We start from the raw sequence: 57,671 nt of genomic DNA on the forward strand, positions 1-57,671 counted from the left end.
AGTCCAAGACGGAGATCGAAACGCGCGTCAAGGAAATGCTGAAGCTGATCAGCCTCGACCATCTGGCCGACCGTTATCCCTACCAGATGTCCGGCGGCCAGCAGCAGCGCGTGGCGCTTGCCCGCGCGCTTGCGCCAAAGCCGCAGGTCCTGCTGCTCGACGAGCCGCTGTCGGCGCTCGATGCCAAGATCCGCGTGTCATTGCGCGAGGAGATCCGTGAAATCCAGCGCCAGCTCGGCATCACCACCGTCTTCGTGACGCACGACCAGGAAGAGGCCCTGTCGATCTCCGACCGAGTCGTCGTCATGAATGCCGGCCGCGCCGACCAGATCGGCACGCCGTCGGAAATCTACAATCGTCCGACCACCCGTTTCGTCGCCTCCTTCGTCGGCACGCTCAACATCATCGAGGCGACCGTCGTCGATCCGGCGGCCAACACCGTCAAGGTCGGCGAAAACACCATCAGGCTGAGGGAATCGATCGGCGCGCTGAAGGGCGGCGACAAGCTGTCGATCGCGCTGCGCCCGGAAGCCGGTTCGCTCCTGGAAAATGCCAAGGGCGACACGTCGCTCACCGGCCAGGTCCTCTCCTCGCATTTCCTGGGCTCGGTCATCCGCACCAAGCTCGATGTCGGCGGAAACCAGATTTCCTTCGACATGTTCAATTCGCCGGACGCGGTCCTGCCGCAGTCGGGCGAAACCCTGACGCTGCGCTTCAACGCCCACGACTTCCTGATCATCCGCGACTGATCGCGGAGGACTGACGGTCCGCAGACGAAAACGGCATCCTCGCGGATGCCGTTTTGCATTTGAGCCGTATCTGGCGGCAGCCTCCTCAGGCCGCGTCGTCGACCGCATCCTGGCCGGACACCGGCACGTAGTTGAGGACCGGCCCGAGCCAGCGCTCCACTTCCTCGACCGACATTCCCTTGCGCTTGGCATAGTCCTCGACCTGGTCGCGCTCGATCTTGGCGACGCCGAAATAATAGGATGCCGGATGGCCGATATAGAGGCCGGAGACCGACGAACCGGGCCACATCGCGTAGCTTTCCGTCAGGACGACGCCGGTCGCCTCTTCCGCGTCGAGCAGCCGGAACAGCGTCGCCTTTTCCGTATGATCGGGCTGGGCCGGATAACCTGGCGCCGGGCGGATGCCGTGATACGCCTCGGTGATCAGCTCTTCCGCCGAGAACGTCTCGTCGGCCGCATAACCCCAGAACTCCTTGCGGACCTGTTCGTGCATGCATTCGGCGAAGGCTTCCGCGAAGCGGTCGGCAAGCGCCTTGACGAGGATCGAGGAATAATCGTCGTTCGCCCGTTCGAACCGCTCGGCGATCGCCACTTCCTCGATGCCGGCCGTGACGACGAAACCGCCGACATAGTCTTCCAGGCCGGTCGCGACGGGTGCGACGAAGTCCGACAACGCCACGTTCGGGCGGCCATCCCGCTTTGAAAGCTGCTGTCGCAGCGTGAAGAAGGTCGCGAGTTCTTCCGCGCGGCTTTCATCCGTGTAGACGCGAATATCGTCTCCCACCGTATTGGCCGGCCAGAAGCCGATCACCGCCCGCGGCCGGAACCATTTTTCCGTAATGATCTTGTCGAGCATCGCCTGGGCGTCCGCATAAAGCTGGCGTGCCGCCTCGCCCTGCTTCTCGTCTTCGAGGATCGCCGGGAAACGGCCCTTCAGTTCCCATGTCTGGAAGAACGGGGTCCAGTCGATGTATTTCGCCAGTTCCGCGAGATCGTAGGTCTCGAACACCTTCGTGCCGGTGAACTGCGGCTTCTTGGGCTGATAGGACGACCAATCAATCTTTTCGGCATTGGCCCGCGCACGCGCGATCGGGAGACGTGTCTTTTCCGCCTCCGAGCGAGCATGTGCGGCGGCAACCTTGGCATATTCCGCCTGTACCGTGCTGATATAGTTCGATTTTCCGTCCTCGGACAGAAGCGCGGACACGACGCCGACCGCGCGGCTGGCATCCGTCACGTAGATCGCCTGGCCGCGATTGTAGCGCGGGTGGATCTTGACCGCGGTATGCACGCGGCTGGTCGTCGCGCCGCCGATAAGAAGCGGAATGTCGAAACCCTGGCGCTCCATTTCCGAAGCCACATGCGCCATCTCGTCGAGCGACGGAGTGATCAGGCCGGAAAGCCCGATGATATCGACCTTTTCGGCAATCGCCGTTTCCAGGATCTTGGTCGCCGGCACCATCACGCCGAGGTCGATGATCTCGTAATTGTTGCAGGCGAGCACGACCCCGACGATGTTCTTGCCGATATCGTGGACGTCGCCCTTGACGGTCGCCATCAGCACCTTGCCGGCCGATTTTTTCTGGTCGCCGCCATTGAGGCGCTTTTCCTCTTCCATGTAGGGCAGAAGGACGGCGACGGCCTGCTTCATGACGCGGGCGGATTTCACCACCTGCGGCAGGAACATCTTGCCCGAGCCGAACAGGTCGCCGACCACGTTCATGCCGGCCATCAGCGGGCCCTCGATCACATGCAGAGGCCGCTCCGCATTCTGACGCGCCTCCTCGGTATCGCCCTCGATGAACTCGTTGATGCCGTTGACGAGCGCATGCGAAAGGCGCTTCTCCACCGGCCATTCGCGCCAGGCGAGATCTCTCTCCTTGGCTTCCTTGGCCCCGGTCCCGCGATAGCGTTCGGCGATATCGAGCATCCGTTCGGTGGCGTCGTCGCGGCGGTTGAGGACGACGTCCTCGCAGGCCTCGCGCAGGTCCGGATCGATGTTCTCGTAGATCGCCAGCTGGCCGGCATTGACGATGCCCATGTCCATGCCCGCCTGGATGGCGTGATAGAGGAACACCGCATGCATCGCCTCGCGCACCGGCTCGTTGCCGCGGAACGAGAAGGAGAGGTTCGAGACGCCGCCTGAAATATGCACGAGCGGCATGCGCTCGCGGATGGTCTTCGTCGCCTGGATGAAGGCGAGACCGTAGCTGTTATGCTCTTCGATACCCGTGGCCACCGCAAAGATGTTCGGGTCGAAGATGATGTCTTCCGGCGGGAAATCCGCTTCCTCGGTCAGGAGCTTGTAGGCGCGTTCGCAGATCGCCACCTTGCGCTCGTAGGTGTCGGCCTGGCCCTGCTCGTCGAAGGCCATGACCACGACGGCCGCGCCATAGTTGCGCAGCAGCTTGGCCTGGGCGATGAACTTCTCCTCGCCCTCCTTCATCGAGATCGAATTGACGACCGGCTTGCCCTGCACGCATTTCAGGCCCGCTTCCATGATCTCGAACTTGGACGAGTCGAGCATGATCGGCACCCGGGCGATATCCGGCTCTGCGGCGATCAGGTTGACGAATTCGACCATCGCCCGCTGCGAATCGATCAGGCCTTCGTCCATGTTGATGTCGATGACCGACGCGCCGTTTTCCACCTGGTCGCGGGCAATCGCCAGCGCCGCGGTAAAATCCCCGGCGGTGATCAGCTTGCGGAATTTGGCCGAGCCGGTGACGTTGGTGCGCTCGCCGACATTGACGAACGGCACATCCTTGGTGAACTCGAAGGGTTCGAGGCCCGCAAGCGACATGAACGGCCGGTGTTCCGGCACTTCGCGCGGCTTGTGCGGCGCGACCGCTTCGGCAATCGCGCGGATATGCTCCGGCGTCGATCCGCAGCAGCCGCCGACGACGTTGACCAGGCCTTCCGCCGCAAACCCTTCAATCTGGCGAGCCATGTCATCAGGCGATTCGTCGTAACCGCCGAACGAATTCGGCAGGCCGGCATTCGGATAGGCGGAGATGAACGTGTCGGCGACGCCCGAGAGTTCCTGCAGGTGCGGCCGCATCGCATCGGCGCCGAGCGCGCAGTTGAGGCCGACCGTGAAGGGCTTCGAATGACGGATGGAGGACCAGAAGGCCGACGGCGTCTGGCCGGACAGCGTGCGGCCGGAAAGGTCGGTGATCGTGCCGGAGATCATCACCGGCAGGCGGATGCCCTTCGCCTCGAAACGCTCGGCGCAGGCGAAGATCGCGGCCTTGGCGTTGAGCGTATCGAAGATCGTCTCGATCAGGATGATGTCGGCGCCGCCGTCGATCAGCCCGTCGAGCTGTTCGCCGTAGGCTAGCCGCAGGTCGTCGAATGTCACCGCCCGGTAACCGGGATTGTTGACGTCGGGCGAGATCGAGGCCGTCCGGTTGGTCGGGCCGATGGCGCCGGCCACGAAACGGCGGCGACCGTCTTCCTTCTGCGCCCGAAGCACCGCACGCCGGGCCAGCCGCGCACCGTCACGGTTCAGGTCGTAGACCGCGTTCTCCATCTGATAGTCGGCCTGGGCGATGCGGGTCGACGAGAACGTATTGGTCTCGATGATATCGGCGCCGGCCTTGGCGTAGCGATAATGGATTTCCTCGACCGCCTGCGGCTGCGAGAGAATCAGGAGGTCGTTGTTGCCCTGCTGGTGGCAGGCGCATCCGGCAAATCGCTCGCCGCGAAAATGGCCTTCGTCAAAACCCAGGCCCTGGATTTCGGTGCCCATCGCACCGTCGAGGATGAGGATGCGCTCACGAGCCGCGGCCTTGAGTGCCGAGAGAATCTCCGCGCCATCGCGCGCGGCGGCTTCGGGACCAAAGAGTTCGTCGAACATGGCACTGCCCTTCATCATTTCCGGATGGCTCAATAACCGCATAAAGATATGTTTATGTCAATATATAACCAGCATGTCGTGCGATATAGAATAGTCGATGACATGAAACCGGCCGGGCGTTATAGGCGTTCTGATCCCAATGCGCCGCCGTAGCGATTCCGAGGTTTTCATGAGCGACACCGGTCAGACAGAAGCCAAGTGGGCGAGCCTTCCCTATCATCGTCGCTGGCTCCTGAACGAGGCCGACGGGCTCTTCGATTTTTTCCAGTACCGGGCGATGAACCCAAAGGGCGGCTTCTTCGATCTCGACGACCAGGGCTTGGCCCTTGGCGGCGCCAATCCGACGCGGGGCATCCATGCCTCGGCGCGTATGGTCCATTGTTTCTCGATCGGCTACCTGCTCGGCCGGCCAGGCTCCGGCGATATCATCGACCACGGCATGCGCACTCTCTGGGAGCGCCATCGCGATAGCGAATATGGCGGTTATTTCTGGCAGGTCAACGATGACGGCGCAGCCGATTCGGCCAAGCAGGGTTACGGCCACGCCTTCGTGCTACTCGCCGCCTCCTCGGCAAAGGTCGCCGGCCATCCTCTCGCCGACAAGATGCTTGCCGACATAAGCGAGGTCCTCGAAACTAAGTTCTGGGAACCGCGCCATGGCGCGATCGCGGAAGAATTCGCCCGCGACTGGTCGCCGATCGACGGCGGCAGCTATCGCGGCCAGAATTCCAACATGCACCTCACCGAAGCGCTGATGGCCGCTTTCGAAGCGACCGGCGAGAAGGCCTATCTCGACAAGGCGGAAAGCATCGCCGACCTCGTCATCCGCCGCTCCGCCGGCAGCGTCGGGTTCCGGGTCGCCGAACATTTCGATCCGGAATGGACGATCGACAAGGACTATTACCACCCCGACGAGATGTTCCGCCCCGCCGGCACCACGCCCGGCCACTGGCTGGAATGGTCGCGCCTCTTGCTGCAGCTCTGGACACTCGGGGACAAGAAGCACGGCTGGATGCCGGATGCGGCGAAATCGCTGTTCATCCAGTCCATGTCACTGGGCTGGGACAAAGAGAAGGGCGGCTTCTTCTATACGCTCGACTGGAACGACAAACCCGCCAAGACCAACAAGCTCTGGTGGCCGATCTGCGAGGCAGCCGGTGCCGCGCATTTCCTCAATGAGCACCTGCCGGCCGACGATTTCTACGAGGACAGCTACCGGCGGATCTGGGGCACGATCGCCAACCGTTTCATAGATCACAAGAACGGCGGCTGGCACGAGGAACTGACCGAGGATCTCGTCCCGGCCCACACCCTCTTCCCCGGCAAGGGCGATATCTATCACGCCCTGCAGGCCTGCCTCATTCCGCTCTTTCCGGCAAACGGCAGCCTGACGAAGGTCATCGCCGAGGCCGAGGGGCGTATCTGAGGCATGCCGTCACGTCACCCCGTGGTGACGGAACTATCCATGCCTGCGTCAGTTTCCCGTGTCACCGAGTTGTAACATCGGGATATCGTGAACCATGCTCAACGTTCTCGCGGAAGAGTTTTCGCACGAGGCGCCCGTTGCGATCGAAGTGCTTCTGGTGAGGCTGGTCGGCGCAACACTCCTCTGCGGCCTGATCGGCCTGGAACGCGAGTTCCGCAACAATTCCGCCGGCCTGCGCACCAACATGCTGATCGGCCTCGCATCCGCCGTGTTTACCCTCGCCGGCCTACAGATCATGCATGAATTCGGAAACCATCCCGATACGGTCCAGATCGACCCGATCCGTCTTATCGAGGCCGTCACCGCCGGGATCGCTTTTCTCGCCGCCGGCGTCGTCTTCCAGATGCGCGGCGACGTGAAGGGCCTGACCACCGGCGCCAGCATGTGGCTGTCGGGCGCGATCGGCCTTTGCGTTGGCCTCGGCATGTGGATCGTCGCAGTAACGGCGACCGGCGCCGGCATCATCGTCCTCTGGCTGCTGCGCAAGACCGAAGTGGCCGCGGGCTTGAAAGACGAATAGCGGCAAGGCATCGGAGATAATGCGGATCACTCGCCCGAGCGCGGCGTCACCATTGCCCGGATGCGGGTCGTCAGCAGTTCGTAGTCATAGGGCTTGGTAATCAGCGCGGTATTGCCGAGCGTCTCCGATCCCGGCACGTTGCGGTCGCCGGTCGCGAAGATCACCGGCAGATCGGCCAGCGTTTCGCGCAATTTCAAGGCGAGCTGCAAGCCGCTCATTTCCGGCAGATGGACGTCGGTGACGAGAATGTCGACGCGATCGCTAGCGGCCGCGGCAAGCGCTTCGGCAGCCGATCCGGCCTCGATCACGGTCATGCCCGCATCCTGCAGGAAATCGGCCGTCGAGATGCGGATCAGCGCCTCGTCCTCCACCAGCAGAACGGAGATCGGTAAGTCCGGCGCCGATGGTTGTTCGACGGCAGGTTTGGCCGACGCTGCCTCGGCCGAACTTGCATCGGCCAAACCCGCCCCCGAAGCGCTTTCCGGTAAGCGCGGCTGTGGAGCCTGCCGATTCTGATCGATCACCTGGCGGATTTTTCGGGCGAGCGCCTCCCGCGTATAGGGCTTGCTCAGGAGATTGACGCCAGGGTCGAGCCGCCCGCCATGCACGATCGAATTTTCAGTGTAGCCCGAGGTGAACAGCACGCCGAGATGCGGCAGCCGCTCCTTGGCTCTTTTGGCGAGATCGCGGCTTTTCAACCGGCCCGGCATCACCACGTCCGTGAACAGGCAGTCGATCGGCACACCGCTTTCGATGATCGCGAGCCCGCTGTCGGCATCCTTGGCCCGCAGGACCCGGTATCCCAGTTCGGCAAGCAGGCTGACGGTGATTTCCCGAACTGCTTCGTCGTCCTCGACGACCAGGATCGTCTCGTTTCCGCCGAGGGCAGCGCCACCGGTATTTTCGGCGACCACATCCTCGTCCTCCATCGATCGCGGAAGATAGATCCGCACCGTGGTGCCGTTTCCCGGCTCGCTGTAGATCCGTATATGGCCGCCGGACTGTTTGACGAAACCGTAGACCATCGACAGGCCGAGCCCCGTCCCCTTGCCCTCCGGCTTGGTGGTGAAGAAGGGATCGAAGACCTTGCTCAGAATGTCGGCCGTCATGCCCGTACCGGTATCGGTGACCGCCAGCATCACGTATTGGCCGGCCTCGATGTCGAACGTGCGGCTCGCATATTCGTCATCGAGGTAGGCATTGCCGAGTTCGATCGTCAGCTTGCCCTGCCCGTTCATCGCATCGCGTGCGTTGATCGCGAGGTTGAGGAGCGCATTCTCGACATTGCTCGGATCGACAAGCGTGTTCCACAGCCCTCCGCCCACGATCGTGTCGATCTCGATCGCTTCGCCGAGGCTGCGCCTCAGGAGATGGTCCATCTCGCGGATCAGGCGGCTCAGATTGATCACCTTCGGCGAAAGCGGCTGGCGGCGGCCGAAGGCGAGAAGCTGCGAGGCAAGCCGGGCGCCGCGCGAAGCCCCTGCAAGCGCGCTGTTCAACCGCCTTTCGGCAACTTCGTTGCCGGCAAATTCCCGGCCGAGGAGCTGGAGATTGCCGGTGATCACCTGCAGGAGATTGTTGAAATCGTGGGCGATGCCGCCTGCGAGATTGCCGATCGCCTCCATCTTCTGGCTCTGGCGAAGCACTTCCTGCGTCCGCTCGAGCTCGATCGTTCTTTCCTCGACGCGGTGGCCGAGGGTTTCCGCAAGGCTCGAAAGCTCCGATTCTGTCTTCTTCTGCTCGTCGATATCGGTATTGGTGGCAACCCAGAGGGTGATCTCGCCCTCGGCATTCTTGATTGGCACCGCGCGGCTGATGAACCAGCGATAGACGCCGTCGTGGCGGAGAAGGCGGATTTCCGTCTCCAGCCGGCTTCCGGTGCGCAAGGCCTCGCCCCAGGCAGCGGCAATCCGGGGCGAATCATCCGGATGGAGCATCTCGGAGCGCCGCTCCCTGTCGAAATAGAAGGACTCCAGGCCGCTATAGGTGAAGATCTGGTCGTTGCACCATTGCATCCGGCCATCCGGCGTCGCCGTCCACACATGTGTCGGCAAGGACTGGGCAAGCGTCCTGAAACGGTCCTCGTTTTCGCGGGCCGCCTCCTGTGCACGGCGAAGCTCCGTAACGTCCTGGCCCTGCACGAAAATGCCGCTGACCATCCCGTCGTGATCGCGGATCGGCTGATAGACGAAATCGAGAAAGCGCTCTTCCGGCTGAACGCTTTCAGAGGGCTGGAGAACGACCCGCGCGCCATAGGCGCTATAGGGAGTACCCGTCCGGTAAACCTCGTCGAGCAATTCGTAAAAGCCCTGGCCGGCAATATCCGGCAGTGCCTCGCGCACCGTCTTGCCGATCAGGTCCTCGCGGCCGACGATCGTCCGGTACGACCTGTTGACGATCGAGAAAATATGCTCCGGGCCGCGCAGCACGGCCATGAAGCCGGGCGCCTGCTCAAACAGCATGCGCAGATATTCCCGCTCCTCGCCGAGCGCGGCATTCTGCCCCTGAACCGCATCGGCCCGGCGCATCAGATCCGTATGCACCTTGAGTACGCCGTCGCCCGCGGACCGGCTGCGCAGCAGGTGAAGTTCGGTTACGTCCACCGTATGCTGCAGGATAAAGATCAGCCGCCCCGCCTCGTCCTTGATCGGCGTATGGGTTGCGCTCCAGTAACGATCCTCGAGCTCTCCATCAGGACCTGGGATCGGATAGGGAATGAGCGGCAGGTGATCAACCTCGGCGGTGGAAAGGACCTTGGCGAAGGACTGGCGCAGCAGCCGGCCCGGGACAGAATCCGGTTCGCTTGGAAACGCATCGAACATGGTACGGTCGACAAGCTCTTCACGGCTGCGCCCCGTCACCGCCAGATAAGCGTCGTTCATTCCGACAAGCCGCAATTCCCGGTCGAGTATGACATAGGGATTGGGTGAGAGATTAAACAACTGATTCAGATCGATTTCGGAAAGCTCCGTCAGTCTGAACATGCGCCGTCCCTGATGCCAATGCATCACAGGTTATAGGGCTTCCGCTAATATTGACAATTGAAATCAGGAGGGTTGAGGAAATCTCCCACGGGATTATCGCGATACGCTAAAAGACACCTAACGCCCCGATTTTGCTCCCGGTTTCGGCACTGCCTGGTGCCGGAGGAGGCGAATTATTTGGTCCCGATACGCCGCCTTTCCATCGGCTGGACGAAGAGCCGGGCAACCTCCTCGGCCGGCATCGCCTTGCCGTAACGATAGCCCTGCCCCGCCTCGCAGCCCATCAGGCGAAGCGCCGCCTCCTGCTCCTCGGTCTCGATACCTTCGGCAATCGTCTTCAACCCCAGTTCCTTGCTAAGCATGATCATCGCCCGGGTGATGGCGGCATCGCGCGGTTTGGTCAGGAGGTCCCGAACGAAGCCCATGTCGATCTTGAGCGTCGTCAGCGGATAACGCTGCAGCGAGCCGAGCGAAGCATAGCCCGTGCCGAAATCGTCGAAAGCAATGCCGACGCCGAGTTCGCTCAGCGCCTGGATCGATTCGAGCGACTGATCGTCGTCGTTGAGCGTGACCGTTTCGGTGATCTCGATCTCCAGGAGCCTCGGATCGAGGGCATAGCGCGCAATCAGGTCGATGACGCTGCGCGCCAGATCGCCGGCCCGGACCTGCGCGGGAAACAGGTTGATGCCCATCTTGATCGGCGGATACCCGGCCGCATTCCAGGCGGCCATCTGGCGGCCCGCCTCGTCCAGCACCCAGAAACCCACGTCGAGCGCGATCGAACTCTGCTCCAGAGCCGGGAGAAAGGCCGCCGGCGACAGGAGCCCGCGCTCCGGATGCTGCCAGCGGATGAGCGCCTCGACGCCGAATACCTCGCCGGTGTCTAGCGTCACCTGCGGTTGGTAGTGCAGCACCAACTCTTTCTTGTTCAGCGCCCGCAGCAGTTCGTCCCGCAGCATTCGCTTTGCCAGGGTCTCGTTGCGCATCGACTGTTCGAACATGCGCACGACCCGGCCGCCGGCCTGCTTGGCCCGGTAGAGCGCAAAGTCGGCACTGGCGATGAGCTCCTCGCAATCGGAACCATGGTTCGGCGCGAGCGAAAAGCCGACGCTCGCCCCGACGCGGAACGTGTGCCCGGCAACCTCGAACGGTATCTTGAAAGCCTCGATGACCGCATTTGCAGTTTTCTGGGCGACGAGAGGATCCCCGGTTCCGGGAATGAGAATGGCAAACTCGTCGCCGCCGAACCGGGAGACCGTGACGTTGCGGTCGAGAACGGCCGGCAATCTGACACCGATCGCCTGCAGCAGGGAATCGCCGATGCCGTGCCCCAGCCGATCATTGACGTCCTTGAAACCGTCGAGGTCGAAGAGCAGCACGGCGAGCGGCCGGTTGCGCGCCAGTTCCTCGCGCAGAAGGTCTTCGAAACGAGGCCGATTACACAAGCCGGTGAGCGTATCCTGGCTTGCCAGCCTCAGGAGCCGAACGTCGCGGTCGCGGCGTTCGGATATGTCCTTGATGATGGCGCCCACGCCGACGCCGCGCTGATCGTGCCAGATCGAAAGCGCCATCTCGACCGGGAACTCCGAGCCGTCCTTGCGGCATGCCGAAATCTCGACGGTCTTGCCCTTGAGCATGGAATTGCCGCCCGCGGCCACGCGCGCGAGACCGGCGTTGTGAGCGGCGCGGAAACGTTCGGGCACGATCAGGTCGAGCGAGCCGCCGACCATCTCCTCCCGACTGAAACCGAACATATCGAGCGCCGCCTGGTTGACGAACTCGACCCGGCCGGTGGGATCGACGGTGATCAGCGAGAGATCGGTGGCATCCGCAAAGTTGGCAGCCGTCGCCTGCGGTATGCCCTCGCGACGCAATTCCATGTGCTCCATGACCATGGCGGCAAGGCCGGCGAGCGTCCGCCTTTCCCGTTCGGAAAAGCTTTCCCGCACCTGCGTGTCGGCGATGCACAGCGCTCCGAGCCGGAAACCGTCCGGCGAGATCAGCGGCGCACCGGCATAAAACCGGATGAATGGTTCGCCTGTGACGATCGGCAGGCCGGAGAACCGCACATCGAGCCGGGCGTCGGACACCACCAGAACATCGTCCGTGCGGATCGTGTGATCACAAAAGGATTCGGATCGGTCGGTCTCCTGGATATCGAGACCCGAACAAGCTTTAAACCATTGCCGATCCTCTTCGATCAGCGTCACGAAAGCCATGCGCGTGGAAAAAAGCTCGGAGGCAAAACGGCAGATTCGGTCGAAGCGGTTTTCAGGCCCGGAGCCCGCGATGCGGTAGTTCGCCAAAGCGTCGAGCCGTCTGCGCTCCGCAATATCGATGCTGTCGGCGTAAGACATCTCTGCTCCAGAGGAGGGCGGGTAGTAGGACTACCATAGAAATCCATCCATTAGAGAAAGCATAACGGGGCGCCCCCAAGAAATGAATGGTGTTTGACGGGGTCCTCGCCCGTTCGGCCCGATGTAAGAGAGCTTTCTCGACTTAAAATGAAAAACCTCCCGGATTTACATCCGGAAGGCTGCTTCGGTAAGGCACAATGTCCCGAAATGGATCATCCTATCGGGGAAGATAGTAACGGCCGCGCTCGTCGCGCTCCAGCCCCTTGGAGCGAAAGGTGTCGAGTTCGCGGACGACCTCGCGGCCATCGCGGCTGCCGACGGCGGCCATCAACTCCTCGAAATGTTTGGCGCCATCCTTCAAAGCCGCTTCGAGCGACGGAAAACGCTTGCCGGGATAGGACGGAGCCTGCGGCGTGACGAGCTCCCAGCTATGGGCATGCTGCATCGGCCAGGTCAGGTCGTAGCCGGCCTTGGCGCCGGAGCGGGAGCCGTGAAGCGACGGATCGAGCGGCGACAGCCGAACGCCGGTGGCGATCACCAGATCCCGGTCGGCCTGGAAGCGGGTACCGAACGCCCATTCCATCTGGCTGTCGTCGAAGATGTCGATATCCGGATCGACGACGAAGACGTTCTTGACGCCGACGGCGCCGAGAACCGCATAGAGTGCCGAACGGGCCTCGCCCGGATAGGTCTGGCGGATGGAGAAGCGCATGCTCATCGAGCCGCCGGCGGCGACCGGCGCATAGACGGCGACCGGCTGGCGCACGACGTCGCGGAGCGTCTTCCAGACGTTCATCTCCATACGCAGCGCTTCAAGGTTGGAGGTATCGGTGAAGTCCATGCGATTGCCGCTGATGGTCGCGGTCTGGAAGAGCGCGTCCCTGCGGTGGGTGATGGCGGTGACATGGAAGACCGGATTGGTCTTCACGACGCCGTAATAGCCGAGATATTCGCCGTAGGGCCCTTCCTTCTCCACGTAACCGCGCTCGTCGAAATAGCCTTCGATGACCATTTCCGCGTCGGCCGGGACCATGATGTCGTTGGTGACGCATTTGACGACCGGCAGCGGCGCCCCGCGCAGGGAGGAGATCAGTTCCAGTTCGTCGACCGGCTCCTTCATGGTGGCCGACACCATGTCGATCGGATGGCAGCCGACCACATAGGCAACGTTCAGCCGCTCGCCCCGCTCGGAAGCGGCCATGTACATGACGCGCAGGTCGCTCGGCGCAATCAGGTCGACGCCCGCTTCCTTTGGGCCGCGCAGCATCAGCCGGCGCATGCCGCAATTGTAGCGGCCGTCCTTCGGGTCGATCGTATAGTCGATCGTCGCGGAAATGTAGGGCGCGCCATCGAGCGCGTGCTGCACGTGGACCGGCAGCTTGAGGAGGTCGGCGTCCGCGCCGGATAGCACCACCTGCTGCACGGGCGCCTCGTCACCGGAAAGCTTCACCAGTTCCGGCTTCAGCGACAGGCGGCGGCGCATCTCGAGCGCCACGTCGCCGGCGGGCACCCCGAAAGCCTTTGCGAGACGGGAGCGGCTGCCGACCACGTTGCCGATCAGCTGCTGGCCTTCGGGGCCGGCATTTTTGAACCAGACGGCCTTCGGGTTGTTCTGCAGGATCGCCGCGACATCGGCCAGATCGACCTTCTCCTCACGGATCTCGAGCTCGTCGGCGCTCAGGCTCTCGACGAAATTCTTCAACCGGAAACGGTCGAGATCAAGCGCGGCGGCGGATTGAGTTGTCGTATTGGCGGTCATTCTTCCTCTCCCGAAAACGCGTTTCTGCGTAGGACGGTTTTTAGCCAGAACAGTTGATTAAATCAAATATAATTATACAATGTTGTATCAGGTCGCATCGGGGAGGTGTGGCCGACCGGCGTCGACTGCGAGACCTGGTCATCCATGGGAGGAAGTTCATGCAGACTGTCACTCGTCGTTTCATGCTTGCCGCATCGGTCGCCGTTGCCGGTAGCGCCCTCGGTCTTTCGCCGGCCGCGGCCCAGGCGGATTATCCAAATCAGACCATCAGCATGATTTGCGCGTTCCCGGCCGGCAGCGGCGCCGACGTCATCGTCCGCTTTTTCGCCGAGAAGATCGCCAAAGTCTCAGGCGCCACCATCATCGTCGAAAACAAACCCGGCGCCGGCGGCAACATTGCCGGACAGTACGTCACGCGCTCCAAGCCGGACGGCTATACGATCTTCTTCCACACCGGCAGCGCCGTTGCCGGCAACATGCACATGTTCAAGACGCCGCCCTTCGACGTGGTGAAGGACCTGCAGGTCGCGGCCACCGTCAACAAGCAACCGCACATGATCGCTGTTCCGGTATCGAGCCCGATCAAGACCATGAAGGAATTGACCGAATACCTGAAGAAGGAAGGCTCGAACGCGAGCTATGCCGTCAACAACACGTCGGGCAAGGTGCTGGCAGCCATCTACAAGCAGGAAGCCGGTCTCGAAACGGTCGAGGTCGCCTATAAGAGCAGCGCCGATTCGATGAACGACATTTTGAGCAGTGCGATGGCCTTTGCTGCCCAGGATCCGGTCTTCTCCCTGTCGCAGTTCCGCGAGGGCCGCTACCGCCTGCTGGCCGTCAGCTCAGCGAAGCGGATTCCGGGCGCTCCCGACGTTCCGACCATGACCGAAGCCGGTTATCCGATGGATCAGGTCGGCTGGTTCGCGATGATGGTTCCCTCGGCGACCCCGAAGGATATCGTCAACAAGATCAATGGCTGGACCAGGCAGGTCCTCGGCCAGGAAGACGTCAGGAAGTTCGTGACCGATCAGGGCGGCGACGTGTTCGTCTCGACGCCGGAAGAAGGTCAGGAGTACCTCAAGAAGGAGGTCGCGGCCTGGGCCGGCTACGTCAAGGTTGCCAATATCCCGCAGCAGTGAACCCTTTGGCCTCGCGGTTCGTTGCATAGGCGGAAGCGGCGCACCGTCGCCGCTTCATTCGTGCCGGCATCCGCCCGCACGTCGGCACAAATAAACGCGCAAAAGTATATGCTTTTTAACCTACAACCGCTTCCGCCGTTGGACGCCGCATCCGCGCGCATGCTAGAACGAATTCGAGGATAGGCTGTCAGGTTTCAGATGCACACAGGAATGGGGTTCCTCCTGCAGACGATCGGCTTCGGGTAGGCATCATGGCTTCCAAGACGTTCGCCGAGAAGAAGGATGACTATATTCAGTCTTTCTTGAGTCGTCGGTTTTCCCCCGCCGAGGTTTATGTCATTGCGACCGTCGGCGTGCTGATCGCGTTCGGGCTGCGCATTTCGCTGCATGGCGTCCTCGACGAAAGGGCGCCTTTCACGTTCTTCATTCCGCCGATCCTGGTCGCCGCCCTTATCGGTGGCCTGCGGGCCTCGCTTTTCGCGGTGGCCCTTTCCGTTCTGGCAGGCTACATCATCAAGGAGTTGACGCCGCGGGGAGCCGTTTTTTCGGAAATGGCCATGCTCAGCTTCATTGGCGTGGTGATCGCGCTGCTCGGCGAAATCCTTCACTCCGCCCGAAAGGCGATCGGAAAAGCCCAGGCCAGGGCTGATTCCCGCGAAGCCCATCTTCGCTCCGTCCTCGACACCGTTCTCGATGCCAGCATCGTCAGCACAAGGGACGGGACGATCGTCTCCTTCAACGCCGCTGCAATCCGCCAGTTCGGCTACAGCGAAGAAGAGGTGGTCGGCCAGAACCTGCGCATGCTGATGCCGGAACCCTACCGCCGCGAACACGACGGCTATATGGAAAGGTATCTGAGGACCGGCGAGAAGCGAATCATCGGCATGGACCGCGTGGTCGTCGGGCGACGCAAGGACGGCTCGACCTTCCCGATGAAGCTTGCTGTCGGCGAGACCCATACCGGCGGGGAAACCTTCTTCACCGGCTTCGTCCGCGACCTGACCGAACGCGAGGAATCGGCCGCGCGCCTGCAGGAGATCCAAGGAGAACTCGCACGGCTCGCCCGCCTCAACGAAATGGGTGAAATGGCATCCACCCTCGCCCACGAACTGAACCAGCCCCTCTCGGCGATCGCCAACTATGTGCATGGTTGCGCACGCCTTTTGCGCGACATGGACGAAGCCGTGGCGGTGCGCATGCGCGAAGCGCTGGAAGAAACGGCGCATCAGTCACTCAGGGCAGGCCGGATCATCAAGCACCTCCGGGAATTCGTGACCAAGGGCGAGACCGAAAAGGCGCCGGAGAACATCCGGCGCCTGGTAGAAGAAGCCGGAGCCCTGGCGCTGGTCGGTTCGCGCGAAAAAGGTGTTCGGGCGATTTTCGAGTTCGCGCAAGGACCGGAAATGGTCACCGTTGACCGCATTCAGGTCCAGCAGGTGCTTACCAACCTGATGCGCAACGCCATCGAGGCGATGCGCGACAGCCCGCGGCGGGAACTGGTCATCCGCACCCTCCAGGAGGACGAAGACATGATCCAGGTGATCGTCCAGGATACCGGCCCCGGCATTCCCGAAGAGATCGCCGGGCAGCTTTTCAAACCCTTCGTCACCACCAAGGCCGGCGGCATGGGGATAGGGCTTTCGATTTCCAAGCGCATCGTCGAAGCGCATGGCGGCGAGATGACGGTGACGCGCAATGAGGCCGGAGGAGCGACGTTCCGTTTCACACTCCCGATCGACAAGGAGGAACGCGAGAATGCAGACGGGTGACTACACGATCCATATCGTCGACGACGAGGAGCCGGTCAGAAAGTCCCTTGCCTTCATGCTGACCATGAACGGCTTTGCCGTGCGCATGCATGAAACCGCCTCGTCCTTCCTGCAGTTCGCGCCGAGTGTGCGAAACGGCGTTCTGGTCACCGACCTCAGGATGCCGGACATGACCGGCGTCGAACTGATCCGCAAGCTGACCACCAGCCGGACCGGCATTCCTTCGATCGTCATCACCGGCCACGGCGACGTGCCGATGGCGGTGGAGGCGATGAAGGCAGGCGCCGTCGACTTCATCGAAAAACCGTTCGGCGACACGGTCATCATCGAAGCGATCCAGCGGGCGGCCGAGCTGCTGTCGGATAAAATGCTCGATACGGACGACCTGGCAGAGGTTCAGACGCGGCTTGAAAGCCTGAGCGACCGGGAGAGGCAGGTGCTGGCCGCCGTGGTGGCCGGCCTGCCGAACAAGTCGATCGCCTACGATCTCGACATAAGCCCCCGCACCGTCGAGGTGCACCGCGCCAACGTGATGGCCAAGATGAAGGCGAAAAGCCTGCCGCAACTCGTTCGCATGGCGATCGCTGCCGGTTTCGGCCCCAATTGAACGGCGGAAAAATATTGGAATTTCTTGATCTATCGCAAAGCGCCACTCCCCAGGCAGGCCCTAGATATCTGATTTGAGCGGCTCTCCGGCTGCCCCCACCCGCGCGGGAAGTTTGGTGTTATCACAAGCGAGAAGCATAGTCGTCATCGCGCCCGATCTCGGTCTCAGGCAGTCGTTGACATTCGCACTCGAGGTAGAGGGCTACCGGGTCGAGGCGCATGAATCCTGGCGCAAGAGCGCCGCCATCCTCGGTCCGACGCTTTGCATGATCATCGACGACCAGGTACTGCGCTCCTCGAGCGATATCCTGCAGCGCCTGCTCCAGTCGGGCCAGGCGGTGATCCTGCTCACCGACGGCATGTCTCCACCTATCGAAGGCGAGGCCGGCCCGGTCCTGAGCCTCGCCAAGCCGTTCAACGGCGCCGATCTTCTGGGTCTCGTCAAGAACCTTGCGCTCACGGCCTGAGCCGGATCGAAGCTGTCCTGCCACCCGCCCCTACGTAAATCCCCCTAGTGATACAACCCAATTTTTTCCCTGCACGTCTTCTGTCATCTTGAGACTACAGCAAGGGGAGACGTGAACATGCACACCGCAGCCGCTCATGCCACGAAGTTGGAGCTCACCAAGAGCCAGATCGTGATCGCACCCCAGGCCGCGGGTCTCTTCCGGGCCAATACCGTGACGACCTTCAATGCCGGTGCCGAAATCTACGCTCCCGGCGACAAGGCAGGTACATTCTATCACGTCGAATTCGGTGCCGTGCGGATCCACCGCCTGTTGTCGGACGGAAGGAGGCAGGTCATCGCCTTCCATCTGGCCGGAGAAACCTTCGGGTTCGAGGCTGACCGGACCCATAGTTTCTTTGCCGAAGCCATCGCCCCGACGGGCTTGCGTGCCATCAACCGGGCTGCCAACGACCAGGCCTTGCCGGAACTGCTTTCTCTGGCGCTGCGCGGCATGCTGCGCGCCCAGGAACATATCATGATGATCGGCCGCCAGACGGCGGTGGAACGGATCGCCGGCTTCCTCGTCGACATGGCGGAACGCCAGGGCGGGCTCGAATATTTCGACATACCCATGACCCGGCTTGATATAGCCGACTATTTAGGCCTGACGATCGAAACGGTGTCGCGCGTTTTCGCAAAACTCCGGACGGCCGGCCTTATCAAACTGCGGAGCATTCGTTGCATCGAGATCAAAAAGCACGAAGCACTCCGCAGCCTCTGCGCATGACAGTGAACGAAAGTGCATAGCAGTGCATGAGCGGACGGTGGCGGCCGTCCGCTGACCATGGAAGTGCCTATCTCCTCAATTTCGTAACATCCTCCCTCACTGCTAAGCGGCAGGTCATCGTCCCCCGGCGACCTGCCGCAAAGTCGTGCCTGCCGATCAGAAGACGATTGAGAATCAGTCCCGCGCCACTTCCAATTCGTCGAGCAAACTGCGCATCTGCCGGACGATCTCGCTGCTCGTCTCATGTGAAACAGGCGCCTGGAACCCGAAGGCAACGGCGCGTTCGTCCGTGCTTCCGACGGGCCGGCGGCAGGAGCTGTGGACCTCGTGCACGCCGGTTTCGCGAACCACCCGTTCGACAGTCGACAGATTGATGCCGCCGCCGGGCATGATCGACACCCTGTCCCGCGCCCGCTCCACCAGCATCTTCAACATCTCGGTACCATCCGGCCCACTGACCTTGAGGCCGGAGGTCAGGATGCGTTCGACACCGAGCGCGACCGCCTGTTCCAGGGCCTCGAACGGATCGGGCACCAGATCGAAGGCGCGGTGAAGCGTCACCCCAAGGCCTTGTGAATGCGCCATCAGTCGTTTGAGCAAGCCCATGTCGAGCGCCATGTCCGCTCGGCTCGCGCCGATCACGACGCCTGCAAGGCCCGCCGCCCGCACCGCATCGATATCCGCCATCATCGCCGCCTCGTTGTCGGCGTCGTAGACGAAGCTGCCGGCGCGGGGCCGGATGATCGCATAGACCGGGATCGGCGCCTTGGCGGCAAGCGCGATCATGCCCGGCGGCGGCGTCAGTCCGCCGACATCGAGTGCCGCGCAGAGTTCGATGCGGTTTGCGCCACCGGTAATGGCAGCCGCCAGACCTTCGGGACTATCGACGCAGACTTCGAGCAGGATGGACAGGATCAGTCTCCTTGATGACCGGCACTCTTGTAACAGCAGGCGCCGCTGAAAGGCGCTTTAATGACCTTGAACGGCACTCTCGCGACCGTAGCCGGCGCTTTGATGGCCGAGCACGGCGGCCCCGACCAGCCCGCCATCCTCTTGCCGGAGCGCCGGTGTCACCAGCGGGTGATCGAAGCGGTTGAGGATGCGCTTGCGCACCGCCCGGTCGAGCGCATCGATGAGCGGCGTGACCGAGGCAAGCCCGCCGCCGACCGGCACGATCGAGGCGCCGGTGACATTGACCGACAGCGCCAGCGGATCGGCGATCAGTTCGAGATAGACGGCGACGGTCCTTGCCGCCCTCGCCTCGTCCACCTGCCAATCCTCGAGGATCCGATAGCTCGTCTCCTCGCAGCCATGCAGGAAATGATGCAGCCGTTCGATGCCGCGCGCCCCACCGATCGTGTCGACGCAGCCGGACTGGCCGCAGCCGCAGGAAAAACGCGGAATATGCAGCGTCTCGCCGTCAAGCTCGACTGTCGTGTTGAGGATCGGTCCGTGACCCCACTCGCCGGTGACCCCGCCGGCCCCGCGCACCAGCCGCCCGTCGATCGCAAGCCCGCCGCCGATGCCGGTGCCCATGATGGCGCAGAAGACGACCGCATGGCCTCGCCCTACCCCCTCGTTGGCCTCGGCGAGCGTCAAACAGTCCGCGTCGTTTGCGGCCAGCACCGGCCGTCCGAGGATGGCAGACAGTTCGTCGCCGATCCGCCGCCCGGTAATGCAGGGTATATTGGCCGAGGTCGCGATGCCGCTTCTGGGATCGATGAGACCGGCAATCGACAGCGCCAGCGGCGAAGCCGGATCACCCGCCTGCGCATTGCGCTCGATAAGCGTCGCGAGAGAAGCCGCAAGATCGTCCCAATTGGCGGCAGGCGTCGCCACCTTCTCCAACGGCACCAGCGCGCCCGGCGCCGGCGAGACCGCAAATTTCATGAACGACCCACCGATATCGACGCAGAAGACCGGCTTTGCCGGCCCGACGCTGCCAATTGCTGGCTGGCCTGTCGTGCGGGGTGTGGCGGCGATGCTCATTTGCGCGGATCCAGAAGATCGCGAAGACCGTCGCCGAGAATGTTGAAGCCGAGCACGGTGATCATGATCGCAAGACCCGGAAACAGCGACATCCAGATGTTGAGGCCAAGATAGTTGCGGCCGTCGCTCATCATCGCACCCCACTCGGGAAGCGGCGGCTGGGCGCCGAGGCCGAGGAACGACAGGCTTGCAGCCGACAGGATGACCGTGCCGGCGGTCAGCGTCGACTGCACGATGATCGGCCCGATCGCGTTGCGCAGGATGTAATGGCTCATGATGCGGCGGCGCGAGATGCCGAGCGAGACGGCGGCTTCGACATAGTCCATGCGCTTCAGGCCCAGCGTCAGGTTTCGGCTGAGCCGGGCGTAGACCGGCACGGAGAAAATGGCAATGGCGATCAAAAGGTTGATCAGACTGGTGCCGAGCACGCTGACGATCAGGATGGCGAGCACGATGCCCGGAAAGGCAAACAGGATGTCCATCGTCCACATGATCGCCTGGTCGACATAACGGCCGCTCATGCCCGACAGGATGCCGAGCGGCACGCCGACCAGCACCGCCAGCCCGACGGCGAGAACCACCTCGGCCAAGGAAATGCGCGCTCCAAAAATGACGCGGGCGAAGATGTCGCGACCGTTGTCGTCGGTGCCGAACGGATGCGCCAGCGACGGCGGCTCCATGGTCGCCAGCAGGTCCTGCATATAAGGGTCCGCGGGTGCAATCAGCGGCGCGAAAATCGCGGCGAGTACGATGATGCCGATCAACAGGCTACCCAACGTGATGCTGCGATGCGTCGCCATCCAGCGAAGTCCCCGCAGAAGCGCCGACCGGCGCTGTACGATATCGGTATCGATAGACGCCATCAGTCGAACCTTATCTTCGGGTTGAGGACGGCGATCAGCAGCTCGGCGAGAAAATTCATCATCACCACGCCGGTGACCGCGACCAGCGTCACGCCCTGGATGACCGGATAATCCCGGTAGCGCACCGCATCAACGAGGAAACGTCCGATACCCGGCCAGTTGAAGACCGATTCGGTCACGACAGCGCCGCCCATCAGGCTGCCGAAATTCAAGCCTACGATGGTGATGATCGGGATGAGCGCATTGCGCAGCGCATGGCTCCAGTAGATGTTCCTCGGCAAGACGCCCTTGGCATAGGCGGTGCGGATATAATCCTGGCTCATCACCTCGATCATGCTGGAGCGCGTCATGCGGGCGATGACGGCCGTCGGCAGCACGGCAAGCGTGATCGACGGCAGGATGAAGCTTTTCCACGAGCTGGCGCCGAGCAGCGGCAGCCAGCCGAGCTGTACGGAAAACGTATTCATCGCCATCAGCGCCAGCCAGAAATTGGCGATCGAGGCGCCGGCAATGGCAAGAATCATGACGAACTGGTCCGGCCAGCCGTGCCGGTAGATCGCCGCAATCATCCCGGCCGGCACGCCGATGCCGATGGCGATCAGATAGGCGGTGATCGCGAGCCCGATGGTGAACGGCAGGCGCTCGGCAATTTCGGCGACGACCGGCAGTTTCGACTTGATCGAGGTGCCGAGGTCGCCTCTCACCGCTCCATAGGCGAACGAGGCATATTGCGCCGGCAGGCTGCGGTCGAGGCCAAGCCGGACGGTCATGTTGTCGACCGCCTCCTGGGTCGCCTCGGGTCCGGCCATCAGCCGCGCCGGATCGCCCGGCAGCGCGCGGATGGCCACGAAGACCAGCAGCGAAACGCCGACCAGGATCAACGGCAGAGCCAGCAATTTCTTGAGGATATAGGCTTTCATGCGCCTGTCCTGGAGCCCGGTTTCCCGGCCCCATGTTTCATAAAAGGAAACGGCGGACGGATTTCTCCACCCGCCGTACTGTTGATATTACTTCTTGGCGTCTTTCACGACGATCAGGCCGCCCGGAATGACCCAGGCACCCTTCACGCTGGCGCGCGTCGCGAACAGGTCCTGCTTGGTATAGAGCAGAACATGCGGAGCCTGCTCGTTCACTTGCCTCTGGGCATCGACATAGATCGCGTTGCGCGCCTTCTCGTCGAGCGTAGAGGCGGCCTTGTCGATCAGTTCGTCAAGCTTTGCGTCAGTGAAGAAGCCGAGGTTGGCGCCGGCCGGCGACGCGCTCTTCGAGTAATAGAGCGGGCGGAACTGCAGGTCGGCGCCGTTGACGCCGGAAGACCACGAAGCGATCGACGAACCGATATTGTCCTTCTCCTTGCCGGCCGGATCCTGGAAAGCCGCCTTCGACCAGACGCCGCCTTCCATCTTGCGCACGTCCAGCTTGACGCCGGCCTTGGCCCACATCGCCTGCAGCAGTTCGCCGATGCGCGATTCCTGCTCCTGCACGATGGTCGACATCGCGAAACCATCCGGATAACCGGCCTCCTTCAGGAGCTGCTTGGCCTTCTCGATATTGTACGGATAGGGATTGAGCGTCTTGTCGTAACCGGGAGTGACCGGGGCGAGCGGCGAGTTGGCCGGCGTCGCATAACCGTTCATGAACGCCTTGACGAGGCCCTCGCGGTCGGTCGCATAGTTCAGCGCCTGGCGGACGCGAACGTCGTCGAGCGGCTTCAGCTTGGTGTTGAGCGAGACCCAGAACACGGCCGACCCGTCGGTCGTCGAGAGCTTCATCTCGGGGTTTGCCTTGACTTGTGCGGCAAAGGCGGCCGGGAACGGGTTGATCACATCGGCGTCGCCCGTCTGCAGGGCCATGTTCATGACCGAAGGCTCGCCGGTCCAGGTCCACTTGATCTGGTCTTCGCCCTTCGGCGCGCCGCCCCACCATTCGGAATTCTTGGCCTGCAGCACATATTCGCCGGACTTGTATTCCTGGAGCTTGTAGGGACCGGTGCCGACCGCCTTGGAGCCGACCGTGCCAGCGGCATCGGCGGTCGGGCTGACCATCAGGCAGGGACCGGTCGTGAGTAGCGCGAGGAAGGCCGGATATTGTGTCTTCAGCTTGAACTGAACAGTCGTCGGGTCGACGGCGGTGACACCTTCGAGGAAGGTGCGCAACCGGCCGCTGGCGGCAAGGCCGCGCTTGGTATCGAGGTGGCGGGCGAAATTCTTGACCACGGCGTCGGCATCGAAGGCCGTGCCGTCATGGAATTTTACGCCCGGACGCAGCTTGAAGGTCCAGACCAGACCGGAAGCGTCCGCCGACCATTCGGTGGCAAGCGCGGGCTTCAGCGACAGGTCGGGATCGCGCTTGACGAGGCCTTCATACATCGGGTCGAGCAGGGCTGCGGTATAGGTCGCGGTCTGGTCACCCGGATCCATGGAACGCGGAGCTTCGGTCTGCATCACGTTGAGCGTCGCGGCACTGGCCGCAATCGGAAACACGAGGTTGCCGGCAACCGCGCAGGCAAGCGTGAAATGACGGCTTTTCAGGAACATGGTCATGGTCGTTCACCCTTGGTTTTGTTGACACGAGGGCGGTCATTGCCGCCTTAGATCATTTTTATAATTTATTGGCGTTGATTTGTTCATTTTCTGAACTTAGTGTCAACCCACCTTCACAAACAGAAAAACAGCCGCCTTGAACGCTCTGCTCACCTCCTCCCAGCGCCAGCTTGTGCGCGTCATCAGCGAGTCCGGCCCGCTCAGCCGGACCGAGATGGCGAACCTGCTAGGCCTCAGCAAAGCGGCAATGAGCGGCATTGCCCGCGACCTGATCGACCTCGGCGTGCTGCACGAGACGGAGACGGTCTACGGCCAGGGCCGCCCGTCGGTGCGGCTCGACCTGCATCCGGAATGCGCCTTCTTCGTCGGCATCTCGCTGCTCGAAGACCCGGCGCCGATGATCCTCAGCGATCTCAACGGCAAGATCATCGCCCGCCAGTCGATGCCGTTGTCGCGCGATCCGCATGTCATCGCCGAAGCGATCACCGAGGGCCTGCCGAGCCTTCTCGAAGCCCATCCGGACGCCCGGGAAAAACTCTCGGGCATCGGCGTCGCGCTGTCGGGCTTCGTCGATGAATCCCAGGCCAATTGCGTGCAGTCCACCCTGCTTGGCTGGCAGGACGTGCCACTCGCAAAGATCATCCGCGAACGCTCCGGCGTCGAAACCTTCATCGAGAACGACGCAAAGGCTGTCGCCGTCAGCGAAAAGCTGTTCGGCAGCGCCCGCGAAATCCAGAGTTTCAGCGTCGTCTCGCTCGGCGATGGCATCGGCTGTGCCCATTTCATCGACGGCAAACTCTATCGCGGCAATCACGGCGGCGCCGGCGAGATCGCCCATTGCACCATCGAGCCCGGCGGTTCCCCCTGTCGCTGCGGCAAGCGCGGCTGCCTCGACACCGTCTCCTCCATGAAGGCGATCAAGGAAATGTCGCGCGCCGAGGGGCTCGAATGCACCTCGCTATCGGATATCGAATACGAGGCCTCGACCGGCAACGCCGCGGCGATCCGCATCCTGCACCGCGCCGGCTCGGCGCTCGGGCTGGCGATCGCCAACCTCATCCAGATCAACGACCCCGGCCTGATCCTGATCACCCATGTCGAAGGCTCGTTCGACGGCCTGTTCGGCACGGTGGTCAACCAGGCCATCGAAACCAACGTGCTGCCGCGTTACGCCGGCCAGACGCCGATCCGCATCAAGCGCGTCGATGGCGATGTCTGGGCGCGGGGCGCTGCCAGCATCGCGGCCCATAATTTCCTGATCGGCCCCAACTCCAACTGAGGTTTCCCATGCGTATCGCTGTCGGCGGCATCCATATCGAATGCAGCACCTACAATCCCGTCCTCAACGAGGAAAAGGATTTTCGCGTCGTGCGCGGCGACGACCTGACGGCAGCGCCCTATTTCGCCTTCCTCAAGGATTACGACGCCGAATTTCTGCCGACCATCCATTGCCGCGCCATAGCCGGCGGCCCGGTCTCCCGCTCCACCTATGAGCGCTTCAAGGCCGAATTCCTCGATCGCCTGAAGCCGTTGCTGCCGCTGGACGGTCTCTATCTGGCCATGCACGGCGCCATGTATGTTCAGGGCATGGAGGACGCCGAGGGCGACTGGATCACCGCCGCCCGCGATCTGGTCGGCCCGGACTGCACGATCTCGGCCAGCTACGACCTGCACGGCAATGTCAGCCAGCGGATCATCGATGCGCTCGACATGTATTCCACCTACCGCACCGCGCCGCATATCGATGTCGAGGAGACCATGCGCCGCTCGGTAAAGATGTTGGTCGAAAGCCTGAAGACCGGCGTCAAGCCGGTGCTGCTCTGGGCGCCGATCCCGGTCGTGCTGCCGGGCGAGCGCACCTCGACCGTCGATGAGCCGGCCAAAAGCCTCTACGAGATGATGCCGGAAATCGATGCGATCGACGGCGTCTGGGATGCCTCGCTGATGGTCGGCTACGTCTGGGCCGACGAACCGCGCGGCACCGCCGCCGCGATCATGACCGGCACCGACCGCGCCGTGCTTGAGCGGGAAGCCAGGCGCGTCGCAAAAGCCTATTGGGATGCCCGCGAAAAATTCGTGTTCGGCTGCGAGACCGGCTCGATTGAGGAGTGCGTCGACAAAGCGATCGCCGCCAAGACTGCTCCGGTGGTTCTTGCCGAATCCGGCGACAATCCGACCGGCGGCGGTGTCGGCGATCGCGCCGAAGTGCTGGCCGACCTGATCGCGAAAAAGGCAACCGGCGTCATCTTCGCCGGCATCGCCGACAAGGCGGCGACAGAGGCCTGCTATGCCGCCGGCATCAGCGCCGAACTCGATCTCTCGATCGGCGCTTCGCTCGACACGATCGGCAGCAAGCCGGTTCAGGCCAGAGTGAAGGTGCAGTTCCTGCACGAGACGTCCGAGCTTGCCGACCGGCAGGCCGTTGTCACGATCGGCGGCATCGAACTGGTCCTCTCCGCCAAACGCCGCCCCTACCACTACATCGCCGATTTCACCCGCCTTGGCCTCGATCCAAACGGCGCCAAGATCATCGTCGTGAAGTCGGGCTATCTCTCGCCCGAACTGGCGCCGATTGCCAACCCGAACCTGATGGCCCTGTCGCCCGGCGTCGTCGACCAGTTCGTCGAGCGCCTGGAACGCCACCGCAAGCTGAAGCCGACCTACCCCTTCGACAAGGATTTTGCCTACGAGCCGCAGGTGTTTGTCTCGGCGCGTTCGGCGGGGCGGTGACTTTAGAGGCCTGCCGACCAGATCGGCAATCTGCGGAGTTCTCGGTCGTTCAACCAGCCGCCGCCACACACTCCCTCATCCCTGTGCTTGTCACAGGGATCCAGTGCACCCAAGTCCTTGGGTGCGAAAGACTCTTCTCACGGCGCAGACGCGCCGTGGCTGGATTCCTGTGACAAGCACAGGAATGAGGAATTGGAGGCTGGCGCTCAATCACCAAAGGTGACGCAGAAAGTGCCTTGGCCTTGCTCACTTGCCCCGACGATCCAAAAGGTACCCAAAGAATAGCGCCCCAAACGGGGACACTTTCGGCGCCTCCTAAAAATTCCCCTACCGGCATTCAAGCACTTAGCCTCATTCGCTTCCCCGTCCGTCCCCGCGTCCCGCAACGACCCGCATAATCCTGCCGTCATCGGATGGGAAACCGGGTTCGCGAACCGGCCGCATCATCCGGCTCGCAAGGTCCGGTTTCCGGTGACGGTCGAGGAAGCGGCTTAAGGGGCCTGACAATCCCCGGAACCGCAAAACGGCCGGGGCAGGCGGACAGCCTGAATACCCAATACTCCGAAATACCCCGCCTGCCCCACTCCCGCAGAACGCAACCGCCGGATTTTCATCCGCGCGGCCAAAAGTGCTGTCTGGAAAAGAGGTGGTGACGTCGACGGCCGCCTACTCCCCGGCCGTCGCAAACACGGCGCTGGCGTCGCTGACGATCGCCACATGCGAATAGGCCGCCTGCCCTGCCGCAACCGCATCAGCGCGCATGATCGCCATGACGACCTGGTCATGCTCTTCATAGGATTTCGCAAGGCGTCCCGGCAGGCGGAATTGCGCGCGGCGGAAAGGGGCGAGCCGCGCCCGCGTCTGGGTCACCATTTCGAAGACGTGGTCGTTATGGGCGCCGCGATAAAGCCTTGTGTGGAATTCGGTATTGTGCGCGGCGTATTCCTCTTCCGCGCCTGAATGCACCAGCCGCATCGAGCCGCGATGGTCGAGTTCCAGCGCTCGCCGCTCGTCCACCGTCATCCGCTCCGCCGAGAGCCGCGCGCAAATACCTTCGAGCTCGGCCATCGCCTCGAACATCGAGTGGAGATGGGTCTCGGTGACGTTGGTGACGACGGCGCTGCGGTTCGGCTCGCGCCCCACAAGCCCCATGGCACCGAGTTCGCGCAGAGCCTCGCGCACCGGCGTGCGGGACACCTCGAAGCGTGAGGCGAGCGAGATTTCGTCGAGCTTCTCGCCCGGCAGGAGGGCGCCGGTGACGATCATGTCGGCAATCGCCCGCACCATCTGCTCGACGGTGGTTCCGGTACGGATGACTTCTCTGCGCCTGGCCTGCTTCACGGGACGATTCTACTTGACCTTACAATTTGCATACAGATGACGTTCCGGACTCCATAAGTCAAATAACGCCGCCAACGTCACGGTAACTTTCAGCTTTCCGATGTTGGAAAGGCACCACCGGCGATTGCCGTATTGCTCCTCTGGAGGATTGCTGAACAAATAATAACTATTGATTATTTCTTAAGCGAAAATGCGATGAATCTGTATGCACTTTTCATCGCAGAGTTTTGGTGCTTTAAAATTTCCGTTCAATAACAATGACTTGTGTTCTGGCACGCACATTGCATGCACTTTACTGTACCCGTTCGAAACCGGCCCAGAGCCGCAAGGAGCATGCCGATGACCAAACTCCTTCCCATGAACCGCCGCAATTTCCTCCAGGCTTCCGCCGCCGGCCTGGCTGCTGGTGCCGTCCCCGGCCTGATCGGCTCGCAGGCCATGGCGCAGACGGCGCTGACCGTCGGCTTCATCTATGTCGGCCCGAAGGACGACTATGGCTACAACCAGGCGCATGCCGAGGGTGCCGCCGTCATCAAGAAGATGCCGGGCATCACGCTGGTCGAAGAGGAAAACGTTCCGGAAACCGTCGACGTCCAGAAGACCATGGAGTCGATGATCAACCTCGACGGTGCCACCCTGCTCTTCCCGACCTCGTTTGGTTATTTCGACCCCCATATGCTGGCGATGGCCGCGAAATACCCGAAGGTGCAGTTCCGCCATTGCGGCGGTCTGTGGACCGAGGGCAAGAACCCGATGAACACCGGCTCCTATTTCGGCTATATCGGCCAGGGCCAGTATCTGAACGGCATTGCCGCGGCCTATGCGACCAAGAGCAAGAAGATCGGCTTCGTTGCCGCCAAGCCCATTCCGCAGGTGGTCCAGAACATCAATTCCTTCCTGCTCGGCGCCCGTTCGGTCGATCCGACCATCACCTGCCAGGTGATCTTCACCGGTGAATGGTCGCTCGCCGTCAAGGAAGCCGAAGCCACCAATGCGCTGGTCGATCAGGGCGCCGACGTCATCACCTGCCATGTGGACAGCCCGAAGGTGGTCGTCGAGACCGCCGCCCGTCGCGGCGCCTTCGTCTGCGGCTACCATGCGGACCAGAGCGCGCTTGCCAAGGACAAATACCTGACCGGCGCCGAATGGGCCTGGGGCAATGTCTATACCAACTTCATCAAGGCGGCCCAAAGCGGCGGCAAGCTCGGCAATTTCGTCCGCGGCGGCCTGAAGGACGGCTTCGTCAAGATGAGCCCGCTCGGACCCGCCGTTTCCGCCGAGGGTCGCAAGAAGTTCGAGGCGACGCTTGCCGAAATCATGACCGGCAAATTCTCGGTCTTCAAGGGCCCGATCAAGGACAACAAGGGCAATGTCGTCGTCACCGCCGGCAAGTCGTTTGCCGAGGATGCAATCGAACTCGAAAGCATGGGTTACCTGGTCGAGGGCGTCGTCGGGTCCACGTCCTGATCTCGAGGTGAAGGAGAAGCGCATGACCGTCGAAGCGAACGATCCGGGACTATCGATAGCAACGGGGAGCGGTGCTTCGCTGCGCCCCGTCCTCGAATGGCTGGCGCGACGGGCTGAACCCGTGGCGATCGGGCTCGTGGCGATCCTGATCGGCCTGGCGCTTTTCTCCCTCTTCATCCTGGCGATCGGCAAGTCGCCGGTCACCCTTTTCCAGCTGATGTACACGGGCGGTTTCGGAAGCTGGTTCTCGATCCAGAACAGCCTTTCCCGCGCTGCCCCCCTGCTGCTGACCGCGCTCTGCGTCGCGCTGCCGGCGAGGCTCGGCCTCGTCATCATCGGGGCGGAGGGCGCCGTCGTGCTGGGTGGCGTCGCGGCGGCGGCCAGCGCCATGCCCTTCATCGGCATCGTGCCGCCGATCGTGCTCTTCATCTTCATGGGGTTTGCCGCCATGGTGGTCGGCGGTATCTGGATCGGCTTTGCCGGTTTCCTGCGCCACTATCGCGGCGTCAACGAGACGATCTCCTCGCTGCTTCTGGCCTATATCGCGATTGCCCTGATGAACCAGTTCGTCGAAGGGCTGCTGCGCGATCCCGCGAGCCTCAACAAGCCCTCCACCAAACCTCTGCCGAAGGAATACATGCTCGGCCAGATCCCCGGCATGGATGTCCACTGGGGCCTCGTCATTGGCGTCGTCGCCTGCATCCTCTCCTGGGTGCTGATCGAGATCACCAGCTTCGGCTTTGCGGCCCGCATCGCCGGCGGCAATGTGCGGGCTGCGCAGATCCAGGGCCTGCCGGTCGGAAAGCTGATCGTCGGCTTCACCGCCATTGCCGGCGGTTTCGCGGGCCTGGCGGGCATGATCGAGGTCGCGGCGGTGCAGGGCAGCGCCAACGCCTCGCTGGCCGCCGGTTACGGTTATACCGGCATCCTCGTCGCCTTCCTGGCACGCCACAATCCGCTGGCGATCATCCCGGTCGCCATCCTGCTCGGCGGCATCGCCGCGTCGGGCGGCCTGATCCAGCGGCGGATGGGCTTGCCCGATGCGACCGTGCTCGTGCTCCAGGGCACGCTGTTCATCGTCATCCTCTTCTGCGAGACCTTTTACGGCCGCTTCAAGATCTTCAATCCCGACCTCTGGAAAAGGAGCCTCTGATGGAAGACACAGGTATCGGCCTCTGGGGCGTGCCGCTGGCGATCTTCGCAGGCGCCATCCGCGTTTCCACCCCGTTCATCTTCGTCTCGCTCGGGGAGACGATCACCGAGCGCTCCGGCCGCATCAATCTGGGGCTCGAAGGCACCCTCGTTTTCGGCGCCATGACTGCCTATGCGGTGGCTGTGATGACCGGTTCGCCGACCTTGGGCGTGCTGGCGGCGATGGCGACCGGCGCCCTGTTCGGCACGATCCACGGCTGGATCTGTAAATGGCCCAAGGTCAACGACATCGCCATCGGCATTGCGATGATGCAGTTCGGCCTGGGCCTCGCCTTCTTCCTGGGAAAATCCTTCATCCAGCCGGTGGCGCCGAAACTGCCCTCCATCCCGCTCGGCGGCTGGTCGGCGACACCACAGGTGCAGGCGGCCCTCAACATCAACGTGCTGTTCTTCATCGGCGCCGCACTCGCCCTCTTCCTGTTCTGGGCCTTCAAGAACACCCGTATCGGCTTGATCCTGCGCGTCGTCGGCGACAGCACCGATGCCGCGCGCGCCATGGGCATCAGCCCGGACCGGGTGCGGCTGCTGGCGACTGCCGCCGGTGGTTCGCTGGCGGCGATCGGCGGCGCCTATCTGTCGCTCTATTATCCCGGTTCCTGGAACGAGGGCATTTCCTCCGGACAAGGGTTGATGGCCGTGGCGCTGGTGATCTTCGCCCGCTGGAACCCGATCGGCTGCTTCCTCGCCGCCCTGCTCTTCGGCGGTGCCGGCGCGCTTGGGCCTGCCCTGCAATCGGTCGGCGTCACGCAGGGCTATTACCTGTTCTATGCGGCGCCTTACGTGCTCACCCTCATCATCCTGATTGCCACCTCCTCGCCCACCCGCTCGCTTGCCGGCGCGCCGGGCGCGCTGTCGCTGACGAAATAAGGGAGACCGGTCATGAACGGGCATATTCTATGAACGGGCTCGGCGGCCTCAACAAATCGGAGCACGGCGTCGGTATCGGCCTCGTCCAGCTCCAGCTTCCGGTGACTGTCACCAGGGCGGATCTCGCCCGGCAGACACAGGTGATCGTCGATCTCGTCGCCAAGGCCCGGCGCAACCAGCCTGGCATGGATCTCGTCGTCTTTCCCGAATACGCGCTGCACGGGCTTTCGATGGATATCAATCCGGAGATCATGTGCACGCTGGACGGCCCGGAAGTCGCAGCGTTCCGGAAGGCCTGCAAGGAAAACAGCATCTGGGGCTGCTTCTCGATCATGGAGCTCAATCCCGGCGGCATGCCCTACAATTCCGGCATCGTCATCGACGGTAACGGCGACTTGAAGCTCTATTACCGCAAGATGCACCCCTGGGTGCCTGTGGAACCCTGGGAGCCGGGCGATTTCGGCATTCCGGTGATCGACGGACCGAAGGGCGCAAAACTCGCCCTGATCATCTGCCATGACGGCATGTTCCCGGAAATGGCCCGCGAGTGCGCCTACAAGGGCGCCGAGATCATGATCCGCACCGCCGGTTACACCGCGCCGATCCGCGAGAGCTGGAAATTCACCAACCAGTCGAACGCCTTCTGCAACCTGATGGTGACGGCGAGTGTGTGCATGTGCGGTTCGGACGGCACGTTCGATTCCATGGGCGAAGGCATGGTCTGCAATTTCGACGGCACGATCATCGCCCACGGCACGTCCGGCCGCGTCAACGAGATCATCACCGCCGAAGTGCGGCCCGATCTGGTACGCGAGGCGCGGCTCGGCTGGGGCGTCGAGAACAACATCTACCAGTTCGGCCATCGCGGTTACGTCGCGGTCGCAGGCGGCGCCGGCGATGCGCCCTACACCTACATGCACGACCTGATCGCCGGGAAATACCGGCTGCCCTGGGAGGACGCGGTGAAGGTCACCGACGGCACCTCCTGCGGCTTCGACAAACCCGTGCGGTCTTACGGCGAGACATTCAAGCTGGCTGGCGAATAGGAGAGACAATGATGGACGCGATGGTTGAAACCAAAGGGCATTATATCGACGCCGATCCCTATGCCTGGCCCTATAACGGCGACCTGAGACCTCAGAACACCGCCCTCATCATCATCGACATGCAGACCGATTTCTGCGGCAAGGGCGGTTATGTCGACCACATGGGTTACGACCTGTCGCTGGTGCAGGCGCCGATCGAGCCGATCAAACGCGTCCTCGCCGCCATGCGCGCAAAAGGCTATCACATCATCCACACCCGCGAGGGCCACAGGCCCGATCTCGCCGACCTGCCCGCCAACAAGCGCTGGCGCTCGCAGCGCATCGGCGCCGGCATCGGCGATCCCGGCCCCTGCGGCCGTATCCTCACCCGCGGTGAGCCCGGCTGGGATATCATCCCGGAACTCTATCCGATCGAAGGCGAAGTCATCATCGACAAGCCGGGCAAGGGCTCCTTCTGCGCCACCGACCTGGAACTCATCCTCAACCAGAAGCGCATCGAAAACATCGTGCTGACCGGCATCACCACCGATGTCTGCGTCTCGACGACGATGCGCGAGGCGAACGACCGCGGCTTCGAATGCCTGATGCTCGAGGACTGCTGCGGCGCCACCGACTACGGCAACCACCTCGCCGCCATCAAGATGGTCAAGATGCAGGGCGGCGTCTTCGGCTCCGTCTCCAATTCCGAAGCACTCGTGAAGGCCCTGCCCTGATGCCTTCGCTGCGTGCCCACGTCTATCGCATATCCGCCGACGGCCCGGACGATGTCGCCGGCGTCGAGGCGCTGTTTGCGGGCGGCCTTGCGGCGAAGAACGTCGTTGCGGTGCTCGGCAAGACCGAAGGCAACGGCTGCGTCAACGATTTCAGCCGTGGATACGCGACCCGCAGCTTCGAAGACCTGTTCCACAGGCATGGTGTCGATGGGGTTTTGACCGTCATGTCGGGTGGAACCGAAGGCGCGCTGTCGCCGCACTGGACGATCTTCACCCGCGAAACTGTGGAAGCGCCCGGCGAACGAGCGCTTGCAATCGGTGCCTCCCGCACACCCGTTCTGCCCACCCATCATCTCGGACGCCGGCAACAGGTTCTGCTCGTCGCCGACGGGGTCAGGGCGGCAATGCGGGATGCCGATATCGACGACCCGGCGGATGTGCATTTCGTCCAGATCAAATGCCCGCTGCTGACGTCGCGCCGGATCTCCGAGGCGGAGGCCGCGGGCGCCACCGTCGCGACCCGCGACACGCTGAAGTCGATGAGCCTGTCGCGCGGCGCCTCCGCGCTCGGCGTCGCGGTGGCGCTCGGCGAGGTCGACGAAGCGGAAATCGCCGATGCCGATATCGGTATCCGTTTTGACCTCTTCTCGAATTGCGCCTCGACTTCGGCCGGTGTCGAACTGATCGACCACGAGATCATCGTCCTCGGCATGAGTTCCCGGTGGTCCGGCCCGTTCGCGATTGATCATGCCGTCATGGAAAACGCGATCGACGCACGTTCCGTCCGCTGGGCGCGTGAACGCTTGCCGGAAAACAGCCGCCTTGCAGCGGTTCTCGCCAAGGCCGAGCCGGACCCTTCCGGCAAGATCGGCGGCAAGCGCCATACTATGCTGGACGATTCCGACATTTCCGGCACCCGCCACGCCCGCGCTTTCGTCGGCGGCGTTCTCGCGGGCGTTTTCGGCATGACCGACCTCTACGTCTCGGGCGGCGCCGAGCATCAGGGACCACCCGGCGGCGGCCCCGTCGCTATTATCGTCGAAAAGGAGACTTGAAGTGAGCATCGTTCGCGATACCCCACTCCCCCAGGCCGGCAAGGCGGTCGGCATCGAAACGCTCGGCATGACCATGCGGTTCGGTTCCTTCACCGCGCTCGACAACGTCTCGATCAGCGTGCCCGCCGGTTCGTTCCATGCTCTGCTCGGCGAAAACGGCGCCGGCAAGTCGACGCTCGTCAAATGTATCATGGGCTTCTACCACGCCACATCCGGCTCGCTCTCGGTCGACGGCCGGGAAGTCTCGGTTGCCTCGCCCAAGGATGCCGCCACTTACGGGCTCGGCATGGTCTACCAGCATTTCACGCTCGTCCCCTCGCTGACCGGCGCCGAAAACCTGGTGATCAGCCGCACCTCCGTGCCCTCGGTGATCAACTGGGCGAAGGAGCGCAAGGATCTCGCCGCCTTCATGCAGCGCATGCCGTTCCAGATCCCGCTCGAACGGCCGGTGAGCGAGCTGGCGGCCGGCGAGAAGCAGAAGCTGGAGATCGTCAAGCAGCTCTATCTCGGCCGTTCCTTCCTCGTGCTCGACGAACCGACCTCCGTGCTGACGCCGGCCGAAGCCGACGAGATGCTCGGCATCGTGCGCGGCATGACCGAGCGCGGCGAACTGACGGTGCTGATGATCAGCCACAAGTTCCACGAGGTGACGAAGTTCGCCGATGCCGTGTCGATCCTGCGCCGCGGCAAGCTGGTCGGCACCGGCAAGGTCAGCGAACTTTCCACCTCCGACATGGCGGGAATGATGATCGGCGACGTCAAGCTTGCAGAACTCGACAGCCGCCTGCCGGTGCCCGAGGCTGCGAAGTCGGTATTGAAGGTCGAACAGGTCAAGGCGCCGGATCGCTCCGGGCTGAAGACGATCGAGATCGACAACCTGACGGTCCGATCCGGCGAGATCGTCGGCATCGCCGGCATTTCCGGCAACGGCCAGAAGGAGCTGACCGAAATCCTCGCCGGCCAGCGCCCGACCGACCGAGGCACGGTGACCGTCAACGGCGAGACTTATGGCGCGACCCGCCCAGAAACCCGTAGGAACAATGTCCGCTTCATTCCGGAAGAACCCCTCCAGAACGCCTGTGCGCCAAAAATGACGGTCAGCGAAAACCTTGCCTTCCGCACCTTCGACCTCAAGGGCGACGGCAAGGATGCGATCTGGCTGAACAAGGGCGAGATGAAGAAGCGCGCAACCTCGCTGATCTCGGATTTCAAGGTCAAGACCGCCTCGTCCTCCTCACCGATATCAGCCCTTTCCGGCGGCAACGTGCAGCGCGCGGTGCTCGCCCGCGAACTCACCGGCGACGTCGATCTGCTGATCGTCTCCAATCCCTGTTTCGGCCTGGATTTCTCAGCCGTCGCCGAAATCCGCGCCCGCATCATGCGGGCCCGCAATTCGGGCACCGCCGTGCTGCTGCTCTCGGAAGATCTCGACGAACTGCTGGAAATGTCGGACCGCATCATGGTGATCTCGGAGGGTAAGCTGGTCTACGAAACACCGATCCGCGCCGCCGATATCGGCGTCATCGGCGCCCATATGGCGGGGCATCACTGATGGCCGAGGGGATAATCGAGATCAAGGCAGAACCCTTCGCTTTCCCGGCGAAACCAGGTGCGCTGGCGCTCATCGTCATCGATATGCAGCGCGATTTCGCCGAACCTGGCGGTTTTGGCGCCAGCCTCGGTAACGATGTCGGCCGCATCACCAAGATCGTGCCGGACGTCAAACGCTTGATCCAGGGTTTTCGCGATGCCGGCCTGCCGGTCATCCACACCATGGAGTGCCACAAGCCGGACCTTTCCGACCTGCCGCCCGCCAAGCGCGACCGCGGCAATCCAACGCTCAGGATCGGTGATGTCGGCCCCATGGGTCGGGTGCTGATTTCAGGCGAACCGGGTACGGCGATCATCTCCGAACTCGCGCCGATCGGTGGCGAGGTGGTGATCGAAAAGCCCGGCAAGGGCGCCTTCTACGCCACCGAACTGAGTGACGTGCTGAAGGCGAAAGGCATCAGCCAGCTCGTCTTTGCCGGCGTGACGACGGAAGTCTGCGTCCAGACGACGATGCGCGAGGCGAACGACCGCGGCTACGAATGCCTGCTCGCCGAAGAGGCGACCGAAAGCTATTTTCCGGAGTTCAAGGCGGCGGCCATCGCCATGATCCGCGCCCAGGGCGCCATCGTCGGCTGGACCGCCCATGTGGACGACATTCTGGAAGGGATCGCGCCAAAGGGGATCACCAATGCCTGAATCAACCCGCGAACTTCTGACGCTAGGTGGATGGAAAGACTTGGAATTCGAGCCCTTCCGCGACGAGGTCACGATCCACTGGATCCGCCCCTTCGAAGGCGACCAGCCGGGCGTGGCGCTGCTGAAATACGAGGCCGGCGCCGGCGTTCCCCGCCATCGCCATGAAGGCCTCGAAACCATCCTGGTGCTCGAGGGCGTGCAATCCGACGAGGCCGGCGACTACGGTCGCGGCAGCTATATCGTCAATGCGCCCGGCACCGAACACTCCGTCTGGAGCGATACCGGCTGCGTCGTCCTTATCCAGTGGGACCGGCCGGTGACAATACTGGAAGAGGAAATGGCATGAGCTTGCCGGAACAGACGCCCGCCTTCGACATCGCCTCGCTTCACGCGTTCTACCAGGATGGCGGCAGTGTCGCGCAGATCGTCGAGGCGGTTTTCGCGCGGATCGCCGAGGTCGATGATCCCGGCATCTTCATCCACCTGGCCGACAGGGAGACGGCGCTAGCGGAAGCCGCAAGCCTTGGCGCCTTTGATCCGGCGAAACCGCTCTTCGGCATTCCCTTCGCGGTGAAGGACAATATCGACGTCGCAGGCATGCCGACCACGGCCGCCTGCCCGGACTATGCCTATATGCCCGAGAAGGACGCGACCGTGGTCGGCCTGCTCAAGGCAGCCGGTGCGATCGTCATCGGCAAGACCAATCTCGACCAGTTCGCGACCGGTCTGGTCGGTGTCCGTTCGCCCTATCCGATCCCCAAAAACGCCATCGACGCAAGGCTCGTGCCGGGCGGCTCATCTTCCGGGTCGGCGGTCGCGACCGCGCAGGGCATCGTCAGCTTCGCTTTGGGCACCGATACCGCCGGCTCAGGCCGCATCCCGGCCGGCCTCAACAATATCGTCGGACTGAAACCGAGCGTTGGCGCGCTGTCGACCAGTGGCGTGGTCCCCGCCTGCCGCACCCTCGACTGCGTCTCGATCTTCGCGCTGACTACGGACGACGCGTGGACGGTATTCTCCGTCGCCGCGAAATACGACGAGACGGACGCCTATTCGAAGGTCGTTCCGGCGACCGGATTCGGCTCGGCGCAGCCGGTGCTGACGATCGGCATCCCTGCCAAGGCCGACCTGCAATTCTTCGGCGATGCCGTGATGGAGGCAGCCTATGGCGATGCAATATCGATGCTCGCAAGGCTCGGACACCGGATCGTCGAAGTGCCGTTCGGCGAGTTCTACAAGGTCGCCAACCTTCTCTACGAAGGCGCCTGGGTGGCCGAGCGTTATGCCGCGGTAAAACCGTTCTTCGACACCAAGGAAGAGAGTTTCCACCCGGTGACGCGAAAAATCTACGGCGGCGCCAAATCGCTTTCCGCGACCGATGCGTTCAAGGGTTTTTATGCGCTGCAGGCCCTGAAGAAGACGCTGGCGCCTCTGATCGCCTCCGTCGATCTCTTCTGCGTGCCGACCGCGCCGACCCACTACACGCGTGCGGACCTCGATGCGGAGCCGATCCGGGAAAACTCGCGGCTCGGCACTTACACGAATTTCGTCAATCTGCTCGACATGTGCGGCATCGCCGTGCCGACCGGCACCCGTGCCGACGGCCTGCCGGCAAGTGTCACGCTGCTTGCACCTTTCGGCCGCGACGGTCTCACCGCATCGGTTGCCCGTGACCTTCACCAGGCGAGCGGCCTTTCGCTAGGCGCCACCGGCTGGCCGCTTCCCGCACCATCCGAAACGCCTGTCGCAATCGCCAGCGACGACCTGATCGACGTCATCGTGGTCGGTGCTCACCTTTCCGGCATGCCGCTCAACCATCAGCTTACCAATCTCGACGGCACGTTCTCCCGGGTCGCGAAAACCTCGGCCGCCTACAAGCTTTATGCGCTGGCCGGCACGGTGCCGCCGAAACCCGGCATGGTCCGCGTCGCCGAAGGCGAAGGCGGCGAGATCGAGGTCGAGGTCTGGAAATTGACGCCGGCGGGCTTCGGCCTGTTCGTCGCGGCGATCCCGCCCCCGCTCGGCATCGGCACCGTCGTGTTGTCGGACGGCACTTCGGCCAAGGGGTTTCTGGCCGAACCGTTCGCACTTCAGGGTGCGCTCGACATCACCGCCTATGGCGGCTGGCGGGCCTATCTCAAGGAGTTCGCGTCGCTGCCGCGGGTCGGCAACGTCGGCTGATCTGGGAACGCCTTCCCCAAGCAGAGGTAGAGCCTAAACCGCCCTGCCCTTTACATCGCCCAGGTCTCGCTGATGCGGCGAATGCATTGCAGCAGGTTGACCGTCGGCGGCGTCATCAGGCCCTTCTTGCGGCGGTACACGCGAAAGGTCCGTTGCCAGTCGAGTTCGGGCACGTTGACGCGTGCCATGTTGCCCCGTTCCACCTCCTCGCGCACCAAGGGCAGCGGCATCCAGCAGAACATCGCCTCCGAGAGAACCGCGGCTTTCAGAACCGGCACGGAGCGGGAGACGATCGACGGCGCGTTTGGCTCCAGCGCATTGTCATGGAACCGCCGCTGCCACTCCCTGACGGTCGGTGTGCCTGGTGGAGGCATGGCCCAGTCGAAGCCCGCCGCCTCGGCAAGCGCTACATGCTCTCGGCTGATGATCGGATGATCGGACCTTGCAAAAACCGACACCGTGTCGTGCATGATATCGGGCGTCGCCATGATGATGTCGTCGTCCAGATAGGGCTCCGGCGAAATCGCGATATCGATCGTTCCGCCCTTCAGCCCTTCCAGCACCCGGTCCTCCAGGTCCTCGATGACCTGGTACTGCACTTCCGGATGCTGTTTGCGCATCTCGCCGATCACCGCGATGATGAAACCGCCGACAACGCTCGCCACCCCGCCGATCCGCACCACGCCGCGGCTGGCGCCGCGCATCTGCTGGATCACGTCTGTCGCATTGCCGATCTCGGAAACGACCAGTTTGGCATAGGGAAGCAGGGCATCTCCGAAGACGGTCGGCACCACGCCGCGCGTCGTGCGCTCGAAAAGAGGAACGCCGTAGCTGTCCTCCAGCCGCTTCAGCATGCGTGTGATTGCCGGCTGCGTCATGTTCAAGGCGGTGGCGGCCGCGCCGAGGCTACCGCGCCGCGCGCATTCCAGAACGATTTGAGCCGATCGCACATCCAAAGTCATGCCTTGATGTAATGGATTATTGGAAATTCTTCAATTCCAAGAGAGGGCGCTATCTGCGACACTTCCCACGACAAGACATGCGCTCAGGGTGGGAGCCCTGAAGGCCGGGAGGAGGCCTCGAAGCTATGAACAAGATGTCGCTGGATTTCCTGTCCAGCAGCACGAAGCTGCGTGGACAGACCGTAAGTGAGGCGGTTTTCGACTTTCTGAGGCAGAAGGGCATCGACCGCATTTTCGGCAATCCGGGCTCCACCGAACTGCCGATGTTCGTCAACGTGCCGGAGGATTTTTCCTATGTGCTCGGCCTGCAGGAATCGATCGTCGTTGCGATGGCCGACGCCTACGCACAGGCGAGCCGCAAGCCGGCCTTCGTAAACCTGCATTCCGCCGCCGGCCTCGGCCATGCGCTCGGCAATATCTACACGGCCTATCGCAACCGCGCGCCGCTGATCATCACCACCGGTCAGCAGAGCCGCGAACTGCTGCCCCACGACCCGTTCCTGTTCGCCGAAAATCCGACCGAATTTCCGAAGCCCTATGTGAAATGGGCCTGCGAACCGGCCCGCGCCGAAGACGTGCCGGCAGCGATCGCCCGCGCCTATTATATGGCGATGCAGGCACCCCGCGGACCGGTTATGGTGTCGGTGCCCCTGAGCGACTGGCAGGCGCAGGCAGCGCCGATCGCCATCCGCGACGTGGAAACGGTGATCAGCGCCCCTGCCTCGGCGATCGACGATCTCGCCCGCCAGCTGAACGATGCCAAGGAGCCGGTGCTCGTTGTCGGACCGGGCGTCGATATCGACAATGCCTGGGACGCCACGGTACGGCTGGCCGAAATCCTGCAGGCGAAGGTGTGGGTAAGCCCGCTTTCGTCGCGCTGCAGCTTTCCGGAGCGTCATCCGCTGTTTGCCGGCTTCCTGCCGGCCTTCCAGCCGAAGCTCGCGAACTGCCTGCATGGCGCCGATCTCGTGCTGGTGCTCGGCGCGCCGGCCTTCACCTATCACTTCGCCGGCTCCGGCCCGGATATTCCGGCAGGTGCGGAACTGTGGCTGATCACCGACGACCCGGCCCAGGTCGCGAGCGCCATCGTCGGCAACGCCATGGTCTCGAACCTGCGCGCCGCCACAGAAAGCCTCGTCTACCGCCTGCGCTGCCGTCCGCAGCGTCCTGGCGGCCCCGCCCGCACCATTCCGCGCCTGAAAACACCGAAGGGCATCACCCAGGAATTTTTCTACCAGACGCTCGCCGACGTTCGCTCGCCTGATAGCATCGTCTTCGAGGAAGCCCCAAGCGGCCGTGACGCGCTGCACGACTTCTTGCCCATCGAACGGCCCGGCGGCTTTTTCGCCACCGCCAGCGGCGGGCTCGGGTATGCCCTGCCCGGCTCGGTCGGTGCGGCCCTGACCAGGCCGGAACAGCCGGTCATCGCCGTCATCGGCGACGGATCGAGCCTCTATTCCATCCAGTCGATCTGGTCCGCCGTCGAATACGATGCCGATCTGATGATCGTCATCCTCAACAACGGCGGCTACAAGGTACTGAAGGCGATTGCCGAGCGGAGCGGTTCCGGCCGCATCGACGGCGTCGACATCGGCCACATGGATTTCGTGCAAATCGCTGAGGCGCAGGGCTGCAAGGCCGTTCGCTGCGAAAAGGGCGAGGAACTGTCGTCATGCCTGCGGGGCCTTCTCAAGATGAAGGGGCCGCGGCTTTTGGAAATCATTCTATCCGAGGAGGAGACTGAAATGAATGTCGCTGTCAGAAACGAACAGGTCCTGAAAACCCCCGAAAAGTTCTTCATCGGCGGCGAATGGGTCGCCCCGCTCGGCACCAACAAGCTCGACGTCATCTCGCCGGTGACCGAAGAAGTGCTGATGAGCTATCCCGAAGCCAGCAATGCCGATATCGACAAGGCCGTTGCCGCCGCCCGCGACGCCTTCGACAACGGCCCCTGGCCGCGCATGACCTTCAAGGAACGTGCCGGATACCTGCGCAAGGTCGCCGACCTCCTGACCGCCCGCCTCGACGAGATCGCCAATGCCTGGACCACCCAGGTCGGCGCGCCGATCTTCCTGACCAAGAAGCTCGTCGGCCAAAACCCCGGCCTCTACAACTATTATGCAGGCCTGATCGAGAACGACGAGTTCGTCGATCAGCGCAAGCGCGCCGATGGCGGCGAAGTCCGCGTCGTGCGCGAGCCGGTCGGCGTCTGCGCCGCGATCACGCCGTGGAACGCGCCGATGGTGCTCCTCAACTACAAGGTCTCGGCAGCGCTTGCCGCCGGCTGCACGATCGTCGCCAAGCCCTCGCCGGAAACCCCGCTGGACGCCTATCTTCTGGCCGAATGCATCGAACAGGCCGGGCTGCCCAAGGGCGTCTTCAACCTCGTTCCGGCCGGCCGCGAAGGCGGCGACTACCTCGTCCGCCACCAGGGCGTCGACAAGGTGTCGTTCACCGGCTCGACCATTGCCGGCAAGACCATCGCCGCCGCCTGCGCCGACCGCCTTGCCCGCGTCAGCCTCGAACTCGGCGGCAAGTCGGCAGCCGTGCTTCTCGACGATGCCGACTTCGCCAAGGCCCTGCCGGCGCTGATGGTCTATTCCATGCCGATCACCGGCCAGGTCTGCTTCTCGCTGACCCGCATCCTGGTGCCGGAATCCCGCAAACAGGAATTCATCGACCTCTATGTCGGCGCGGTGAAGAACATCAAGGTCGGTGATCCAGCCGATCCGACCACCCAGATGGGCCCGCTCACCATGGCCCGCCAGCTTGCCCGCGTCGAAGGCTATATCGCTGCCGGCCGCGCAGGCGGTGCGACGGTTGCCTGCGGCGGCGGTCGCCCGGCCGGTCTCGACCGCGGCTACTTCATCGAGCCGACCGTCTTCACCGACGTGACGATGGACATGAAGATCGCTCAGGAAGAAATCTTCGGCCCGGTCGTGTCGATCATCAGCTACAAGGACGATGACGAAGCCGCAAAGATCGCCAATGACACGACATACGGCCTGTCCGGCGCGGTCTTCAGCTCCGATCCGGAGCGTGGTTATGCGTTTGCCCGCCGCATGCGGACCGGCAGCGTGACGGTCAACGGCATGATCGTCGACATCCATCATCCCTTCGGCGGGTTCAAGCAGTCCGGCATCGGCCGCGAGGGTGGCCCCGAAGGCCTCGAAAACTACTTTGAGGTCAAGACGATCCACATGGCCTGAGGCCATAGAGCTCAAACAGAAAGGCCGCCGGGTTCATGATCCGGCGGCCTTCTTGTTTCGAAATGTCTGGTGGATCAGAGCACCTCGAAAACCCCGATCCTGACCGCATTTGCCAAACGCTCGCCGGTGCCGATGAACATGGTGTGGTTGAGCCAGGCATATCTCGGGTCGCCGGTCTGCAGGCGCGGCGTCGTGCGCATGTAATAGAGCGCCGGATCGACCGCCTCGCCCGCCGCCAGCCTTGCCAGCACGTCCGGCGGCCCGTGCCGGAAACCGAAATTGCGGATGTCGATCATCGCCCCGTCATGGGTCTCGATCACGTAACGCGTGTCGAGTTCCGCGTAACCGGCATCATAGACGCTCTGCCAGTCCGCGCCGAGATTGAGGACGCGCCCGGAAAGGCGCTCCCCTTCCACCACGCCGCCGATGATCGGGATGATCCGCCAGCGGCCGCCAGGGCCGCCTCCCTTCTCGATCGGCGCGCCGAGTTCGGCGCGGATTTCGCAAAGCTGTCTGAGGCTCGGTGCCATCATGTACGTTATCTCATCGTTTGCGGCAGCCAGAGCGAGATCACCGGGAACGCCACCAGCAGGAAAAGCCGGATGATATCGTTGAGAATGAAAGGCATGACGCCGCCGTAGATCGTGGTGATCTTCACGTCCTTCGCAATCGAATTGATCACGAAGACATTGATGCCGACGGGCGGCATGATCATGCCGAGCTGGCAGGCGACGACGATGATGATGCCGAACCAGACCGGGTCGAAGCCAAGATGGCTGACGACCGGGAACACGATCGGCACGAGCAGGATGATCATCGCCATCTCGTCCATCAAAGCCCCGGCAATGAGGAAAATGACCAGGATCAGCGTCAGCGTCCCATAGGGCCCGAGATCCATTCCGACCAGCAGTGCTGTCAGCTTCTGCGGCGACTGGGTGATCGCCAGGAAATAGCCGAACAGGATGGCGCCGATCAGCACGCTGAACAGCGAAACCGACGTCCGGAGTGACTCCACGAGGCTCGCCATGATGGACCGATAGTTCAGCCGGCCGCGCAGCAAGCCGATAACCATGGTCATCAAGGCCCCGACCGCCGCCGCTTCCGTGGCTGTCGCAACGCCGAAATAAATCACCCCGATGACGGCGATGAAGAGGAGCAAAACGGCCCAGACGTCCCGAAGCGATGCGAGAGCTTCCCTCAGCTCGAACGGCTTTCCGGGCGGCAACCGCTTGCCATGGGCGATCAGCACCGTCGCCATGTACATGAAGGTCGCCATGATGCCGGGGATGATGCCGGCCATCAGCAGCTGCGCGACATCCGTCTCCGTCAGAAAGGCGTAGACGACCATGATCACCGAAGGCGGGATCAGAATGCCGAGCGTGCCGCCTGCGGCGATAACGCCGGTCGAGGTGGCATCGGCGTATTTCGCCTTGCGCATCTCGGGCAGCGCGATCCGGGTCATTGTCGCGGCGGTCGCGATCGAACTGCCGCAGATCGCCGCAAATCCGGCGCAGGCGCCGATCGTGGAGAGGGCGAGCCCTCCCCGGAATTGCCCGAGCCAGGCATTGCCTGTCCTGAACAATTCCCGCGACATGCCGGAATTGGTGGCAAAGGCCCCCATCAGGATAAAGAACGGCACGAGCGTCAGGTTGAAGTCGGTAATGACGCGGATCGGCGATGTCGTCAGCAGGTTGAGCGCCGGCGACATGCCGCGCATGGCGGCAAAGCCGAATATGCCGACCAGCCCCATCGAAACGCCGAGCGGAACGCGCAGGCCCATGAGCACGAACATGGCGACAAAGCCGCCGATAGCGACGAGATCAGCGGTATTCATACGCCATGGCCCTCAAGCGGATCGATATCTTCGGGTTCGCGCCGAACGAAAGGCGCGATCGCGGTGGTGACGACAGCCGATGCGCAGCCGAGCCAGATCAGGCCGATCAATGGCCAGACGGGGATGCGCAGATCGAACGTCGCTTCATTGCTCCGATAGGCGCTGGCGAGGCGGAAGAACATCATGTAGGCGAGCATGGCCGTGAAGACGAGGAGCAGCGCCCAGGCGATGAAATTGAGGACGCGGCGCCCCCGCGGCCCCATCGGCTCGTAGAGCAGGTCGACCGCGATGTGCCCGCCGCGATAACCGAGCGACGCCAGGCCCCACATGATGCAGGCGCCGATCAGATAGCGCGAAATATCGAAGGAGTCGGGGATCGGCCACGCCAGGACATAGCGGCCAACGGTGGAAGCGACGATCAGGATGGTACATAGCCCCAGCAGGATGCCTGCCACAAGATCGACCACGTCGCTGAAGCGTTCCAGATAGCGGTTCATGGACAGCACTCGATGAACGGATGGAAAAGGGCGGGCGCCGCGACAGCACCCGCCTGCGAATGGTCCTGCGCGGGTTATTTCACGTCGGCGCCGTATTTCTTGAGCGTCTCTTGCAGGCTCGCCCAGGCCGCCTTGGCGTCTATGCCGGCCTTGGTGGCTGCAGTCTCCCATTCGCCCTGCAGCGAACCCGTCGCCTTTTTCCAGAGGCCCACCTCGTCCGGGGTCGGCTTGTAGAGGGTGTGGCCTCCCGCATCGATCATCTTCTGGCGCCCGGCCGCTTCCGCATCGGCCCATTTGCTGGCCATCTTCTCGGCCCATTCGGGCGTGCAGTGATCGTCGATCACCTTGCGGTCGGCGGCGGAAAGCCCGTCGATCTTGGCCTTGTTCATCACGAAGGCGAAGGTCGTGGCGTAGAACGGCAGGTCAAGATGATGCTTGGTCACGTCCTGCAGACCGAACGTGTAGATCGAGTTCCAGGGCGAGGCGGTCATGTCGGCACCTCCCTTGGAGATCAGTTCGCGCATTTCGCCAGCCGGCACCTGCACCGATGCGGCCCCGAGCGAGCTCACCATGCGGGCCATGGTCGCGTGCGCCGGGCGGATGTTCTTGCCCTTCAGGTCGGCAGGAACCTGGATCGGTCCCTTGACGCCGTGCAGCGTTCCCGGGTCATGCAGATGTACCATGCAGACGTAGACGTCCTTCATTTCCTTCTGGGCGTACTGCCCATACCATTCGTCGAGCGCCCGCGACCCGCCCTTGGCATTGGCGATCAGGAAGGGAATTTCGCCCGCCGCGATGATCGGGAAGCGCCCCGGCTGATAACCCGGATTGATGAAGCCGATATCGACGATGCCGTCGCGCGCCATGTCGTAATGATCGGGTGCGGCACCGAGCTGAGAGGCGGGGTATATGGTGATGTTGATGCGCCCGCCGGACGCTTCCTTGATCGATTTCGCCCAAGGCTCCATCCCGCCCGGCTGCAGCGCATGGGTGGCGGGTACCCAGTGCGACAATGTCAGTTCTACGTCGGCGGCGTGAGCGGGTGCAATCAGCGCCGCGAGGCAGGCCGAAGCGAGCAATGCCTTCAGTTTCATGTGTTTCTCCTCCCTTTGAGATCAGAGGCCGGCGAGGCTCCCTCCCCGCTGCGGCCAGCGAATATCGCGGTCAACCCACCGGGAGAGTTCAAGCTCCGGCGGGATCGACAAAGTCGTTGGAAATTCCGTGACGAGCCGCAATTGCGGCGCCCATAAAAACGGCCGGCGAAAGGTCGGCAGCGGCGCGGCCGCGCGTCATCTCAGCAGCCGAAACCGAACCCACCATGTCTGTGGCAGATGCAACTGTCCCGGCCATCTGTGTATACATCGATTTCCTCCCATGCCCGGTCTCCCAAGGTGACGCCGTCCTCCCGACATCGCCTACCCGAACGTTCGAATTTCAACACATCCAGGCTGAAACGACAAGCTTCCATTTCGTTTTGGGATACAAAAAATCAGGGCTCCTGAGATTTCTCCGATAGGCACTTCAACCGCAGTTCAAACCGTCTAGAATGTCGCGACAGCACTTCATGCATACACGGCAGGAAGAATGGGGTAACAAGGCGGGGCTGGGAGACCCTAATCTGAAGGAGGGAATGTTCGGCCGGGAAAAACTGCCGGCCGATCGGTTGGGATACGGTATCGGCGTCCAAAACCGTTGGCGGAAACGCCGGGACGCACCAAGATTTCCGGCCCCGGTTGCTTTGGATCCGTACCGGATCGAGGGGCACGATTATTCAAGTCATCATTGCGGCATCAGGGAGGAAGAAAATGGATGATCTCGTCACGCCGGTCGGTCAGGCGATTGCGAAACTCAAAGGCATTCTCGGCGACAGGCTTGTAACGTCGGCGGCCGTGCGCGAACACCACAGCCACGACACGTCGCGGCTCGCCCCTCACCTGCCCGATGCCGTCGTCTTTCCGCGCACCGAAGAAGAGGTGCAGGCGATCGTTTCCGCCTGTGCTGCGCATGGGGTGCCGGTCGTGCCCTTCGGTGCGGGGTCCTCGATGGAAGGCCACACGATCCCGATCCGCGGCGGCATTTCACTCGATACCCGCGAGATGAACAGGATACTCGAGATCCGGCCCGAGGACCTGCTGGCCGTCGTCCAGCCCGGCGTCACCCGCAAGCAGCTCAATGTGGACCTGCGCGAAACCGGCCTGATGTTCTCGGTCGATCCCGGCGCCGACGCCTCGATCGGCGGCATGGCGTCGACCCGCGGCAGCGGCACCACTTCGGTCCGCTACGGCACGATGCGCGAAAACGTGCTGGCTCTCCGGGTGGTGACACCAGACGGCGAGGCGATCCAGACCGGCTCGCGGGCCAGAAAATCCTCGTCGGGCTACGATCTCACACATCTCTTTGTCGGCTCGGAGGGCACGCTCGGCGTGATCACCGAACTCACCGTCCGCCTGCATCCCATTCCGGAAGCCGTGTCGGTTGCCTTCTGCCCTTTCCCGACTGTCGCAAATGCCGTGGAAGCAGTGATCGAGGCGGTGCAATATGGCATTCCGGTCGCCCGCGTGGAGTTTCTGGACGAAGTGGCGATCGCCAGCGTCAACAACTATTCCAAGCTAGACATGCCGGTCGCCCCGACGCTGTTTTTCGAATTCCACGGCACGTCCGCCTGGGTCGAGGAACAGGCGAAGCTGGTCGAAGAGATCACCAAGGGCCACAAGGCAATCTCCTTCCGCTGGACGGCCGATGCTGACGAGCGGGCAAAACTCTGGCAAGCCCGCCACGACCTTTTCTGGGCGACCAAGGCGATCATTCCGGGCTTTGAGCTCTATACCGGCGACATTTGCGTGCCGATCTCCAGGCTTGCCGAAAGCATCGTCGCAGCGCGGGCCGATATCGATGCCTCCTCGCTGACGGGCCAGATCATCGGCCATGTCGGCGACGGCAATTTCCACACCGCCTACCTGATCGACCCGAACAATCCGGAGCATCTGAAGGAGGCCGACGAAATGGCCGACCGCGTCGTCGAACGGGCGCTGGCCGTCGGCGGCACCGCCAGCGGCGAACACGGCATCGGCATCGCCAAGCTCAAATTCATGCGCCGCGAACACGGCAAGGCGGTGGATGTGATGAAGAAGATCAAGGCGGCTCTTGATCCCCTGGGGATCATGAACCCGGGCAAGATGGGGGATGCGGGCTAGTTAACTACTGGCTGTAGTCAAAATCTTGGAAGGGGTCAACTTCACCTTCCAAGGTCTGCCAGTTGAAATCGTATCTCGCAATTGCGGGTATGCTTTCAGGAAATTTTACCAGGAAGTAACTTCCAATACCATCCTCGAATTTGTCGATCGGTACATTGATGCTTGTGGAAAGCGATGTAGTAGATGAAAACACTCCATCGAGAAATTGCGATGAAAGTACGACTAGCAGGCCAGCCACCGCGTTCAACAGATTATCAAAATTTGCCTTGCGAAACTCGCTATGTCTGTCGTGTTTCGCTGAGTTATACGCCTGATACCAGGTTGGCTTGCCATCCTTTAACCAGTCGTTGAACGGATGGAAAATTTTGTTGTCGCCCCGCCACACAGGCGCCTTCACTTGGTATTCGGATAGGAAATGCGACTTTTCTATCTTCCTATAGTCCGAGATATCGAGACGCTTCGTCTTTTGATATTTATTCTCACGGAGTATCGCCTTGAAATTCGCCTCAATTTCAGTGCAAACGCGAAGCATTAATTCATGAATTCTGAATGAATACGTATCCTTATTGACTTCATCAGGCTCGATATAATCAAATAGATTAATTACATCTTTCTGAATTACCTCGAACGCTCGAAGGTAGTGAAGGGCGTCGGAACTGAATTTGGGATGGCGCATATACTGCCATCGGCCGCCTTCAGAATATTGACCATCTACGAACTGCCGAATAGTCCGTCGAAATGGCTTGTTTACAGACATGTCCCCTCCGATGCGCGAATGACGACTCTACAACAAACAGGACACAAAAATCGACTGACCCATCCAGCTGGTGCGCGCTTTTCCTAGCTCACCCTCAGTCAAAATACGAAAAACGGCGCCCGGAGGCGCCGTTCTCGTGCAACATCCTGGGAGGACAATCAGACCTTCTTGGTGCGCCAGCTTTCGGCATAGTTTTCGCGGGCTTCGGCGGCATAGGGGGTGGGCGAGACGCGGACGCGGATTTCGGCCTGTTTGTGGCCCTTTTCGATCGAGGTCTTGCCGGTTCCACCGTTCGGTTCGCCCCAGATCAGCGTCAGGACGTCGCCTTCCTGGACATCCGCGTCGACGACGCCGAGCGACAGCATGCAGCGTTCGTTGTAGCTGTAGCCGTTGAACATCGACATGCCGACGACCTTGTCGCCATGCATGATCCTGTCGGCGCTCGAAGACGCATAGTTCGGCTGCGGCAGGTCGATCCACTTGTAGGCCTCGCCGCCGGGAACGAAGTTCGATGCGATGACCTTCATCACGTCTTCCGCGTTCCACTCGAAGGTGACCTTCTTGCGCTGCGGCTGACCCTTCATCTTTTCCAGCGCCTCGCGGCCGACGAAGTCGTGGTCGAACTTGATGTAGATGCCGTAACCGAGTTCGTACGGATTGACGTAGTAGTCTTCGATATTGTCAGAGACGAGGCTGCCGCCGATCGAGCCGGTCGCTTCATAGCTGTCTTCCGTCAGCCAGTCGCGATAGCCCTGCAGTTCGGCGCCGGTGTAGATGCCCGGCAGCGGCGACGGGATCCAGCCGGATTCCAGCGTGTTGGTGGAATAGGCGCGCGCACCGACGAGATAGAGGTCGACGCCGGCATCCTTGGCGGCCTTGACGATGATCTCGCGGACTTCGTCCTTCTCGGCATAGGGACCCCAAACTTCGAGGCCGGGCGCGCCGGCCATGCCGTGGCGCAGGGCCTGGACCTTCTTGGAGCCGATATTGATCCAGTCGACATGGAAGAACTTGATGTCGGGGATCGGGCCGCCATTCATCTTTTCAAAGATCTTCGGAGCGTCCGGACCCTGGATCTGGAAGCGGTAGTGAACGCGATTGACTTCCTTGCCGTCCGGGCGCGACGGCGAACGCGGGTCGTGGGTAAGCTTGACGTCATGCTTGCCGAGCGAAGCGTTGTAGCGCAGCCAGTTGGCGGTCGGCGCGCGGCCAACGAGCACGAACTTGTCATCACGCTCGCGGAAGATGATCATGTCGCCGATGACGTGTCCAGCAGGCGTCACCGGAACGTAATGTTTGGCGCGATCGACGCCGAAATTGGCAAAGCTGTTGATCGCCAGGCTTTCCAGGAACCTGGACGCGTCCGGGCCTTCGACAATCAGTTCGTCCATGTGGTGGGACTGGTCGAACAGGACCGCCGAATGGCGCCAGGCCATCTGCTCGGTGCGCCAGTTCGAAAACTCCGGCGCGACGACCGGATAGATATACATGCCGATGCGCGAATTGCGCAGCATCTCGACAGTATTGCCCTTTTCTTTCAGGATCTGGGTCAGATTCTTCGGCATTTTCTTAACCTTCCCTCGGTTGCTCTCCTGCATGCCGCCCGCCGGCAAAGCCGGTTCGGGATACGATATGCATCGTCTCAAGATGTCTCATGCAATTGAGGGTCAGCGGTCTCCTCCCGCCATCTCCTCCCAACAGCCCGGTTCTCGAACCTCGCCTCGACGGCTCGGCGGAAATCGAGGCCTCCTCCCGGTCGAAGCAATTCATAGAGCAATCATTTTTGGGATACAATACCCGATTTTGGCCGCTCCGCCAAAAGTGCCGCGACAGCCCATTAGAATTGCGCCGTTGGTATAATATATGGTGATAATTGATGCGGTGCGGAAAAACAAACTGGATCCGGATTGCCGCTATCCGCGAACAAAATTGGCATTTTGGGATCCCAAACTGAATCGCCTCGCGCCTGCTAACGCCCCTAGTCTTCGTTTTCGTCCTGCATCGGGCCATTGATATGACCGGCCGGACTGTCGAGGTCGAAGATCGGCAGGATGCGCGAGCCGTCGATCGCGAAAAGCCCCTTGCTGATGCCAAGGCTGATCTTCACCCCTTCCCCATGCTCGCGGAAAAGGCTTTCGGCGCGGGCGCCGTCGCGGGCGATCAGCGCCGAAACCATGTGATGGTGCTGCCAGTGCGCGTAATGAAGATGCTGCGCCCGCTCCTTGCGGGTGATGTTGTCGAAGCGGATCGAATCCGGCGCGCCGAAGGGCACGCGGTCGAAAAGGCTGGTGAGCTGGTGCAGCAGGTTTCCCCCGCCGGCCTCGATGATCAACGTGTGGAAACGCAGGTTCATCGCCGCATAACGCTCCTCGTTGACCGGATCGTCGATACCGCCGTTCTCGAAGATATCGTCACCTTCGCGCAGGCAATCCTTGAGCTCCGCCACCAGCGTCGGCGACGGGCCTTCGCTTGCAATCTTCTTGGCCGCATAACCCTCGATCATCGAGCGCAGTTCGATCGCCTCGATCACGTCGGCAACCTTGTAGGCTCGGACACGATAGCCGCGGGCGCCAACCCGCTGCAGCACGCCCTCTTCAACCAGCACCGCCAGCGCATGCCGGATCGGCGTGCGCGACACGCCGAGCGCCTCGGCAAGCCCGGATTCGGAGAGTTTCTTGCGCGGATCGATCGTGCCGTCGCTCGCCCAGGTCCTCAACTTGTCGATCACGTGCTGCTGGCGGGTCTCCTGCTTCTCAGGCCCGGGAGGATTCTGAGTTCGGGTGCCTGTGGTCATGCTTGGGCCTCACCTGCGCCATATCGAAATGCGGACCACGCCGGCCGAGGAAAGGCCGGCGGGAACATCGCTTCAATATTGAATATCTGCGACAAAACGCAAGTTTTCCATATCGCCGGCCCAAACCCGAGCCGGATGGGCCAGGGGAGCCCCAGAACAATCAGTTCCGCACGGCCCAGGCAGCCTCCACGGGTGCGGCGACGGTGACCGGGCGGCCGATATCGACATTCGAAAGCGACGAAGCCTCGACATGCAGCGTCTGCGCCGGGGTCTTGACCATGATCGACCGATGCGAACCGCGGAAGATCGCCTGCGAAACCTCGCCTGACCACGAAAGATCGCCGTTCACCTGGCCCGCGTCCCGGACATGCAGGTTTTCCGGCCGCACCATGACCGTGACATCCGCGCCCTTCGGCATTTCGGTTGCCGCATGACAGTCGCCGGACCAGCCCTGGCCTTCGACCGAGAGCTTGTAATATTGCCTGCCGTTCGGGCGGCAATCCTTGACCGTCGCGTTCAGGAGATTGGGCGTTCCGAAGAAGGCGGCCACCTGGCGGTTTTCCGGCCGGCGGTAGATTTCCTCCGGTGCACCGACCTGCAAGATCTTGCCGCCATGCATGACGACGACCCGGTCGGACAGCGCCATGGCTTCCGCCTGGTCGTGGGTGACGTAGAGTGCGGTGATCTTCAGGCGCTGCTGCAAGGCGCGGAAATCGTCGCCCATCTGGGTGCGCAGGCGCGCATCGAGGTTGGAGAGCGGTTCGTCGAGCAAAAGCACTTCCGGCTCGAACACCAGAGCACGAGCGATCGCCACGCGCTGCTGCTGGCCGCCGGACAGTGCCGGCGACGGACGCTCGGCATATTGCTCCATTTCGACGAGGCGCAGCGCGTTCATGACGCGATCGTTGATTTCCTTGTCCGGGCGACGGCGGATGCGCAAGGGATAGGCGACGTTGTCGAACACCGTCATATGCGGCCAGATCGCATAGGACTGGAAGACCATGCCGAGACGCCGGCGTTCGGAGGGCACGAAATAGCCCTTCTCCGAATCCGACACGACATTGTCGCCGATCGCGATGCGGCCGCCGGTATTCTTCTCGAGACCCGCCACCATGCGCAGCGTCGTCGTCTTGCCGCAGCCCGACGGCCCGAGCAGCGTGACGAACTCGCCGCTCTTGATCTTCAGGTTCACGTTGTCCACGGCAGTTATCGCGCCATACATGCGGCTCACGTTTTCGAGCGTCACCGAAGCCATATTTCTCTTCCTTTCGGAGCGGATGCCAGGATCCGCTTAAACGACAACCAAAAATCGGCCGGCGGCCGCAGCCGCCGGGCCTGAAGCCTAAAGCTTGCTGATGCGGGCCTTGATGAAGCTGAGCTGGACCCAGCGGAATACGATGACCAGAAGCATCATCATCAGGCCGATGACGCTCACCTGCTCGGCATTGCCGTTGGCCCAGAGTTTCATCAGCACGACCGCCAGCGTTTCCGATCCCACCGAATAGAGAAGGATCGACGCCGACAGCTCGCGCATGATGCCGAAGAAGGTCAGCACCCAGCCGACGGCAAAGGCCGGCCAGGCAAGCGCCACCATGATCCGCCACATGGTCTGGAACCAGCTTGCGCCGTGAACGCGCGAACATTCTTCCAAGTCATAGGAAAGCTGGTGATAGGCGCCGGTCATCACCCGCACGGAAACCGGCGTGCCGAGCGCGATATAGGCAAGCAGCAGTGCCCAGACGGTTCCGTAGATCGGGATCGGCCCCGGCAGCATGGCAAACGCCCAGAGGAAACCGACGCCGAGGACCATGCCCGGCATCATCCAGGGAAGCCAGGCCATGCCGTCGATCAGGTTGCGACCGCGCCAGCGGGTGCGCACCGAGATGTAGGCGACAATCGCGCCGAGCGCCATGGTCGCGGTGGCGCCGAGCAGGCCGAGCATCATCGTATTGCGGACCGCCCGCCAGAATTCGCTGTTGGCGAAGACGGACCTGTAATGCTCCAGGGTCAGCATGTCATAGGTGTAGAAGCCGAAGAAACGGAAGAACGAGCCGAGCATCAGCTGCCCGATCGGCAACACCACCGTGATGAAGAAGAACAGCACGCAGAAGGCGAAGGTCACCCAGCGCCAGGGGCCGAGCTCCATGACGCTCGGGCGAAACCCCTTGCCGGTGACGGTCTGGAAGCTTTTGCCGCGCAGCATCCACCACTGCCAGATGACGAGCAGGAACATCAGCCCCATGATCGCGAAGGAAAGCGACGTCGCGTACTGGTAGTCGGGCGTCGCGCGGTGGTTGATCGACTCGTAGATGTCGGTGGTGATTACCTTGATGCCTGCGGGCAGGCCGAAGAACAGCGCCGACTCGAAGGTCTCGATGCCCTTGATGAAGCTCAGCATGAAGGAGCTGGTCAGCACCGGCAGCATCAGGAGCAGGGTGATCTTGCGGAAGGTCGTCCAGCGCGAGGCGCCGCACATGCGGCTCGATTCCTCGAGCGACGGGTCCATCGCCCGGAAGGCGTCGACCATGAAAAGGAAAAGGAACGGGATCGAATACTGGCACATGTGCCAGATGACGCCGCCATAGGAATAGATGTTGACGAGCGGATCGGTACCACCGGTCAGCCAGCGCCAGACCATGTTGATGACGCCCACCTGCGGGTTGGCGAGCATGCCCCAGGCCATGGCGGTCAGGATCGGAGGAATGAAGAACGGCAGCGTGATCAGCACTTCCAGCGTGCCACGGAAGGGCGTGTCGGTCCGTGCGACGATCCAGGCGAGAAACACCGCGATCGTCAGCGAGGGTATGGTTTTCGCAAGCGATATGCCGATCGTGTTGGCCAGAACGATCAGGTTCTGGGTGGTCATGATCGATCGGTAGCCGTTCAGATTGAACTCGCCGGCCATGCCGGGCGGCGTGGAATGCAGGCTGCCGTAGAGCAGCATGGCGAGCGGATAGATCGTCAGGAAGCCGAGGATCAGGATCAGCACCAGCATGCCGATCAGACGCCACAGCGATCCGCCCGAAAAGGCGCGCGTGAAAGCATTGCCGGCAATCGTCGGCGCAGTTTCGGCGATGTCGTCTAGGGGGCGATTGTGGATAATCGTCATGGGATCCTCGCGGCTCCGGGTATGAAAAACGGCACCGCCGGCCCGAACATCGGACCGGCGGCGGCCTGGGAGGCTTACTTGAAGATGTCCTTGGACTTGGCCAGCATCTCGTTCTGGCGGGTCGTGTCCGTCGTGCCGTAGAGCTTGGCTTCGGAAATCGCCTTGACGTCCGCCGGCAGGCCTTCGGTCATGCCGGGAAGGACGGGACCGTAGCCGAGGCTCGCGTAGATTTTCTGCACGACCGGGCCCTGCATGAAATCGAGATAGAGCTTGGCGGCGTTCGGGTGCGGAGCCTTCTTGAGCATGACGTTGCCGTAAAGAACGTAAGGAACGCCCTCCTCGGGAATGATGAACTTGACCGGCAGCCCCTTCAGATCCGAGAAATCGGTCATGATCACGGGCATGTAGATCGAATATTCGCCGCGTGCGGTGCGGCGCTGCGACTCGCGCTGGTCGCGGGTGAAGACGAGCTTCTGGCTCGCGACCTTCTTCAAATAGTCTTCGCCGATCTTGTCATGGGTCGAGAAGAACCAGAGGTAACCGGCCCCGATCGCACGCGGGTCGTCGGACAGGATCTTGCCCTGCCACTTGGGATCGGTAATGTCTTTCCAGCTCTTCGGCTCGTCGGCTGGCTTCACGAGGCCGGTATTGATCATGATCCCGTAGGGAATGGTCATGACCGAGGCCATCGGCACCTTGAGCTTGAACTTGTCGCCGATCTTTTGAGAATTCGGGGTCGCCGGCAGCGGATCGACGGACTTGTCCTCCTTGTCGTAGAGCATGGTCTGCCCTTCGCTGGTGAACATCACGTCGGCGGCAAAGCGGCCGGCGGCCTGCTCGACACGGACGCGCTCGCGGATCTCGGAGGCGCGCGCTTCAAGCACCTCGACGGAAATCCCGTATTGCTTGGTAAAGGCCTCGGCGATCTGCTTGGTGCTCGGCTGGCCGACGAGCGCGGTATAGAGGACGAGCGAGCCCTCCTTCTTGCCCGCGTCGATCACCTTCTGCCACTCGGCATCCTGCGCGAAGGCAGGAAGGCCGGCCGCCGCCGAGATGGCAAGGCTGCCCGCAGCCGCCATGAAAACCCGGCGCGACCATTTTTGAATGGCCGAAGCCTTCTGAATGGCCGAAGTCATGGATGTGTTTGTCGTCACGTGTCTCTCCTCCCTGGAACCGACGATCGAGCATCGCGCCCGGGACCCGATCCCGGCATTCGACGCTCAAAATTTCTGCGGCCACCGACCGCGATCTCCCTTTTCACCGCAAGCGGTGGCGTTTTCCCGAACAGCTGCAACCGGGCCCAAAACCCCGGCTCAATCCCGACCGCTCACCGGTGTTCCAGAAACGATCTGGCGCGCACCTTGCAATTGACAAGGTCCCTGATAAGCACCGCATGATGCGGAGCATTCAGGCCTTCGGTTCGGACAGGATTGGCCTTGGCCAACTGCAAACTCCCTTTTTGGATTCCGATCCATGACCGGCTCTCCCAGCCAGTCGCGGCGATGCCACCCGGCACCGGAATTCCCTCTTCTGTTAGATTGACCTTTTCCCGTGCAGGGGAAAAGCACCATTTTTTTACATTCACTTTTCTCGAAAATAGAAAGATGAATTGTGTTACCGTTTATGCGGAGGGCTGCCTGACAGGGCAGCATGGGAGACCTAAGACATTGGATACGCTTATCAATATCCGCACGTTTCTGGCGGTTGCCCGGTCCGGCAGCTTTTCGGCGGCGGGCCGCCATCTCGGCGTCGCACCCTCGGTCGTGACCAAACGCATCAGCCGGCTGGAAGACCAGATGCGGGTGAAACTCTTCGTCCGCTCGACCCGCCAGATCATCCTGACGGAGATCGGCGAGCGCTACCTGCCCCGCTACCAATCCCTGGTCAAGGAGATCGACGATGCCATCAGTGGAGCGGCGGCCGTCGCCCAGCGGATCGAGGGACATTTGAGGATAAAGGCGCCGACGACGGTGACGATCGCCTTCCTCGCCCGCATCCTGAGCGACTTCCAGCAGGAGAACCCGAACGTCACCATGGATCTTGCCCTGGTCGACCGCTCCGTCAATCCGGCGGAAGAAGGATACGACATCGCGCTCGGCGCCCTGCCCGCCTCCTATTCCAACGTCGTCGACGAACCGCTCTGCCCCTATCCGCGAAAACTCTGCGCCGCTCCGGACTATCTCGAAAACCGCGGCCTGCCGAAACATCCGCGCGATCTGGTCAATCACATCTGCCTGACGTTCCACGCGACGGGTTCGACCTGGTCCTTCCGCAGCCCAGGCGGACCGATCGACGTCGAGGTGCGCTCCTCCTTCAGCGCCAACGATACCCAAATCCTGCACGACCTGGCGCTGCGAGGCCGTGGCGTCGCAATGGTGGCGAATTACGTGGCGGAAGAATCGATCCGGACGGGCAAGCTGATCGAGCTCCTGCCGGACTATCCCGTGGCGGAACTCTGGCTGAAGGCGCTCATCCCCCAGACCCAGGCGCGCAAACCGACCGTGCGTGCGCTGATGGAATGGCTGCGCATCCATATGCACGCGGCTCTTGTTCCGGGTGATCGAGCAGCGTGAGCGCCACGCCTTTGCTCCAGGAGAA

At 62.4% G+C, this 57,671-nt stretch carries 44 protein-coding genes (1 of these 44 cut by a window edge); 23 read left to right on the forward strand and 21 right to left on the reverse strand.

Features of this window, described 5'->3' with window-relative positions:
• Positions 1-749, forward strand: the 3' portion of a protein-coding gene (locus C5J22_RS11520; protein ID WP_105400743.1) for an ABC transporter ATP-binding protein. 313 nt of this gene lie to the left of the window's left edge; the window shows 749 of its 1,062 coding nt (coding positions 314-1,062); its start codon lies off the left edge, out of view; the stop codon is at positions 747-749.
• Between the two features lie 85 nt (positions 750-834).
• Here C5J22_RS11520 and metH read toward each other — a convergent pair whose 3' ends face one another.
• Positions 835-4,608, reverse strand: coding sequence for a methionine synthase (gene metH, locus C5J22_RS11525; protein WP_105438519.1), 3,774 nt, complete (start codon positions 4,606-4,608; stop codon positions 835-837).
• Between the two features lie 169 nt (positions 4,609-4,777).
• Here metH and C5J22_RS11530 point away from each other — a divergent pair, with 169 nt between their 5' ends.
• Together C5J22_RS11530 and C5J22_RS11535 are read left to right on the forward strand one after the other, a co-directional pair.
• Positions 4,778-6,034, forward strand: a complete 1,257-nt coding sequence (locus C5J22_RS11530) for an AGE family epimerase/isomerase (protein WP_105438520.1) — start codon at positions 4,778-4,780, stop codon at positions 6,032-6,034.
• 94 nt (positions 6,035-6,128) lie between these two features.
• Complete coding sequence (locus C5J22_RS11535; protein ID WP_105438326.1) at positions 6,129-6,614, forward strand: MgtC/SapB family protein; 486 nt, start codon at positions 6,129-6,131, stop codon at positions 6,612-6,614.
• A 26-nt stretch (positions 6,615-6,640) separates the two neighbouring features.
• Here C5J22_RS11535 and C5J22_RS11540 read toward each other — a convergent pair whose 3' ends face one another.
• The 3 genes from C5J22_RS11540 to C5J22_RS11550 form a co-directional block, all read right to left on the reverse strand.
• The gene (locus C5J22_RS11540) at positions 6,641-9,598 is read right to left on the reverse strand and encodes a PAS domain-containing protein (RefSeq protein ID WP_172746596.1); all 2,958 of its coding nucleotides are present in this window, start codon (positions 9,596-9,598) and stop codon (positions 6,641-6,643) included.
• Positions 9,599-9,771: 173 nt separating this feature from the next.
• Positions 9,772-11,955 carry a bifunctional diguanylate cyclase/phosphodiesterase gene (locus C5J22_RS11545; protein ID WP_105438328.1) on the reverse strand — a complete coding sequence of 728 codons (2,184 nt, stop codon included), beginning with the start codon at positions 11,953-11,955 and terminating at the stop codon, positions 9,772-9,774.
• 217 nt (positions 11,956-12,172) lie between these two features.
• Entirely contained in the window at positions 12,173-13,714 is a 1,542-nt protein-coding gene (locus C5J22_RS11550) for a UbiD family decarboxylase (RefSeq protein WP_105438329.1), read from the reverse strand.
• 158 nt (positions 13,715-13,872) lie between these two features.
• Between C5J22_RS11550 and C5J22_RS11555 the strand changes: the two genes are divergently transcribed.
• The 5 genes from C5J22_RS11555 to C5J22_RS11575 all read left to right on the forward strand — a co-directional run bounded on the left by C5J22_RS11555 (position 13,873) and on the right by C5J22_RS11575 (position 18,463).
• Entirely contained in the window at positions 13,873-14,853 is a 981-nt protein-coding gene (locus C5J22_RS11555; protein ID WP_105438330.1) for a tripartite tricarboxylate transporter substrate binding protein, read from the forward strand.
• Between the two features lie 251 nt (positions 14,854-15,104).
• Entirely contained in the window at positions 15,105-16,622 is a 1,518-nt protein-coding gene (locus C5J22_RS11560) for a PAS domain-containing sensor histidine kinase (RefSeq protein ID WP_105438331.1), read from the forward strand.
• A complete protein-coding gene (gene fixJ, locus C5J22_RS11565) occupies positions 16,609-17,229 on the forward strand; it encodes a response regulator FixJ (protein ID WP_046667538.1) in 621 nt (206 codons plus the stop codon). The genes C5J22_RS11560 and fixJ overlap by 14 nt, the downstream gene beginning before the upstream one ends.
• Before the next feature lie 115 nt (positions 17,230-17,344).
• Positions 17,345-17,695: a transcriptional regulator gene (locus C5J22_RS11570; RefSeq protein ID WP_172746597.1), complete on the forward strand. Its 351-nt coding sequence runs from the start codon at positions 17,345-17,347 to the stop codon at positions 17,693-17,695.
• Positions 17,696-17,812: 117 nt separating this feature from the next.
• Positions 17,813-18,463 (forward strand): helix-turn-helix domain-containing protein, encoded by a 651-nt coding sequence (locus C5J22_RS11575; RefSeq protein WP_105438333.1) that lies wholly within the window; start codon positions 17,813-17,815, stop codon positions 18,461-18,463.
• Positions 18,464-18,637: 174 nt separating this feature from the next.
• On the opposite strand, the gene C5J22_RS11580 is transcribed toward C5J22_RS11575, so the two are convergent.
• From C5J22_RS11580 to C5J22_RS11600, 5 genes are all read right to left on the reverse strand, one after another.
• Positions 18,638-19,375: a copper homeostasis protein CutC gene (locus tag C5J22_RS11580; RefSeq protein ID WP_105438334.1), complete on the reverse strand. Its 738-nt coding sequence runs from the start codon at positions 19,373-19,375 to the stop codon at positions 18,638-18,640.
• Between the two features lie 57 nt (positions 19,376-19,432).
• Positions 19,433-20,452: an ROK family protein gene (locus tag C5J22_RS11585; protein WP_105438335.1), complete on the reverse strand. Its 1,020-nt coding sequence runs from the start codon at positions 20,450-20,452 to the stop codon at positions 19,433-19,435.
• The gene (locus C5J22_RS11590; protein ID WP_105438336.1) at positions 20,449-21,315 is read right to left on the reverse strand and encodes an ABC transporter permease; all 867 of its coding nucleotides are present in this window, start codon (positions 21,313-21,315) and stop codon (positions 20,449-20,451) included. The genes C5J22_RS11585 and C5J22_RS11590 overlap by 4 nt, the downstream gene beginning before the upstream one ends.
• Entirely contained in the window at positions 21,315-22,235 is a 921-nt protein-coding gene (locus tag C5J22_RS11595) for an ABC transporter permease (protein ID WP_105438337.1), read from the reverse strand. The genes C5J22_RS11590 and C5J22_RS11595 overlap by 1 nt, the downstream gene beginning before the upstream one ends.
• A gap of 87 nt (positions 22,236-22,322) precedes the next feature.
• Complete coding sequence (locus tag C5J22_RS11600; protein WP_105438338.1) at positions 22,323-23,858, reverse strand: ABC transporter substrate-binding protein; 1,536 nt, start codon at positions 23,856-23,858, stop codon at positions 22,323-22,325.
• Positions 23,859-23,994: 136 nt separating this feature from the next.
• Between C5J22_RS11600 and C5J22_RS11605 the strand changes: the two genes are divergently transcribed.
• Both C5J22_RS11605 and C5J22_RS11610 read left to right on the forward strand, forming a co-directional pair.
• Complete coding sequence (locus tag C5J22_RS11605) at positions 23,995-25,137, forward strand: ROK family transcriptional regulator (RefSeq protein ID WP_245440351.1); 1,143 nt, start codon at positions 23,995-23,997, stop codon at positions 25,135-25,137.
• 8 nt (positions 25,138-25,145) lie between these two features.
• Positions 25,146-26,588 carry a M81 family metallopeptidase gene (locus C5J22_RS11610; RefSeq protein ID WP_105438339.1) on the forward strand — a complete coding sequence of 481 codons (1,443 nt, stop codon included), beginning with the start codon at positions 25,146-25,148 and terminating at the stop codon, positions 26,586-26,588.
• Positions 26,589-27,254: 666 nt separating this feature from the next.
• Here the strand turns inward: C5J22_RS11610 and C5J22_RS11620 are convergent.
• The gene (locus C5J22_RS11620) at positions 27,255-27,929 is read right to left on the reverse strand and encodes a GntR family transcriptional regulator (protein WP_105438340.1); all 675 of its coding nucleotides are present in this window, start codon (positions 27,927-27,929) and stop codon (positions 27,255-27,257) included.
• 339 nt (positions 27,930-28,268) lie between these two features.
• On the opposite strand from C5J22_RS11620, the gene C5J22_RS11625 reads away from it, so the two are divergent.
• The 10 genes from C5J22_RS11625 to atzF are packed head-to-tail and all read left to right on the forward strand — an operon-like array spanning position 28,269 to position 38,717.
• Positions 28,269-29,396: a BMP family ABC transporter substrate-binding protein gene (locus C5J22_RS11625; protein WP_105424247.1), complete on the forward strand. Its 1,128-nt coding sequence runs from the start codon at positions 28,269-28,271 to the stop codon at positions 29,394-29,396.
• 22 nt (positions 29,397-29,418) lie between these two features.
• Complete coding sequence (locus tag C5J22_RS11630) at positions 29,419-30,549, forward strand: ABC transporter permease (protein ID WP_105438341.1); 1,131 nt, start codon at positions 29,419-29,421, stop codon at positions 30,547-30,549.
• Positions 30,549-31,475 (forward strand): ABC transporter permease, encoded by a 927-nt coding sequence (locus C5J22_RS11635; protein ID WP_105438342.1) that lies wholly within the window; start codon positions 30,549-30,551, stop codon positions 31,473-31,475. Before C5J22_RS11630 ends, C5J22_RS11635 begins: the two co-directional genes overlap by 1 nt.
• 29 nt (positions 31,476-31,504) lie before the next feature.
• On the forward strand, positions 31,505-32,521 hold the full coding sequence (locus C5J22_RS11640) for a formamidase (protein WP_105438343.1): 1,017 nt from the start codon (positions 31,505-31,507) through the stop codon (positions 32,519-32,521).
• 11 nt (positions 32,522-32,532) lie between these two features.
• Positions 32,533-33,234, forward strand: coding sequence for a cysteine hydrolase family protein (locus C5J22_RS11645; RefSeq protein WP_105438522.1), 702 nt, complete (start codon positions 32,533-32,535; stop codon positions 33,232-33,234).
• Positions 33,234-34,289, forward strand: coding sequence for a ring-opening amidohydrolase (locus tag C5J22_RS11650; RefSeq protein WP_105438344.1), 1,056 nt, complete (start codon positions 33,234-33,236; stop codon positions 34,287-34,289). The genes C5J22_RS11645 and C5J22_RS11650 overlap by 1 nt, the downstream gene beginning before the upstream one ends.
• Before the next feature lies 1 nt (position 34,290).
• Positions 34,291-35,841, forward strand: a complete 1,551-nt coding sequence (locus tag C5J22_RS11655; protein WP_105438345.1) for an ABC transporter ATP-binding protein — start codon at positions 34,291-34,293, stop codon at positions 35,839-35,841.
• A gap of 11 nt (positions 35,842-35,852) precedes the next feature.
• A complete protein-coding gene (locus tag C5J22_RS11660) occupies positions 35,853-36,536 on the forward strand; it encodes a cysteine hydrolase family protein (RefSeq protein WP_105424502.1) in 684 nt (227 codons plus the stop codon).
• Positions 36,529-36,882 carry a cupin domain-containing protein gene (locus tag C5J22_RS11665; RefSeq protein ID WP_038587764.1) on the forward strand — a complete coding sequence of 118 codons (354 nt, stop codon included), beginning with the start codon at positions 36,529-36,531 and terminating at the stop codon, positions 36,880-36,882. Before C5J22_RS11660 ends, C5J22_RS11665 begins: the two co-directional genes overlap by 8 nt.
• A complete protein-coding gene (atzF, locus tag C5J22_RS11670) occupies positions 36,879-38,717 on the forward strand; it encodes an allophanate hydrolase (protein ID WP_105438346.1) in 1,839 nt (612 codons plus the stop codon). The genes C5J22_RS11665 and atzF overlap by 4 nt, the downstream gene beginning before the upstream one ends.
• A 50-nt stretch (positions 38,718-38,767) precedes the next feature.
• On the opposite strand, the gene C5J22_RS11675 is transcribed toward atzF, so the two are convergent.
• Positions 38,768-39,667, reverse strand: a complete 900-nt coding sequence (locus tag C5J22_RS11675; protein WP_172746598.1) for a LysR family transcriptional regulator — start codon at positions 39,665-39,667, stop codon at positions 38,768-38,770.
• Positions 39,668-39,804: 137 nt separating this feature from the next.
• Here C5J22_RS11675 and mdlC point away from each other — a divergent pair, with 137 nt between their 5' ends.
• Positions 39,805-42,888, forward strand: a complete 3,084-nt coding sequence (gene mdlC, locus C5J22_RS31980) for a benzoylformate decarboxylase (RefSeq protein ID WP_205837172.1) — start codon at positions 39,805-39,807, stop codon at positions 42,886-42,888.
• A 74-nt stretch (positions 42,889-42,962) separates the two neighbouring features.
• Here mdlC and C5J22_RS11690 read toward each other — a convergent pair whose 3' ends face one another.
• From C5J22_RS11690 to C5J22_RS11705, 4 genes are all read right to left on the reverse strand, one after another.
• Entirely contained in the window at positions 42,963-43,421 is a 459-nt protein-coding gene (locus C5J22_RS11690) for a DUF3237 domain-containing protein (protein WP_105438348.1), read from the reverse strand.
• Positions 43,422-43,426: 5 nt separating this feature from the next.
• Entirely contained in the window at positions 43,427-44,722 is a 1,296-nt protein-coding gene (locus C5J22_RS11695) for a TRAP transporter large permease (protein WP_105438349.1), read from the reverse strand.
• Positions 44,719-45,219 (reverse strand): TRAP transporter small permease, encoded by a 501-nt coding sequence (locus tag C5J22_RS11700; RefSeq protein ID WP_105438350.1) that lies wholly within the window; start codon positions 45,217-45,219, stop codon positions 44,719-44,721. The genes C5J22_RS11695 and C5J22_RS11700 overlap by 4 nt, the downstream gene beginning before the upstream one ends.
• 74 nt (positions 45,220-45,293) lie before the next feature.
• Complete coding sequence (locus tag C5J22_RS11705; RefSeq protein ID WP_105424237.1) at positions 45,294-46,313, reverse strand: TRAP transporter substrate-binding protein; 1,020 nt, start codon at positions 46,311-46,313, stop codon at positions 45,294-45,296.
• Positions 46,314-47,024: 711 nt separating this feature from the next.
• On the opposite strand from C5J22_RS11705, the gene C5J22_RS11715 reads away from it, so the two are divergent.
• A complete protein-coding gene (locus C5J22_RS11715) occupies positions 47,025-48,413 on the forward strand; it encodes an FAD-binding oxidoreductase (RefSeq protein WP_105438352.1) in 1,389 nt (462 codons plus the stop codon).
• Positions 48,414-48,417: 4 nt separating this feature from the next.
• On the opposite strand, the gene C5J22_RS11720 is transcribed toward C5J22_RS11715, so the two are convergent.
• The 6 genes from C5J22_RS11720 to C5J22_RS11745 form a co-directional block, all read right to left on the reverse strand.
• On the reverse strand, positions 48,418-49,170 hold the full coding sequence (locus C5J22_RS11720) for a hypothetical protein (protein ID WP_172746599.1): 753 nt from the start codon (positions 49,168-49,170) through the stop codon (positions 48,418-48,420).
• Between the two features lie 158 nt (positions 49,171-49,328).
• Positions 49,329-50,735 (reverse strand): aminomethyltransferase family protein, encoded by a 1,407-nt coding sequence (locus C5J22_RS11725; protein WP_038543673.1) that lies wholly within the window; start codon positions 50,733-50,735, stop codon positions 49,329-49,331.
• Between the two features lie 413 nt (positions 50,736-51,148).
• Positions 51,149-51,964 carry a GntR family transcriptional regulator gene (locus C5J22_RS11730; protein ID WP_105424235.1) on the reverse strand — a complete coding sequence of 272 codons (816 nt, stop codon included), beginning with the start codon at positions 51,962-51,964 and terminating at the stop codon, positions 51,149-51,151.
• Between the two features lie 160 nt (positions 51,965-52,124).
• Complete coding sequence (locus C5J22_RS11735) at positions 52,125-53,219, reverse strand: ABC transporter ATP-binding protein (protein ID WP_105438354.1); 1,095 nt, start codon at positions 53,217-53,219, stop codon at positions 52,125-52,127.
• Between the two features lie 87 nt (positions 53,220-53,306).
• Entirely contained in the window at positions 53,307-55,073 is a 1,767-nt protein-coding gene (locus C5J22_RS11740) for an iron ABC transporter permease (protein WP_245440352.1), read from the reverse strand.
• A 74-nt stretch (positions 55,074-55,147) separates the two neighbouring features.
• Positions 55,148-56,227 (reverse strand): ABC transporter substrate-binding protein, encoded by a 1,080-nt coding sequence (locus tag C5J22_RS11745; protein WP_172746600.1) that lies wholly within the window; start codon positions 56,225-56,227, stop codon positions 55,148-55,150.
• A 513-nt stretch (positions 56,228-56,740) separates the two neighbouring features.
• On the opposite strand from C5J22_RS11745, the gene C5J22_RS11750 reads away from it, so the two are divergent.
• On the forward strand, positions 56,741-57,646 hold the full coding sequence (locus C5J22_RS11750) for a LysR family transcriptional regulator (RefSeq protein WP_046633401.1): 906 nt from the start codon (positions 56,741-56,743) through the stop codon (positions 57,644-57,646).
• The last annotated feature ends 25 nt before the right edge of the window (positions 57,647-57,671 follow it).

Origin of the sequence: Neorhizobium sp. T25_13, assembly GCF_002968675.1 — a bacterium.
Classification (GTDB): domain Bacteria; phylum Pseudomonadota; class Alphaproteobacteria; order Rhizobiales; family Rhizobiaceae; genus Neorhizobium; species Neorhizobium tomejilense.

Bases quoted from the DNA above. Each gene is read 5' to 3' on its own strand.
- C5J22_RS11740 (WP_245440352.1), bottom strand. From the start codon at position 55,073: ATGACGATTATCCACAATCGCCCCCTAGACGACATCGCCGAAACTGCG.
- C5J22_RS11535 (WP_105438326.1), top strand. From the start codon at position 6,129: ATGCTCAACGTTCTCGCGGAAGAGTTTTCGCACGAGGCGCCCGTTGCG.
- C5J22_RS11645 (WP_105438522.1), top strand. From the start codon at position 32,533: ATGGACGCGATGGTTGAAACCAAAGGGCATTATATCGACGCCGATCCC.
- C5J22_RS11695 (WP_105438349.1), bottom strand. From the start codon at position 44,722: ATGAATACCGCTGATCTCGTCGCTATCGGCGGCTTTGTCGCCATGTTC.
- metH (WP_105438519.1), bottom strand. From the start codon at position 4,608: ATGTTCGACGAACTCTTTGGTCCCGAAGCCGCCGCGCGCGATGGCGCG.
- C5J22_RS11700 (WP_105438350.1), bottom strand. From the start codon at position 45,219: ATGAACCGCTATCTGGAACGCTTCAGCGACGTGGTCGATCTTGTGGCA.
- C5J22_RS11735 (WP_105438354.1), bottom strand. From the start codon at position 53,219: ATGGCTTCGGTGACGCTCGAAAACGTGAGCCGCATGTATGGCGCGATA.
- C5J22_RS11530 (WP_105438520.1), top strand. From the start codon at position 4,778: ATGAGCGACACCGGTCAGACAGAAGCCAAGTGGGCGAGCCTTCCCTAT.
- C5J22_RS11595 (WP_105438337.1), bottom strand. From the start codon at position 22,235: ATGAAAGCCTATATCCTCAAGAAATTGCTGGCTCTGCCGTTGATCCTG.
- C5J22_RS11545 (WP_105438328.1), bottom strand. From the start codon at position 11,955: ATGTCTTACGCCGACAGCATCGATATTGCGGAGCGCAGACGGCTCGAC.
- C5J22_RS11715 (WP_105438352.1), top strand. From the start codon at position 47,025: ATGGATGATCTCGTCACGCCGGTCGGTCAGGCGATTGCGAAACTCAAA.
- C5J22_RS11540 (WP_172746596.1), bottom strand. From the start codon at position 9,598: ATGTTCAGACTGACGGAGCTTTCCGAAATCGATCTGAATCAGTTGTTT.
- C5J22_RS11610 (WP_105438339.1), top strand. From the start codon at position 25,146: ATGCGTATCGCTGTCGGCGGCATCCATATCGAATGCAGCACCTACAAT.
- C5J22_RS11720 (WP_172746599.1), bottom strand. From the start codon at position 49,170: ATGTCTGTAAACAAGCCATTTCGACGGACTATTCGGCAGTTCGTAGAT.
- C5J22_RS11725 (WP_038543673.1), bottom strand. From the start codon at position 50,735: ATGCCGAAGAATCTGACCCAGATCCTGAAAGAAAAGGGCAATACTGTC.
- C5J22_RS11650 (WP_105438344.1), top strand. From the start codon at position 33,234: ATGCCTTCGCTGCGTGCCCACGTCTATCGCATATCCGCCGACGGCCCG.
- mdlC (WP_205837172.1), top strand. From the start codon at position 39,805: ATGAACAAGATGTCGCTGGATTTCCTGTCCAGCAGCACGAAGCTGCGT.
- C5J22_RS11600 (WP_105438338.1), bottom strand. From the start codon at position 23,858: ATGACCATGTTCCTGAAAAGCCGTCATTTCACGCTTGCCTGCGCGGTT.
- C5J22_RS11585 (WP_105438335.1), bottom strand. From the start codon at position 20,452: ATGAGCATCGCCGCCACACCCCGCACGACAGGCCAGCCAGCAATTGGC.
- fixJ (WP_046667538.1), top strand. From the start codon at position 16,609: ATGCAGACGGGTGACTACACGATCCATATCGTCGACGACGAGGAGCCG.
- C5J22_RS11630 (WP_105438341.1), top strand. From the start codon at position 29,419: ATGACCGTCGAAGCGAACGATCCGGGACTATCGATAGCAACGGGGAGC.
- C5J22_RS11555 (WP_105438330.1), top strand. From the start codon at position 13,873: ATGCAGACTGTCACTCGTCGTTTCATGCTTGCCGCATCGGTCGCCGTT.
- C5J22_RS11625 (WP_105424247.1), top strand. From the start codon at position 28,269: ATGACCAAACTCCTTCCCATGAACCGCCGCAATTTCCTCCAGGCTTCC.
- C5J22_RS11635 (WP_105438342.1), top strand. From the start codon at position 30,549: ATGGAAGACACAGGTATCGGCCTCTGGGGCGTGCCGCTGGCGATCTTC.
- C5J22_RS11640 (WP_105438343.1), top strand. From the start codon at position 31,505: ATGAACGGGCTCGGCGGCCTCAACAAATCGGAGCACGGCGTCGGTATC.
- C5J22_RS11575 (WP_105438333.1), top strand. From the start codon at position 17,813: ATGCACACCGCAGCCGCTCATGCCACGAAGTTGGAGCTCACCAAGAGC.
- C5J22_RS11590 (WP_105438336.1), bottom strand. From the start codon at position 21,315: ATGGCGTCTATCGATACCGATATCGTACAGCGCCGGTCGGCGCTTCTG.
- C5J22_RS11665 (WP_038587764.1), top strand. From the start codon at position 36,529: ATGCCTGAATCAACCCGCGAACTTCTGACGCTAGGTGGATGGAAAGAC.
- C5J22_RS11560 (WP_105438331.1), top strand. From the start codon at position 15,105: ATGGCTTCCAAGACGTTCGCCGAGAAGAAGGATGACTATATTCAGTCT.
- C5J22_RS11550 (WP_105438329.1), bottom strand. From the start codon at position 13,714: ATGACCGCCAATACGACAACTCAATCCGCCGCCGCGCTTGATCTCGAC.
- C5J22_RS11690 (WP_105438348.1), bottom strand. From the start codon at position 43,421: ATGATGGCACCGAGCCTCAGACAGCTTTGCGAAATCCGCGCCGAACTC.
- atzF (WP_105438346.1), top strand. From the start codon at position 36,879: ATGAGCTTGCCGGAACAGACGCCCGCCTTCGACATCGCCTCGCTTCAC.
- C5J22_RS11705 (WP_105424237.1), bottom strand. From the start codon at position 46,313: ATGAAACTGAAGGCATTGCTCGCTTCGGCCTGCCTCGCGGCGCTGATT.
- C5J22_RS11730 (WP_105424235.1), bottom strand. From the start codon at position 51,964: ATGACCACAGGCACCCGAACTCAGAATCCTCCCGGGCCTGAGAAGCAG.